General features: G+C 67.6%; 66 protein-coding genes, 1 other RNA gene and 1 pseudogene (2 of these 68 cut by a window edge). 42 read left to right on the top strand and 26 right to left on the bottom strand.

Going from position 1 to position 53,937, the window contains the following annotated elements; genetic code table 11:
- From EV652_RS22665 to EV652_RS22625, 9 genes are all read left to right on the top strand, one after another.
- Positions 1-314, top strand: partial view of a TIM barrel protein gene (locus tag EV652_RS22665; protein ID WP_132211178.1) — the 3' end only. It extends 460 nt beyond the left edge of the window; only the last 314 of its 774 coding nucleotides appear in the window; the start codon falls outside the window, past its left edge; its stop codon occupies positions 312-314.
- Between the two features lie 53 nt (positions 315-367).
- Entirely contained in the window at positions 368-1,111 is a 744-nt protein-coding gene (locus tag EV652_RS22660; RefSeq protein WP_132211177.1) for a GntR family transcriptional regulator, read from the top strand.
- A gap of 181 nt (positions 1,112-1,292) precedes the next feature.
- Complete coding sequence (locus EV652_RS22655; protein WP_132211176.1) at positions 1,293-2,573, top strand: TadA family conjugal transfer-associated ATPase; 1,281 nt, start codon at positions 1,293-1,295, stop codon at positions 2,571-2,573.
- Positions 2,573-3,433, top strand: coding sequence for a type II secretion system F family protein (locus EV652_RS22650; RefSeq protein WP_132211175.1), 861 nt, complete (start codon positions 2,573-2,575; stop codon positions 3,431-3,433). The genes EV652_RS22655 and EV652_RS22650 overlap by 1 nt, the downstream gene beginning before the upstream one ends.
- Complete coding sequence (locus tag EV652_RS22645; protein WP_132211174.1) at positions 3,430-4,368, top strand: type II secretion system F family protein; 939 nt, start codon at positions 3,430-3,432, stop codon at positions 4,366-4,368. Before EV652_RS22650 ends, EV652_RS22645 begins: the two co-directional genes overlap by 4 nt.
- 14 nt (positions 4,369-4,382) lie before the next feature.
- The gene (locus EV652_RS22640) at positions 4,383-4,580 is read left to right on the top strand and encodes a hypothetical protein (protein ID WP_132211173.1); all 198 of its coding nucleotides are present in this window, start codon (positions 4,383-4,385) and stop codon (positions 4,578-4,580) included.
- Entirely contained in the window at positions 4,580-5,017 is a 438-nt protein-coding gene (locus EV652_RS22635) for a TadE/TadG family type IV pilus assembly protein (RefSeq protein WP_132211172.1), read from the top strand. The genes EV652_RS22640 and EV652_RS22635 overlap by 1 nt, the downstream gene beginning before the upstream one ends.
- Positions 5,014-5,481 carry a TadE/TadG family type IV pilus assembly protein gene (locus tag EV652_RS22630; protein WP_242001928.1) on the top strand — a complete coding sequence of 156 codons (468 nt, stop codon included), beginning with the start codon at positions 5,014-5,016 and terminating at the stop codon, positions 5,479-5,481. Before EV652_RS22635 ends, EV652_RS22630 begins: the two co-directional genes overlap by 4 nt.
- A gap of 59 nt (positions 5,482-5,540) precedes the next feature.
- Positions 5,541-5,939: a pilus assembly protein TadG-related protein gene (locus tag EV652_RS22625; protein WP_132211171.1), complete on the top strand. Its 399-nt coding sequence runs from the start codon at positions 5,541-5,543 to the stop codon at positions 5,937-5,939.
- A 12-nt stretch (positions 5,940-5,951) separates the two neighbouring features.
- Here EV652_RS22625 and EV652_RS22620 read toward each other — a convergent pair whose 3' ends face one another.
- Positions 5,952-6,761, bottom strand: coding sequence for an SDR family oxidoreductase (locus EV652_RS22620; RefSeq protein WP_132211170.1), 810 nt, complete (start codon positions 6,759-6,761; stop codon positions 5,952-5,954).
- Positions 6,762-6,831: 70 nt separating this feature from the next.
- On the opposite strand from EV652_RS22620, the gene EV652_RS22615 reads away from it, so the two are divergent.
- Genes EV652_RS22615 through EV652_RS22605 form a run of 3 tightly spaced genes read left to right on the top strand, consistent with a single transcriptional unit; the run spans position 6,832 to position 9,364 of the window.
- Entirely contained in the window at positions 6,832-7,455 is a 624-nt protein-coding gene (locus EV652_RS22615) for a TetR/AcrR family transcriptional regulator (protein WP_132211169.1), read from the top strand.
- An 18-nt stretch (positions 7,456-7,473) separates the two neighbouring features.
- Positions 7,474-8,595: a peptide chain release factor 2 gene (gene prfB, locus EV652_RS22610; RefSeq protein ID WP_132211168.1), complete on the top strand. Its 1,122-nt coding sequence runs from the start codon at positions 7,474-7,476 to the stop codon at positions 8,593-8,595.
- Positions 8,579-9,364: a pentapeptide repeat-containing protein gene (locus EV652_RS22605; RefSeq protein ID WP_132211167.1), complete on the top strand. Its 786-nt coding sequence runs from the start codon at positions 8,579-8,581 to the stop codon at positions 9,362-9,364. The genes prfB and EV652_RS22605 overlap by 17 nt, the downstream gene beginning before the upstream one ends.
- A gap of 49 nt (positions 9,365-9,413) precedes the next feature.
- Here EV652_RS22605 and EV652_RS22600 read toward each other — a convergent pair whose 3' ends face one another.
- Positions 9,414-10,844 (bottom strand): MFS transporter, encoded by a 1,431-nt coding sequence (locus EV652_RS22600; RefSeq protein ID WP_132211166.1) that lies wholly within the window; start codon positions 10,842-10,844, stop codon positions 9,414-9,416.
- A 111-nt stretch (positions 10,845-10,955) separates the two neighbouring features.
- On the opposite strand from EV652_RS22600, the gene EV652_RS22595 reads away from it, so the two are divergent.
- Positions 10,956-11,834, top strand: a complete 879-nt coding sequence (locus tag EV652_RS22595; protein WP_132211313.1) for a helix-turn-helix transcriptional regulator — start codon at positions 10,956-10,958, stop codon at positions 11,832-11,834.
- A 26-nt stretch (positions 11,835-11,860) separates the two neighbouring features.
- Here EV652_RS22595 and EV652_RS44675 read toward each other — a convergent pair whose 3' ends face one another.
- Entirely contained in the window at positions 11,861-13,786 is a 1,926-nt protein-coding gene (locus EV652_RS44675; RefSeq protein ID WP_199238335.1) for a cellulase family glycosylhydrolase, read from the bottom strand.
- Between the two features lie 139 nt (positions 13,787-13,925).
- Positions 13,926-14,834 carry a LysR family transcriptional regulator gene (locus EV652_RS22585; protein WP_132211165.1) on the bottom strand — a complete coding sequence of 303 codons (909 nt, stop codon included), beginning with the start codon at positions 14,832-14,834 and terminating at the stop codon, positions 13,926-13,928.
- Positions 14,835-14,907: 73 nt separating this feature from the next.
- Here EV652_RS22585 and EV652_RS22580 point away from each other — a divergent pair, with 73 nt between their 5' ends.
- Positions 14,908-15,813: an EamA family transporter gene (locus tag EV652_RS22580; RefSeq protein ID WP_132211164.1), complete on the top strand. Its 906-nt coding sequence runs from the start codon at positions 14,908-14,910 to the stop codon at positions 15,811-15,813.
- Here EV652_RS22580 and EV652_RS22575 read toward each other — a convergent pair.
- Positions 15,802-16,446, bottom strand: a complete 645-nt coding sequence (locus tag EV652_RS22575; protein WP_132211163.1) for a flavin reductase family protein — start codon at positions 16,444-16,446, stop codon at positions 15,802-15,804. The two genes, EV652_RS22580 and EV652_RS22575, sit on opposite strands and share 12 nt — an antisense overlap.
- A 33-nt stretch (positions 16,447-16,479) precedes the next feature.
- Here EV652_RS22575 and EV652_RS22570 point away from each other — a divergent pair, with 33 nt between their 5' ends.
- Positions 16,480-17,577 (top strand): serpin family protein, encoded by a 1,098-nt coding sequence (locus EV652_RS22570; RefSeq protein WP_132211162.1) that lies wholly within the window; start codon positions 16,480-16,482, stop codon positions 17,575-17,577.
- Here the strand turns inward: EV652_RS22570 and EV652_RS22565 are convergent.
- Positions 17,568-18,281 (bottom strand): TIGR03943 family putative permease subunit, encoded by a 714-nt coding sequence (locus tag EV652_RS22565; protein ID WP_242001927.1) that lies wholly within the window; start codon positions 18,279-18,281, stop codon positions 17,568-17,570. The two genes, EV652_RS22570 and EV652_RS22565, sit on opposite strands and share 10 nt — an antisense overlap.
- Entirely contained in the window at positions 18,278-19,303 is a 1,026-nt protein-coding gene (locus tag EV652_RS22560; protein WP_132211160.1) for a permease, read from the bottom strand. The genes EV652_RS22565 and EV652_RS22560 overlap by 4 nt, the downstream gene beginning before the upstream one ends.
- Before the next feature lie 262 nt (positions 19,304-19,565).
- On the opposite strand from EV652_RS22560, the gene EV652_RS22555 reads away from it, so the two are divergent.
- Positions 19,566-20,729 (top strand): serpin family protein, encoded by a 1,164-nt coding sequence (locus EV652_RS22555; RefSeq protein ID WP_132211159.1) that lies wholly within the window; start codon positions 19,566-19,568, stop codon positions 20,727-20,729.
- Here EV652_RS22555 and EV652_RS22550 read toward each other — a convergent pair.
- Complete coding sequence (locus EV652_RS22550) at positions 20,710-21,258, bottom strand: TetR/AcrR family transcriptional regulator (RefSeq protein ID WP_132211158.1); 549 nt, start codon at positions 21,256-21,258, stop codon at positions 20,710-20,712. The genes EV652_RS22555 and EV652_RS22550 overlap by 20 nt on opposite strands.
- A gap of 66 nt (positions 21,259-21,324) precedes the next feature.
- Complete coding sequence (locus EV652_RS22545) at positions 21,325-21,744, bottom strand: SRPBCC family protein (protein WP_132211157.1); 420 nt, start codon at positions 21,742-21,744, stop codon at positions 21,325-21,327.
- Between the two features lie 83 nt (positions 21,745-21,827).
- Here EV652_RS22545 and EV652_RS22540 point away from each other — a divergent pair, with 83 nt between their 5' ends.
- The 6 genes from EV652_RS22540 (at position 21,828) to EV652_RS22520 (ending at position 26,119) form a co-directional block, all read left to right on the top strand.
- A complete protein-coding gene (locus EV652_RS22540; protein ID WP_132211156.1) occupies positions 21,828-22,022 on the top strand; it encodes a hypothetical protein in 195 nt (64 codons plus the stop codon).
- A 20-nt stretch (positions 22,023-22,042) separates the two neighbouring features.
- Entirely contained in the window at positions 22,043-22,459 is a 417-nt protein-coding gene (locus tag EV652_RS45385) for a PhzF family phenazine biosynthesis protein (RefSeq protein WP_242001926.1), read from the top strand.
- An 18-nt stretch (positions 22,460-22,477) separates the two neighbouring features.
- Positions 22,478-22,720 carry a PhzF family phenazine biosynthesis protein gene (locus tag EV652_RS45380; protein WP_369410038.1) on the top strand — a complete coding sequence of 81 codons (243 nt, stop codon included), beginning with the start codon at positions 22,478-22,480 and terminating at the stop codon, positions 22,718-22,720.
- A gap of 89 nt (positions 22,721-22,809) precedes the next feature.
- Complete coding sequence (locus EV652_RS22530) at positions 22,810-23,652, top strand: nitrilase-related carbon-nitrogen hydrolase (RefSeq protein ID WP_132211155.1); 843 nt, start codon at positions 22,810-22,812, stop codon at positions 23,650-23,652.
- Positions 23,653-23,687: 35 nt separating this feature from the next.
- Positions 23,688-25,091, top strand: a complete 1,404-nt coding sequence (hydA, locus tag EV652_RS22525; protein ID WP_132211154.1) for a dihydropyrimidinase — start codon at positions 23,688-23,690, stop codon at positions 25,089-25,091.
- Between the two features lie 32 nt (positions 25,092-25,123).
- Positions 25,124-26,119 carry a TIGR03842 family LLM class F420-dependent oxidoreductase gene (locus EV652_RS22520; protein WP_132211153.1) on the top strand — a complete coding sequence of 332 codons (996 nt, stop codon included), beginning with the start codon at positions 25,124-25,126 and terminating at the stop codon, positions 26,117-26,119.
- Here the strand turns inward: EV652_RS22520 and EV652_RS22515 are convergent.
- Entirely contained in the window at positions 26,100-26,642 is a 543-nt protein-coding gene (locus EV652_RS22515) for a winged helix-turn-helix transcriptional regulator (protein ID WP_132211152.1), read from the bottom strand. The genes EV652_RS22520 and EV652_RS22515 overlap by 20 nt on opposite strands.
- Positions 26,643-26,683: 41 nt before the next feature.
- On the opposite strand from EV652_RS22515, the gene EV652_RS22510 reads away from it, so the two are divergent.
- The gene (locus EV652_RS22510) at positions 26,684-27,064 is read left to right on the top strand and encodes a VOC family protein (protein ID WP_132211151.1); all 381 of its coding nucleotides are present in this window, start codon (positions 26,684-26,686) and stop codon (positions 27,062-27,064) included.
- Positions 27,061-27,393 carry a YciI family protein gene (locus EV652_RS22505; RefSeq protein ID WP_132211150.1) on the top strand — a complete coding sequence of 111 codons (333 nt, stop codon included), beginning with the start codon at positions 27,061-27,063 and terminating at the stop codon, positions 27,391-27,393. Before EV652_RS22510 ends, EV652_RS22505 begins: the two co-directional genes overlap by 4 nt.
- Before the next feature lie 166 nt (positions 27,394-27,559).
- Here the strand turns inward: EV652_RS22505 and EV652_RS22500 are convergent, their stop codons facing one another.
- Genes EV652_RS22500 through EV652_RS45375 form a run of 3 tightly spaced genes read right to left on the bottom strand, consistent with a single transcriptional unit; the run spans position 27,560 to position 29,302 of the window.
- The gene (locus EV652_RS22500; RefSeq protein ID WP_242001924.1) at positions 27,560-28,009 is read right to left on the bottom strand and encodes a cytidine deaminase family protein; all 450 of its coding nucleotides are present in this window, start codon (positions 28,007-28,009) and stop codon (positions 27,560-27,562) included.
- Positions 28,010-28,019: 10 nt separating this feature from the next.
- Entirely contained in the window at positions 28,020-29,009 is a 990-nt protein-coding gene (locus tag EV652_RS22495; RefSeq protein ID WP_242001923.1) for an ABC transporter substrate-binding protein, read from the bottom strand.
- The gene (locus EV652_RS45375) at positions 28,973-29,302 is read right to left on the bottom strand and encodes a hypothetical protein (protein WP_242001922.1); all 330 of its coding nucleotides are present in this window, start codon (positions 29,300-29,302) and stop codon (positions 28,973-28,975) included. Before EV652_RS45375 ends, EV652_RS22495 begins: the two co-directional genes overlap by 37 nt.
- Before the next feature lie 409 nt (positions 29,303-29,711).
- On the opposite strand from EV652_RS45375, the pseudogene EV652_RS46195 reads away from it, so the two are divergent.
- Positions 29,712-30,632, top strand: a pseudogene (locus tag EV652_RS46195) (MFS transporter); the annotation flags it as partial.
- A 24-nt stretch (positions 30,633-30,656) separates the two neighbouring features.
- Here the strand turns inward: EV652_RS46195 and EV652_RS22485 are convergent.
- Complete coding sequence (locus tag EV652_RS22485; RefSeq protein ID WP_132211149.1) at positions 30,657-31,700, bottom strand: carbohydrate kinase family protein; 1,044 nt, start codon at positions 31,698-31,700, stop codon at positions 30,657-30,659.
- 130 nt (positions 31,701-31,830) lie between these two features.
- Between EV652_RS22485 and EV652_RS22480 the strand changes: the two genes are divergently transcribed.
- From EV652_RS22480 to ssrA, 8 genes are all read left to right on the top strand, one after another.
- Positions 31,831-32,211, top strand: a complete 381-nt coding sequence (locus EV652_RS22480; protein WP_242001921.1) for a hypothetical protein — start codon at positions 31,831-31,833, stop codon at positions 32,209-32,211.
- Entirely contained in the window at positions 32,204-32,368 is a 165-nt protein-coding gene (locus EV652_RS44105) for a hypothetical protein (protein ID WP_158441221.1), read from the top strand. Before EV652_RS22480 ends, EV652_RS44105 begins: the two co-directional genes overlap by 8 nt.
- A 269-nt stretch (positions 32,369-32,637) precedes the next feature.
- A complete protein-coding gene (gene ftsE / locus EV652_RS22475) occupies positions 32,638-33,327 on the top strand; it encodes a cell division ATP-binding protein FtsE (RefSeq protein ID WP_077013482.1) in 690 nt (229 codons plus the stop codon).
- Positions 33,328-33,346: 19 nt separating this feature from the next.
- Positions 33,347-34,258 carry a permease-like cell division protein FtsX gene (gene ftsX, locus EV652_RS22470; RefSeq protein WP_132211147.1) on the top strand — a complete coding sequence of 304 codons (912 nt, stop codon included), beginning with the start codon at positions 33,347-33,349 and terminating at the stop codon, positions 34,256-34,258.
- Positions 34,259-34,327: 69 nt separating this feature from the next.
- Positions 34,328-35,758, top strand: a complete 1,431-nt coding sequence (locus EV652_RS46030) for a M23 family metallopeptidase (RefSeq protein WP_132211146.1) — start codon at positions 34,328-34,330, stop codon at positions 35,756-35,758.
- Between the two features lie 187 nt (positions 35,759-35,945).
- On the top strand, positions 35,946-36,422 hold the full coding sequence (gene smpB / locus EV652_RS22460) for an SsrA-binding protein SmpB (RefSeq protein WP_132211145.1): 477 nt from the start codon (positions 35,946-35,948) through the stop codon (positions 36,420-36,422).
- 81 nt (positions 36,423-36,503) lie between these two features.
- Positions 36,504-37,064 carry a DUF1707 and DUF4870 domain-containing protein gene (locus tag EV652_RS22455; protein ID WP_132211144.1) on the top strand — a complete coding sequence of 187 codons (561 nt, stop codon included), beginning with the start codon at positions 36,504-36,506 and terminating at the stop codon, positions 37,062-37,064.
- Between the two features lie 108 nt (positions 37,065-37,172).
- Positions 37,173-37,549, top strand: a transfer-messenger RNA (tmRNA) gene (ssrA, locus tag EV652_RS22450).
- Between the two features lie 174 nt (positions 37,550-37,723).
- On the opposite strand, the gene EV652_RS22445 is transcribed toward ssrA, so the two are convergent.
- Positions 37,724-38,554 (bottom strand): helix-turn-helix domain-containing protein, encoded by an 831-nt coding sequence (locus EV652_RS22445; protein ID WP_132211143.1) that lies wholly within the window; start codon positions 38,552-38,554, stop codon positions 37,724-37,726.
- Between the two features lie 129 nt (positions 38,555-38,683).
- On the opposite strand from EV652_RS22445, the gene EV652_RS22440 reads away from it, so the two are divergent.
- Positions 38,684-39,247: a carboxymuconolactone decarboxylase family protein gene (locus EV652_RS22440; RefSeq protein ID WP_132211142.1), complete on the top strand. Its 564-nt coding sequence runs from the start codon at positions 38,684-38,686 to the stop codon at positions 39,245-39,247.
- 53 nt (positions 39,248-39,300) lie between these two features.
- Here EV652_RS22440 and EV652_RS22435 read toward each other — a convergent pair whose 3' ends face one another.
- Positions 39,301-40,248 carry a pyridoxal phosphate-dependent aminotransferase gene (locus EV652_RS22435; RefSeq protein WP_132211141.1) on the bottom strand — a complete coding sequence of 316 codons (948 nt, stop codon included), beginning with the start codon at positions 40,246-40,248 and terminating at the stop codon, positions 39,301-39,303.
- Between the two features lie 214 nt (positions 40,249-40,462).
- Here EV652_RS22435 and EV652_RS22425 point away from each other — a divergent pair, with 214 nt between their 5' ends.
- Genes EV652_RS22425 through EV652_RS22410 form a run of 4 tightly spaced genes read left to right on the top strand, consistent with a single transcriptional unit; the run spans position 40,463 to position 42,850 of the window.
- Positions 40,463-40,846: a DUF1048 domain-containing protein gene (locus tag EV652_RS22425; RefSeq protein WP_132211140.1), complete on the top strand. Its 384-nt coding sequence runs from the start codon at positions 40,463-40,465 to the stop codon at positions 40,844-40,846.
- Positions 40,846-41,646 (top strand): ABC transporter ATP-binding protein, encoded by an 801-nt coding sequence (locus tag EV652_RS22420; protein WP_132211139.1) that lies wholly within the window; start codon positions 40,846-40,848, stop codon positions 41,644-41,646. The genes EV652_RS22425 and EV652_RS22420 overlap by 1 nt, the downstream gene beginning before the upstream one ends.
- 9 nt (positions 41,647-41,655) lie before the next feature.
- The gene (locus tag EV652_RS22415) at positions 41,656-42,417 is read left to right on the top strand and encodes an ABC transporter permease (protein WP_132211138.1); all 762 of its coding nucleotides are present in this window, start codon (positions 41,656-41,658) and stop codon (positions 42,415-42,417) included.
- A gap of 13 nt (positions 42,418-42,430) precedes the next feature.
- Positions 42,431-42,850, top strand: a complete 420-nt coding sequence (locus EV652_RS22410; RefSeq protein WP_132211137.1) for a hypothetical protein — start codon at positions 42,431-42,433, stop codon at positions 42,848-42,850.
- A gap of 10 nt (positions 42,851-42,860) precedes the next feature.
- Here EV652_RS22410 and EV652_RS22405 read toward each other — a convergent pair whose 3' ends face one another.
- From EV652_RS22405 to EV652_RS22395, 4 genes are all read right to left on the bottom strand, one after another.
- Complete coding sequence (locus EV652_RS22405; protein ID WP_199238333.1) at positions 42,861-43,484, bottom strand: MFS transporter; 624 nt, start codon at positions 43,482-43,484, stop codon at positions 42,861-42,863.
- On the bottom strand, positions 43,481-43,684 hold the full coding sequence (locus EV652_RS44670) for a hypothetical protein (RefSeq protein ID WP_199238332.1): 204 nt from the start codon (positions 43,682-43,684) through the stop codon (positions 43,481-43,483). Before EV652_RS44670 ends, EV652_RS22405 begins: the two co-directional genes overlap by 4 nt.
- Positions 43,681-44,868, bottom strand: coding sequence for an amidohydrolase (locus EV652_RS22400; RefSeq protein WP_132211136.1), 1,188 nt, complete (start codon positions 44,866-44,868; stop codon positions 43,681-43,683). Before EV652_RS22400 ends, EV652_RS44670 begins: the two co-directional genes overlap by 4 nt.
- 94 nt (positions 44,869-44,962) lie before the next feature.
- Entirely contained in the window at positions 44,963-45,598 is a 636-nt protein-coding gene (locus EV652_RS22395; protein WP_132211135.1) for a GntR family transcriptional regulator, read from the bottom strand.
- A 194-nt stretch (positions 45,599-45,792) separates the two neighbouring features.
- Between EV652_RS22395 and EV652_RS22390 the strand changes: the two genes are divergently transcribed.
- A complete protein-coding gene (locus EV652_RS22390) occupies positions 45,793-46,905 on the top strand; it encodes an alpha-amylase family glycosyl hydrolase (RefSeq protein WP_199238331.1) in 1,113 nt (370 codons plus the stop codon).
- Positions 46,893-47,222, top strand: a complete 330-nt coding sequence (locus EV652_RS44665) for an alpha amylase C-terminal domain-containing protein (protein ID WP_199238330.1) — start codon at positions 46,893-46,895, stop codon at positions 47,220-47,222. Before EV652_RS22390 ends, EV652_RS44665 begins: the two co-directional genes overlap by 13 nt.
- 10 nt (positions 47,223-47,232) lie before the next feature.
- Here EV652_RS44665 and EV652_RS22385 read toward each other — a convergent pair whose 3' ends face one another.
- Both EV652_RS22385 and EV652_RS22380 read right to left on the bottom strand, forming a co-directional pair.
- On the bottom strand, positions 47,233-48,489 hold the full coding sequence (locus EV652_RS22385) for an aminotransferase class V-fold PLP-dependent enzyme (RefSeq protein WP_132211134.1): 1,257 nt from the start codon (positions 48,487-48,489) through the stop codon (positions 47,233-47,235).
- A gap of 174 nt (positions 48,490-48,663) precedes the next feature.
- A complete protein-coding gene (locus EV652_RS22380; RefSeq protein WP_132211133.1) occupies positions 48,664-49,407 on the bottom strand; it encodes an NAD(P)-dependent oxidoreductase in 744 nt (247 codons plus the stop codon).
- 117 nt (positions 49,408-49,524) lie between these two features.
- Here EV652_RS22380 and EV652_RS22375 point away from each other — a divergent pair, with 117 nt between their 5' ends.
- Positions 49,525-50,502 carry an AraC family transcriptional regulator gene (locus EV652_RS22375; RefSeq protein ID WP_132211132.1) on the top strand — a complete coding sequence of 326 codons (978 nt, stop codon included), beginning with the start codon at positions 49,525-49,527 and terminating at the stop codon, positions 50,500-50,502.
- A 108-nt stretch (positions 50,503-50,610) separates the two neighbouring features.
- Here EV652_RS22375 and EV652_RS22370 read toward each other — a convergent pair whose 3' ends face one another.
- Both EV652_RS22370 and EV652_RS22365 read right to left on the bottom strand, forming a co-directional pair.
- The gene (locus EV652_RS22370; protein ID WP_132211131.1) at positions 50,611-51,576 is read right to left on the bottom strand and encodes a hypothetical protein; all 966 of its coding nucleotides are present in this window, start codon (positions 51,574-51,576) and stop codon (positions 50,611-50,613) included.
- A gap of 217 nt (positions 51,577-51,793) precedes the next feature.
- A complete protein-coding gene (locus tag EV652_RS22365; RefSeq protein ID WP_132211130.1) occupies positions 51,794-52,339 on the bottom strand; it encodes a carboxymuconolactone decarboxylase family protein in 546 nt (181 codons plus the stop codon).
- Between the two features lie 71 nt (positions 52,340-52,410).
- On the opposite strand from EV652_RS22365, the gene EV652_RS22360 reads away from it, so the two are divergent.
- Positions 52,411-52,749 (top strand): winged helix-turn-helix transcriptional regulator, encoded by a 339-nt coding sequence (locus tag EV652_RS22360; RefSeq protein ID WP_132211129.1) that lies wholly within the window; start codon positions 52,411-52,413, stop codon positions 52,747-52,749.
- Between the two features lie 4 nt (positions 52,750-52,753).
- Here EV652_RS22360 and EV652_RS22355 read toward each other — a convergent pair whose 3' ends face one another.
- Positions 52,754-53,848 (bottom strand): epoxide hydrolase family protein, encoded by a 1,095-nt coding sequence (locus EV652_RS22355; RefSeq protein ID WP_132211128.1) that lies wholly within the window; start codon positions 53,846-53,848, stop codon positions 52,754-52,756.
- A gap of 42 nt (positions 53,849-53,890) precedes the next feature.
- A protein-coding gene (locus EV652_RS22350) for a nuclear transport factor 2 family protein (RefSeq protein ID WP_158441220.1) crosses the window boundary here: on the bottom strand, positions 53,891-53,937 show its 3' end. The gene runs 304 nt beyond the window's last position; the window shows 47 of its 351 coding nt (coding positions 305-351); its start codon lies beyond the right edge, outside the window; it ends in the stop codon at positions 53,891-53,893.

Genomic DNA, 53,937 nt, shown 5'->3' with positions numbered 1-53,937 from the left:
ACACCCTCGCGTTGGTCAAAGCCGTCGATCATCCGCGGCTGCGGATGATGCTCGACCTGTATCACGCGCAGATCGGCGAGGGGAATCTGATCGAGTTGATCGGCACGGCGTTCCCGTATCTCGGCGAGATCCAGGTCGCCGACGTCCCCGGCCGCTGCGAACCCGGTACTGGTGAGATCAACTACCCGGCGATCGCGGCCGTGTTGCGACAGCACGGATATGACGGGACCGTCGACCTGGAGGCGTTCGCTTCGAGCGACAGCGAGCTCGCGTTGCGCCGTTTCCGGGCGGCGTTCACAAACGCAGAGATCTGATCAAATCAGGGTGGTGGGTCGACGGATCAGGGTGAAGGCTTCAGGATGTGCGCATGAGTACCGTGCAGGTCCGGGTTGATCGGAACAGCCGTACGCCGTTGCATGTGCAGTTGGCACAGCAACTGGAGGCGGCGATTCAGGGTGGGGAGTTGCCGGTCGGGTCGCGGCTGAGCAACGAGGTGGACCTGGCGGAGGCGTACGGGTTGAGCCGGCCGACAGTGCGGCAGGCGATCGCACGGCTGGTCGACCAAGGACTGCTCGTGCGCAAGCGCGGCGTCGGCACGCAGGTAGTGGGGAACTCAGGTCAGGTACGACGCTCGCTGGAGCTCACCAGCCTGTACGACGACCTGGCCGCAGCCCACCGCAAGCCGGAGACCGACGTACTGCGGTTCGGAGTCGCTCCTGCGACCGCGGAGGTCGCTACTGCCCTGCAGCTCGAGCAGGGCGACCGAGTGCTCAGGCTGGAGCGCTTGCGCCGGGCGGACGGCGAGCCGCTCGCACTGATGCGCAATTGGCTGCCGCCGGACCTGCTGGACACTGACCCCGCCACACTGGCCGAGCGCGGGCTGTACGCACTGCTGCGCGCGGAGGGGGTGCGACTGAAGGTCGCGCATCAGACCATCTCCGCACTGCCCGCTACACCGGAGCAGGCTCGGCTGCTGTCCGAGGAGCCGGGCGTTCCGTTGCTGGCGACCACACGGATCACGTACGACGACCACGGTCAGCCGGTCGAGTACGGCTCGCACCTGTTCCGGGCGAGCCGGTACGCGTTCGAGCACACGCTCGTCCACCGCTGACCTCTGGCGGCTGACCGCTTGGACCTTGCCGTGAGGGTGCAGATACCCTCGGTGAGCCTTTGGCGTGTCACGGTTATCCACAGGCTGCCGGGATCAGGTGGCGCGGCCTGCTCCGCGGTTGAAAGGATGGTCGCGCATGGTGACCGAGCGGTCGCCAGACGGGACATACACGGGGAGACCGATGACAGCCGACAGACTCGCCGCGCGCCGGTCCGGCTGGGACGGTGGTGCCGTCGAACTGATCGATGCCCAGGTCCGCGACGTCGTACGCCGGGAAGGCATCGATCCACTCCGTGACCCGGCCGCAGTCAACGCGATCGTCGCCACGGTCGTCCGGGAGTACGACGAACGCAGTCTGACCGGTGTGGTGCCGCCGATCGGCGATCTCGAGGCGGTCAGCCGGGAGGTGCACGACCGGGTCGCCGGATTCGGGCCGCTGCAGCGATACCTCGATGACCCGGCGGTCGAGGAGATCTGGATCAACGAGCCGAGCCGGGTGTTCATCGCCCGCGACGGCCGGCACGAGCTGACCACGACCGTGCTGATCGAGGAGGAGGTCAGCGATCTGGTCGAGCGGATGCTGAAGACGACCGGCCGGCGGATCGATGTGTCGCAGCCGTTCACGGATGCGCGCCTGCCGGACGGCAGCCGGGTGCACATCGTGCTGGGCGGCATCACTCAACGCCATGCCGCGATCAACATCAGGAAATTCACCGTGCGCGCGACCCGGTTGAGCGATCTCGTCGCGCTCGGATCGCTGACACCGCACGCGGCCGCGGTCCTGGATGCCGCTGTCGCGGTCGGGCTGAACGTCCTGGTCTCCGGCGGGACGCAGGCCGGCAAGACCACGATGCTGAACGCGTTGGCCGGGTCGATCCCGGGCAGCGAGCGCGTGATCAGCTGTGAAGAGGTTTTCGAGATCAAGCTGCCGATTCCCGATTGGGTGTCGATGCAGACCCGGCAGGCCGGTCTGGAGGGCACTGGCGAGGTCCGCCTGCGCGACCTGGTCAAGGAGTCGCTGCGGATGCGGCCGTCGCGAGTGATCGTCGGTGAGGTGCGCGGCGAGGAGTGCCTGGATCTCCTGCTGGCGTTGAACAGTGGGCTTCCCGGCATGTGCACGATCCACGCGAACTCGGCGCGTGAGGCGCTGACGAAGATGTGCACGTTGCCACTTCTTGCGGGGGAGAACATCGGCTCCCGCTTCGTGCTGCCGACCGTGGCCGGGTGTGTGGATCTCGTCGTACACCTCGGCATCGGGGCCGACGGGCAGCGGCGGGTGCGGGAGATCGTCGCGGTGAGCGGGCGGATCGAGGAGCACGCGATCGAGACCGAGACCGTGTTCGGCACGTACGACGGGCAGCTGCGACGGGCCGAGGGGCACCTGCCGCATCCGGAGCGGTTCCAGCAGGCCGGGTACTCCGTGGCGGGTCTGCTCACCGAGTTGCCGCGAGGGGGGAGCTGATGGGGCTGCTGCTGGGACTGTTCTTCGGGATCGGCGTACTGCTGATCATCTGGACGTTCGTCACGCCCGCCGAGGAGCGGTCGGCCGGTGATGGGCGGTTGGTCTCACGCAGCCGCGACCTGCTCGCGAGCGCGGGAGTCGAGGGTGTGACGCCGGGTGCGTTCATCGGGGTCTGTGTGATCACGGGTGTGGTCGGGTTCGTGCTGATGTTCGTGGTGTCGGGTGCTTGGCCGGTCGGTGCGGTGTTCGGGCTGATGGCCGGTGGGATGCCGGTTGCACTGTTGCGGAGCCGGGCCCGGAAGCGGCTCGCGGAGTTCCGTGAGTTGTGGCCGGACGTGGTGGACAACATCGCGTCGGCCGTGCGCGCCGGATTGTCGTTGTCGGAGGCGTTGGCTCAGGTGGGTGAGCGCGGTCCGTTGCCGTTGCGCGAGCCGTTCCGCCGGTTCGGTGCGGACTATGCGTCGACCGGGCGGTTCGCGGAGTCGCTGGACCGGTTGAAGGCACGGCTCGCGGACCCCGTCGGCGACCGGGTCGTCGAGGCGTTGCGGATCGCGCGCGAGGTCGGTGGTGGGGATCTCGGCCGGTTGCTCCGTTCGCTGTCGACGTTCCTGCGCGACGACGGCCGGACCAGATCCGAGCTCGAGTCCCGCCAGTCCTGGTCCGTCAACGGCGCCCGCGTCGCCGTCGCCGCCCCCTGGCTCGTCCTCGCCCTGCTGTCCTTCCAAGGCGACGTCATCCAGCGCTACAACTCCCCGATGGGCGCCCTCATCATCGCCATCGGCGCCATCGTCTGCGTCATCGCCTACCGCCTGATGCTCCGCATCGGCCGCCTCCCCGAACCCGAGCGGGTGCTGCGATGAGTCCTGTGGTGTTGGGTGCCGTGCTTGGTGGGGTGTTCGGGGCTGGGCTGTTGTTGGTGGTTCGCCGGTTGCCGTTCTTGCGGCGGCCGTCGGTTGATGACCGGGTTGCGCCGTACCTGCGGGATCTCGGTGGCGCGGATGTGTTTCTTGGTGTGGTCGACTCCAACTCGCCGTTCTACGCGATCGTGCGGCTGTTCGGGCCGTCGCTGCGGGCGGGTGCGACGCGGTTGGAGCGGTTGCTCGGCGGTGCTGGTTCGATCCGCCGCCGGTTGTCACGTGCCGGGATCGAGCGAACGGTCGAAGAGTTCCGGATCGAGCAGTTGCTGTGGGGAACGGCCTGCTTCGGGTTCGCACTTGTGGTCTCGATCGTCGCGTTGTCCTTCGGCGTCGGGAACCCGGTCGGCATGCTGCTGTTCTGCGGCCTGCTCGGCGTACTCGGAGTGCTTGCCCGCGACACCTATCTGACCACGCAGGTACGACGTCGCGAGCGAAGACTGCTCGCGGAGTTGCCGACCGTCGCGGAGTTGCTGGCCTTGTCGGTCGCGGCCGGCGAGGGACCGGCCGCGGCGCTCGATCGGGTGGCTCGGTCGTGTCGAGGAGAGCTCGCCGAGGAACTGAAGCGGGTGCTGGGCGAGACCCGCGCGGGTGAGACGCTCGTCCGCGCGCTCGACGGGCTGGCGGACCGGACCGGTCTGCTGGCGTTGTCGCGGTTCGCGGACGGACTGGCGGTCGCACTCGAACGCGGTACCCCGCTGGCCGACGTACTGCGGGCTCAAGCGGGTGACATTCGTGAGGCCGGGCGGCGTGAGTTGATCGAGTCCGGCGCGCGCCGGGAAGTCGCCATGATGATCCCGGTGGTGTTCCTCGTGCTGCCGGTGACCATCGCTTTCGCCTTCTATCCAGGCGCTGTCGGAATCCGGTTGATCGCCGGATGAACTGAGGAGAGGTCATGCCGTTACTGCTGACGAAACTGTTCGTGGCGCTGGTCCTGGCGCCACGCCCCGCACGAAAGGAGCGCGGCGACGTCCCCGGCTGGGTACTCATCACCGTGATGACTGCCGGCCTGGTCGTCGGCATCTGGGCCATCGCCGGCCCACAACTGTCGAGAATGCTCCAAGAAGCTCTGAACTCAGTCACCAACAAGTAATGCAGCTTGCCCGCCGTCGTTCGCCAACGGGTGGCCGCGCCGTGCCCAGAGTCGCTGCTGTGCGGGACGAGCGTGGATCCGCAGTGGTGGACTTTGTGCTGGTTTCGATGCTTGTGGTGCCTTTGTTTCTGGGGATCTTGCAGGTCGGGTTGTACCTGTACGTGCGGAACACCATCGTGGCTGCGGCGTCGGAGGGGGCGCATTATGCGGCGGTGCTGAACCGGGAGCCGGCGGATGGTGAGGCGCGGACGCGGGAGCTGGTCGACGGGGTGGTGAACGACCAGTTGATCGACTCGGTGGTGGCTGAGGAAACCGACGTTGCCGGCCAGCCGGGTGTACGGGTCGTCGTGAAGGCGCACATGCCCCCGCTCGGTCTGTGGGGACCCGGTATCGACTTCAGCATCGAGGGCCATGCGGTAAAGGAGACCGGCGAGTGAGCTGGATCTTTCGGCCGCGGTTCCGGCGGGGTGAGCGGGGGAGCGCAGTGGTCGAGTTCTCCTGGTTGGCGTTGTTGTTGATGGTGCCGTTGGTCTACGTGATGTTGGCGGTGTTCGACGTCCAGCGGGCGTCGTACGGCGCGACGGCGGCGACCCGGGCGGCCGGGCGCGCGTTCATCATCGTGCCGGCCGGACTGTCGGAGGATGAGGCGCGCGCGCGAGCGTTCGAGGCGGCGCGGCTGTCGATGCAGGACCAGGGGATGGAGCTCAGCTCCGACCAGTTGTCCATCAGTTGCAATCCCGCGTGTCTGGAGCCGGGCTCGACCGTCACCGTCACGCTGAACACCGACGTGCGGCTGCCGCTCATCCCCGATGCACTCGGCGGTGAGCCTCCGGCTGTGCACATCAGCGCGTCGCACACCGAGCCGTACGGCGATTACCGCGAAGCCAAGGGCACGGGATGAACTCGCTGCCGGATTGCCGGAGGTTTGTGCGGCGGCGGGAAGCCGATGAGCGCGGACAGATGACTGTTCTGATCATCGGGTTCATGGCGATCGTGTTGTTGATGATCGTCGTGGTGACGGACATCTCGAAGGTGTTCTTGGTACGGCGAGATCTGGATGCGACCGCCGATGGCGCCGTACTGGCGGCGGCGAACGGTCTGGCGGCGATCTACGCGCAACCAGCGGCAGACGGCACCGCGGAGATCGATCCGGACGAGGCCCGCCGGCTGACCGCGGAGTACCTGGACCAAGTTGCTGCTAGCAACAGGTTTGACGGGCTGGACTGGTCGGCGGACGTCGCCGGTACGACGGTGACCGTACGCCTGACCTCGACCGTCGACTTGCCGTTCGAACCGCCCGGCTGGCAAGGCTCCGCCGACATCGCCTCCGAAGCCGCCGCTGTCGTCCCCATCCGCTGACCCACGCGCGGGTTAGGCGAAGGCGGTGGGGTTGTCCTTGAGCCAGGTGGTGAAGGGGCGGGCGGGGTGGGTGGTGAGGAGTTCTACCGTGGGCTCGATGGGGTGGGGGACGCCTACGCGGGAGGCCCAGTAGGACATCAGGTGTTCGAGTTGGGCCGGGTTGCGCATGGTGGCGGCCAGTTCGATGCGGGCCTGGTCGGGGGTGAGGTCGATCGCGTGGATGGGGTTGCCGGTGACGTCGGTGATGAGCTGGATCTGGCGCCGGCGCGTCATCGATTCGGGGCCGGTGAGGGCGTAGGCGCGGCCGTCGTGGCCGTTGCCGGGGCCGTCGAGGAGGACGCGGAGCGCGGCGTCGGCGATGTCCTGCTCGTGGATCGGTGCTTCCTCGGCGTCGAGGTACGGCAGGCGGATCTGACCGGTCGCGCGGACCTGGTACGACCAGAACCTCGCGTTGCTCATGAACGTGCCCGGCTGGAGGAAGGTCGTGGCGTACGCGCCGCTGCCGATGATGCGTTCGGTCTCGGCGTGCGGGTCGCCGGGATTGTCGGCGTGCGACGCCAACGAGGAGAGCAGTACGACCTGCTTCACCCCGGCGGCCTCGGCTGCCGCGACGAACGCCGGCGCTGAGGACGGATCGGCATACAGGAAGACCTGGCTGATGTCGCGCAGCGCCGGTCCGGGATCGCTGGGGTCGTACACAACAGCATCGGGTACGGCGGATGGCTCGCGGCTCGCGATGCGGACGGGGTGGCCGGCGGCGCTGAGCGCGGTGATGACGGCGCGGGCGATCGTGCCGCGGGCACCGGTGACCAGAATCGTCATTGGATTAGCTCCAAAAGTGTAGTGACTACAAGATTGGATGAAGTAAAGCAGCTGCTCTACGATCTGTCGAATGGAAGGCCGGCGGGAGCGGAAGAAGCAGCAGACGCGGCAGGCGATCTCGGACGTGGCGACCGCGCTGTTCCTGGAGCGTGGGTTCGACGCGGTGACGGTCGCGGAGGTGGCGCGCACGGCGGACGTCGCCGTACAGACGGTGTTCAACCACTTCCCGACCAAGGAGGACCTGTTCTTCGACGAGCAGGGGTGGTGGCAGGGCCCGGCGCGGGCGATCCGGGCGGCGAGTGACGGGGCGGATCCGGTGGATCTACTGGAGGCGCACTACCTGGCTGAGATCCGCGAGCGGCTGGAGGCCGGCCACCTGGCCACCTGGAAGCAGTTCGTCCGCACCATCGAGGACAGCCCGGCGCTGCTGGCGCGTCGCCGGTTGAACGCCGCCGAGATGGAGACGTTGCTGACCGAGGCGCTCGAGGAGCGGAATCCCAGCCACCTGACCAGCAGGTTGATCGCCGCGCAGTTCGTGGCTGCCCAGAAGGTGCTGGAAGAAGAGCTGATGCGACTGTTGCCCGACAACGCGACGGCAGGTCAGCTACAGCAGGTGCAGCGAGAGTTGGAGCACGCGACCGCACAGGTCTTCGGCGTTCTACGTCACGGCTTGTTAACGGCAACCACCGACTAGCGGGTAGTCTGCTTGGTTGTGGCTGGACTGGATTTTGACGCCGAGCTCAAGCAGCTCGACGCGACGCTGACCTCGATCGAGAAGGTGCTCGATCTCGACGCCCTGCGCTCCGAGATCGCCGACCTCGGCGAGCAGGTCGCCGCGCCCGACCTGTGGGACGACCAGGCGAACGCGCAGAAGGTGACGTCGCGGCTGTCCAGCCTGCAGGCCGATGTGGACCGGGTGACCGCGTTGCGCAGCCGGATCGACGACCTCGGCGTCCTGGTCGAGCTCGCCCGCGAGGAGAACGACGCGGACGCCCTGGCCGAGACGGAGAAGGAGATCGCCTCGCTGGCCAAGGCGATCCAGTCGCTCGAGGTCCGCACGCTGCTGTCCGGTGAGTACGACGAACGTGAGGCACTCGTCACGATCCGCTCCGGCGCCGGTGGTGTCGACGCCGCGGACTTCGCCGAGATGCTGCAGCGGATGTACCTGCGCTGGGCCGAGCGGCACGGGTACGGCACCGAGGTGTACGACACGTCGTACGCCGAAGAGGCCGGGCTCAAGTCGACCACGTTCGGGGTCAAGGCGCCGTACGCGTACGGGACGTTGAGTGTCGAGTCGGGCACGCACCGGCTGGTCCGGATCTCGCCGTTCGACAACCAGGGCCGCCGGCAGACGTCGTTCGCCGCGGTCGAGGTCGTTCCGGTGCTGGAGCAGACCGACGAGATCGACGTCCCCGAGGAAGAGCTGCGGATCGACGTGTACCGGTCGTCCGGCCCAGGTGGTCAGAGCGTCAACACGACCGACTCCGCGGTCCGGATCACGCACATCCCGACCGGCACCGTGGTGTCCTGCCAGAACGAGAAGTCGCAGCTGCAGAACAAGGCCAGCGCGATGGTGATCCTGAAGGCGAAGCTGCTCGCGCTGAAGAAGGCCGAGGAGCGGGCCCAGATCGACGCACTGCGCGGTGACGTCCAGGGCTCGTGGGGCGACCAGATGCGTTCTTACGTGCTGCACCCGTACCAGATGGTGAAGGACCTGCGCACGCAGTACGAGTCCGGCAACACCTCCGGCGTCTTCGACGGTGAGATCGACGACTTCATCGAGGCCGGCATCCGCTGGCGCCGCACCGGCCACACGGTTGCTGAGCAGAACTGACCTCCGCGCGGACTGCGGCAGCTGCTTCGGCCTCTGCTGTGTCGCGCTGACGTTCAGTAAGTCGGCGGACTTCGCGATCGACAAGGCCGCCGGCGAGCCGTGCCCCAATCTCGACGACACCTTCCGCTGCTCGATCCACAGCAAGCTACGGCCGAAGGGCTTCCAGGGCTGCACGGTGTACGACTGCTTCGGTGCCGGGCAGGAGATCTCGCGGCGGGCCGGTCAGAGTTGGCGCGAGCAGCCGGGGCAGCAGATGTTCGAGGCGCTGCCGATCCTGCGTCAGCTGCACGAGCTGTTGTGGTACCTCGCGGAAGCCCTGGAAAACAAGGCGTCTCAGCCGATCCGTGCCGAGCTCCGTACGGCGGCCGATCGGGTCGAGCAGGTCAGTCGTACGGCGGACCTGACCACGGTCGACGTGGTCGCGGAGCGGGCAGTGGTCAACGAGTTGCTGCTGAAGACCAGCCACCTCGTCCGCGGCAAGCAGACCAAGAAGAAGGACCGCCGCGGCGCCGACCTGATCGGGGCCCGCCTCCGCGGTGCCGATCTGCAGAAGGCCAACCTCCGCGGCGCCTACCTGATCGGCGCGGACCTCCGCGATGCTGACCTCCGCCAGGCGGACCTGATCGGCGCCGACCTCCGCGACGCCAACCTGGAAGGCGCCGACCTCACTGGCGCTCTCTTCCTCACCCAGGCCCAGCTCAACGCCGCTCGCGGCAACCGTGCCACCAAGCTGCCCCCAGCCTTCACCCGCCCATCGCACTGGCCCTAACCGTTGTGTCCGAAGAACGGAGGGCAGTTCTTCGGACACAACGAGGTGGCTAGGCGCGTGAGCGGAGTTGGTGCGTGACTGGGGTCATCAGCAGTGAGACGGCGGTGATGGCCAGTGCGACCGCTGCTAGTGCCCCGCCCTGTCCCCATGACGTGCCTGCCAGCGCCAGGTACGCCGTACCGACGGTGGCGGCACCCAGTGCGAGGCAGGTTTGCTGACTGGTGAGCAGGATGCCGCTGCCCAGTCCGGCTTGAGCCGGCGGGACCTGGCCGACCACGACGCCCATGAGTGGCACCATGACCAGGCCGCTGCCGAACCCGGCGATCAGCATCGGTACTGCGAGCTTCCAGGGGTTCACGTCCGGCCACAGGGTGAGGGCGACGACGGCGAGTACGGCGTACCCGACCGCCTGGACGAGCCAGCCGCGCAGGATCAGGCTGGCGCCGTACCGCTGCTGCAGCCGTGGCCCGTAGATGGACGTGATCAGGAACCCGACCGCCATCGGCAGCAGGCTCAGACCGCCTTCCAGTGGGGACATGTGCGCCTCGCCCTGCGTCGCGAGGGCGAACACGAACATAAAGCCGCCGAAGGTGGTGAAGAACGCGACCGCGAGCAGCAGACCGATCCGCATTGCGCGGAGTCGCAGTACCGTCGGCGGGATCAGTGGTGCCTGTCCAGACTGCTCTGCGCGGTGCTGGTGTAAGCCGAGCACTGCAACGGCTGGGATGGTTGCGGCGAGGCAGAGCCACGTCCAGAGCGGCCAGCCGAGTGGGCGGCCCTCTGTGAGGGGCAGGAGCAGCAGTACGAGCGTCAAGGCGAGTAGCGCGGCGCCGACGAGGTCCACTCGATGTGTCTGGTTGGCTTTGGTCTCTGGGAGCAGCCGGATCGCGGCAGCCAAGGCCAGAACGCCCACCGGGACGTTGACGAGGAACACAGCACGCCAGCCCAGCCCGAAGACATCAGCCTCGACCAGTACGCCACCGAGGATCTGACCGAGGGCTGCTGCGGCTCCACCGGCCACACCGAACATAGCCATCGCGCGAGCGCGGTGTTCGCCGGTCAGCAGGCTGGTGATGGATGCCAGCACCTGTGGGGTCATGGCGGCCGCGGCTGCACCCTGTACGACGCGAGCGGCCAGCAGGACGCCGATAGTCGGGGCGATGGCGCAGATGAGGGACATGACGGTGAAACCGGTCAGCCCGATCAGGAACAGGCGTTTGCGGCCGAAACCGTCGCCCAGCCGGCCGCCGACCACCAGCAGGGTGGCGTTGGCGATGCCGTAGCTGCCGACGACGAGCTGGAGCTCGCCGGAGCTGGCGTGCAGATCCGAGCCGATCGCGGGCAGGGCGACGTTGATGATGAAGAAGGAGAGCATCGGCAGGAAGGCGCCGAAGAGGAGGGTCGTGAGTGCCACCGGTCCCAGCGGCGACGCGGTGGCGCGTGGCCGGGCGGCGACCTGAGTGGCGTGGAGCTCTGTCATGCGAACTATCCTGCGCCCGTCCGGAGCCTGGTAGTGAGAGTCTGCTTATCCTGGTATTCACAGCACCTGGAACCAGTCTCTACTCCGGTCCACCATAGGACGGTGAGCACCATGAACACCCTCCCACCCACCACCGACACTTCTCCCACCGTCACAGAGGTGGTCAAGGACGTACAGCGGCGGGAGCTCGGGGTATTCCTGCGGAGCAGGCGGGAGCGGATTCGGCCGGAGGAGGTCGGGTTCGCGCCGGGCGGGCGGCGACGGACGCCAGGGCTGCGACGCGAAGAGGTCGCGCTGCTCGCCGGTGTGGGCGTCACCTGGTACACGTGGCTCGAGCAGGGGCGGGACATCAACGTGTCGGTGCAGGTGCTCGAGGCGGTCTCGAACACGCTGCGGCTCGACCGTCAGGAGCGCAACCACCTGTACACGTTGGCCGGGGTCCAGCTCGGCCCGACGCGCGGTGAGTGCGCGGCCCTGCCCGCGTCGATCCAGAAGATGCTCGACGCCGTCTCGCCGTACCCGGCGGTGGTTGTCAACTCGCGCTACGACGTACTGGCGTTCAACGACGCCTACTGCAAGGTCGTCCTGGACCTGCGGGAGGTCCCGGTCGAGGAACGCAACATGCTGTGGCTCACCTTCGTGTCGAGGGAGTGGCGGTGCAGCTTCGTCGACTCCGTGTCGATGAGGGTGCACATGGTCGCCGGCTACCGGGCCGCGCTGGCGGATCATCTGGGTGAGCCGGAGTGGCAGGATCTGACCCAGCGGCTGCTGGCCGGTTCATCGCTGTTCGCCGAGCTCTGGGAGCGGTACGAAGTGGCTGAGCCGAGCACCCGGATCAAGGTGCTGGAGCACCCGAAGGCCGGCCTGCTGCGGGTCGAGCCCGCAATCTTGTGGCTGTCGCAGCTCGGCCATCTCCGCGCCAACGTCTACACAGCCGCCGACGAGGACACGGAGGCGAAGCTCCGTGCCCTCGTCGGGGTCAACAGCTGAGGGCGGTCAGCTGAAGCCTTTCCGGCTCAGCTGACCGGGATCCCAGGGTTGGTCAGTCCGCGTCCGCCGGTGACGGTGTTGCTGCGGTCGATGGTGACCTTGCAGCTGGACGCGTTGTAGTTGGTGATGTTGAACGCGTACCGGCCACTCCCGGTCGCGCCGTTCAGGTCGGAGGTGTTCCCGCGGAACACCGTCCCGCAGCCCCAGCCGGGCTGCTGGGTGTGCGTCTCGAACCCGTTGTTCGTGGTGTTCTTCCCGGTGTTGTTCTCGATCACATAGTTGTTGCCTTTGACATCGATCCAGCTGTCGTCGTAGTTCGCGCCGGTGAGTCCGCGGCCGTCGAAGGTGTTCCCGGCCACCCGTCCGCCGGTGGTGCCCTCCTTCAGGTCGATCGGCTCGCCGCCGACGTCCGGCCCGATCCGGTTGTCCAGGATCTGCACGTGGTCCGACTTGTCCGAGGTGCCGCCCGCACTGCCGACGTACACCCCTTCGCCCATCCCGCGGGCGTCGTTGCCGGTGTCGTAGATGCGCGAGTTGCGGATCACGCCGTACGTGCTGCTGTTGCGGAAGTGCACACCCTCCATGGCGAGTCCGTGCACGGTGACCCCGTCGATCGTGACCCGCGTGGCGCTGTCGATCATCATGCCCTTCTGGCCACCCGTCACGGTGACCCCGCGCACGTTCCAGTACGACGAGCCGTTGAGGTGCAGGCCGTAGCCGCCACTGGACTTCAGTACGGCGTTCGCCGAACCCGTCAGCGTGATCGGTGCGGACGAGGTGCCGGAGACCGTGGTCTTGAAGTTGCCGGTGTAGGTGCCGTCGGCAAGCTTGATCGTGTCACCGGGCTTGGCGCTCGTCAGCGCCGACTTCAGTTGAGCCGCCGTACTGACGTTGATGGTGGCCTCCGGAGCCGAACCGTCGGTCGGGAAGTCGTCAGCGGTGCGGATCCGGTCGCGGACCCAGATGCCGGCCTCCTTCAGGACCGACGTACCGGTGAAGGTGTTGCCCGAGCAGATGTTCTCCTTGAAGACCGCGCCGCTGCGGAAGTCGTCGGAGAAGTTCCAGTTGGTCCAACCGATCTTCTTGCTGGCCAGGAAGTCCAGGTACTTCTGCGACCAGGTGAAGTCGTTGCCGCCGTCACCGGTGTAGGTCTGGGTGCCGAACTCGGTGACGAACAGCGGGATCTTGTCCGCGGCCCGCGACAGTGCGTCGAGGTACTCCTGTTTGTGCGAGGCCGCGTAGAAGTGGAACGTGTACATCAGGTTCGACGCGTTCACCGGATCGTTGACGATGTCGGATTCGCTCCGGCCGTCGGAGACGCCGAGTGAGGCCCAGCCGTGGGTGCCGACGAAGATGACGCCGTCGGGGTCCTTGGCCCGGATCACCGGCACCATCTGCTCGGCGTACGACTTGATGCCGGCCCAGCTGACGTTGTTCGGCTCGTTGGCGATGTCGTAGATGATGTTGTTCTTGTCCTTGTGCCGGTCGGCGATCTCGGTGAAGAACGTCTTGGCCCGGGACAGGTTGTAGTTCGGGTCGCCGGGGTCGAGTTGGTGCCAGTCGACCAGCGCGTACATGCCACGCCGGGTCGCCTCCTCGATGTAGTTGTGCACCATGTCGGTGAACCTGCGCGGGTCGGTCTCGTAGCCGCCTTCCTGCACGTACAGCGAGATGCGCAGGATGTCGGCGTTCCAGTCGGTGGCCAGCGCGTCGAGCGAGGCGGTCTTGATGCACTGGGAGTACCACTGGATGCCGTGCGTACTCATCCCGCGTAGCTGGATCGGCTGGTTGTACTGGTTGCAGAGCTTGGTGCCGCAGACGTGCAGCTGCCCGTTGATCGAGACCGGGGTGTCGGCGGCGGTGGCATCCGGCACGACCGGGGCCGCGGATGCTTGGGTGGGGACGAGGGTGGCCGCGGCCAGCAGAATGCCGGCCGCCAGGGAGCGGATCATGAACTGCCTCCTACTGCGTCGGGGCGGGGACGAAGTTGGGGACTGCCTGTGATGGTTAGGAAGGTTTCCTAATAGTTCATCGGAACTTAGCGACCGTGCGGAACGCTGTCAACCGGTCGCGTGATGTGATCACACTCGATCATGCCGTATCGCGATCCGACCAGGCCGACTTGAGTGTCGACAGCGTTACGGCGATCGCCGGCCGGCGTGCGGTTGTCGTCCGCCAGACGGCGTACAGGCGACGACTCGGCGCCGGCTGCAGCGGTACGACGACCACCTCGTCGGGAACCGGTCCACGGCCCAGCCGGGGTAGCAGTCCGATGCCGATGCCTCGGGCAAGCATCGCCAGCTGGGTCTGGTACTCGGCGACCGAGTAGGCGACGTCCGGCTCGACACCGGCCCGGCGCATGGTCCGGATCAGCCACTCGTGACAGATCGAGCCGGCCGGCTGGCAGATCCAGCGTTCGCCGACCAGGTCCTCGGCGCGGACGAACTCCTTGCCGGCCAGGCGATGTGTCGCCGGGACGAGGACGTCGGCCGGATCGGAGCCGAGCTTCACCCGGGACAGTCCCTCGGGCAGGCTGAGCGGTGTGTTGTGCCAGTCGTGAACGACCGCGACATGGACCTCGCCACGATTGACCGCGGCAACCGCTTCGAACGGATCGATCTCGGTGACGCGGACGTCGAGTCCAGGATTCTCGTCGATCAGGCGCGACAGCACGCTCGGCAGCAGACCTCGGGCCGCGGTCGGGAAAGCGGCCACCACCAAGGTCCCGATTGCTCGGCCGCGCTGTTCCTCAAGTGTCAGTTCGGCGTCCTCGACCAGCTCCAGGACCCGGGATGCCGTCGCTGCCAACTGCTGCGCGGCGTCGGTCAGCACGATCCCGCGCCCACGCCGCTCGACCAGGACTGTGCGGGTCTCGCGCTCCAGCTTGGCCAGCTGCTGCGACACCGCCGACGGCGTGTAGCCGAGCACTTCGGCGGCGCGGTTCACCGACCCGTAGAGCGAGACGGCGTGCAGGGCGCGGAGCCGGCCGAGATCGATCATGTAGCACTCCTACATCGAAGACGGTAGCAATCAGTGCTGGTCCTTAAGTGTAGCCCCGCCCAGACTGGACCGTATGAAGCCTCGTGACCTGTTGCTCGCGCTCGCTGTCGTCGTCGCCTGGGGCGTGAACTTCGTCGTCATCGAGGTCGGCCTGGAGGACTTCCCGCCGCTGCTGTTCTCCGCGCTGCGATTCCTCCTCGCCGCGGTTCCGGCGATCTTCATCCTCGGCCGGCCGCGGGTCGCCTGGCGGTACGTGATCGCGGTCGGGCTGGCGCTCGGGGTGGCCAAGTTCGGCCTGCTGTTCATCGCGATGGATCGTGGCGTCCCGGCCGGCCTGTCCTCGCTGGTGCTGCAGAGTCAGGTGGTCTTCACGGTCCTGTTCGCGATCGTCGTACTGCGCGAGCGGCCGCGCAGCACCCAGGTGATCGGCATCCTGATCGCCTGCGCCGGGATGGTGCTCATCATGCTGGATCGCGGCCTCTCGGCCCCGCTCGGCGCACTGTCCCTGGTCATCGCCGCGGGCGCGTTCTGGGGCGTATCGAACACTGTGACCCGGCACGCGAAACCGCAGGACACGTTGCGCTTCATGATCTGGGTCAGCGCGGTGGCCGTCGTACCGCTGCTGCTTCTGTCGCTGCTCATCGAAGGACCGCGAGCGGGCCTGGAGGCACTGCGCGGGATCGACCTGACCGGGGTCGGCGCCCTCGGTTACCTGGCGTTCGTCGCGACGCTGTTCGGTTTCGGCGTGTGGGGTTACCTGCTGCGTCAGTACGACGCCAGCACCGTGGCACCCTTCTCGCTGCTGGTCCCCGTCGTCGGCATGGGTGCGGCCTGGCTGCTGCGCGGCGAGACGATCGGCCTTCAGCAGGCCATTGCCGCGGTCCTGATCATCGGCGGGATGGCCTGCACGGTGATCCGTCGCCGGACCCCGCGTACAACGGAGTCCGGCGAGCAGATCCTCAGCAAGTCAGCTGTCTGACCCGACCGGCAGCGGCATCGGCGGCATCTGCCAGCCACGGGCCAGCGAGGACGCGTACGCCGGTGCGCCGCCGGCGAAGTACTCGGTGAACTTCATGATCAGCGGATCCCACTGCAGCGGATCGATGTAGCGGTCGTTGCTCATCAGCAGGTCCTCACGGACGTGCACCCGCGAGACCTTCATCTCCAACGCGCACAGGTGGGAATCCGGTCCGCCGATGTCGTGGATCGCCTCGATCCGGCCCTCGAGGTTGATCGGGCTCTCCTGGACCGCGTCGACGTCGACCAGTTCACCCGGCTCGCGGGTCAGTCCGGCGGCGGCGAACTTGTCCGGCTCGTAGCGGTAGCCGCGGGCGCGCTTGGAGTCGGACATCTCCTCCGACCCGGTCAATAGGGCGATCCGGTCGAGTGCGGCGACAATGGCGGGATCGACCAGGTTGAGGATGCAGTCCGGGCGCTCGGTGAGGTTCTTGACCGTCTGGGCGCTGGTGCCCATCCCGAGCATCGCGGTGTATCCGAGCCACCAGGCGGACGACATCGGGCCGAGGTTCGTGCTGCCGTCCGGATTGCGGGAGCTGATCAGGACGACCGGCGTACCGAAATAGAGGACCTTGGGTTCAACAGTTCGCTTCACGGTGATTGAACGGCGATAGGCGAGGATGTGTGAGTGGACGCTCACCAAGTCAGTCGGCTGACCGCTCGCTGGATCGAGAACCTCTCCGGCGAGGACACCACTGTCGTCTCCGGACTCGGGGTCCGGCCGCTGCTCGCACTCCTCGCGGTGCTGGCCGACGGCCCGGCGCGTACCGAGCTCACCGAAGCAGCCGGAGGCCCGTACGACGGACTCCTGCAGACGCCCGAACTCCGGATGGCCCTCGGACTGTGGACCAGCCCGGAAGTCCCGCTGCAACCCGGTGTGGACCGGTTGTTGCCGCCGGAGGTCCGCGGACAGCTGACGGATCAGGCGGCCCTCGATGCCTGGGTGGTCGAGCAGACCGACGGTCTAATCAAGCGGATGCCGATCACCCTGAACGACGACGTGCAGCTGGTACTCGCGTCCGCGTTGGCGCTGAAGACCAAGTGGGCGCTGCCCTTCAACGAGTACCCGCGTGGTGAGCGGCGTTGGCTCAGTCGTGCCGACCACGACCTCGAGAGCGTGCGTGTGTACGACGGTCCGACCGGTCCGCTGACTGTGGTGACAGTCGTCGGCACAGGGGAGTTCGACGTACGCCTGATCGCGGGTGAGCCCGGTCAGGGGCGTGGCGCCGTACTGGCTGCTGCTCTTGAGTTGGGTGGTGACGGGGTGACCGGTGCCGAACTGCTTGCCGGTGCCTCGTCCTCACGGTGGAAGCGGTTGTTCTCGAGTGAGAAGCCGGCACCAGCCGTCGAGGTGATCGAGTCGATGTCGCCGGTGCCGACGGTGATGTTGTCGATGCCGTACTTCGAGATCGACGCGGAACACGACCTGCTCGAGCATCCCGAGGTGTTCGGGCTGGACTCGGCGACGGACAAGAGTCGTGGGCACTTCCCCGGTCTGAGTCCGTTCCCGCTCGCGGTGGGTCAGGCCAAGCAGGCGGTGATGGCGCGGTTCTCCGCGACCGGGTTCGAGGCGGCCGCGGTGACCGCGATGGCGATGGTGGCCGGGTCCGCGCCGATGCCGGGCGGGAAGGCGCTGAAGGTCTCGCTGGACCAGCCCTTCGGCTTCATCGCCGTCCATCGGCCGACCGGCATTCCTGTGGTCGCCGGCTGGGTGAACTACTCGTAGGGGTTCGCGGGCGCGGGGACCGGCTTGACCGTTTCGACGGTGAGGGCGGCGACGTCGCCGTCGGTGCGCTTGGTCGGCTCTGCCCATTGGCCGGTGACGGTGACCCACTGGTTCTTCGGCGGGGCGGCCTGGCCGCGGGCCTCGACCATGAACGCCGTACCGTCGGCGACGCAGCAGGTCAGGCCGATGCGGGTCACGTACCAGGTGCCGTTCTTCGCCGGCGTGACGAAGCCGGTCAGCTGGAATGCGCGGCCCTTCATGCTCTCCTTCTCCCAGACTGCCCAGACGGAGTAGTCCCGGACGGCCAGCGCCACCGGGGCGTCGCCCTGAGAGTTGTTGGAGAGCCAGGAGTTGCTCTTCGGATCGGCCGGTTTGGCCGCCACCGGGGACTGCCTCTGCGCCGCGTCGGCGCCGAGCGCGGGCGGGTCGACGACGAGCAGCGCGAAGATCGGGATCAGCAGCAGCCACGCGGCCCGCGGTAGACCGTGGTGTCCGTGGCCGTCGTCCGCATGCTCAGCGGCCGGCTTCTTGCGCGTGTCCGCGAGTACGTCGAAGACCGCGAGCGCGATCAGGATCAGCCCGGCCGCGAGCAGCATCCAGCGCATCCCGGGTTTCACGTACCGCAGATAGGTGTTCGAGGTCGCGAGCTGCACCACCGCGGCCCCGACGAACACAACCACCAGACCAGCGACGTTGCGCCTCACAACAACCACCATCCGACGAGGAGACTGGCCAGGATCGCGACCACGAAGGTGGCCGGTGCGAATCGGACAGCGAACTTCGGACCGAACGTCCCGGTCTGCAGCGCGATCAGCTTCACGTCCACAATCGGCCCGACCACCATGAACGCGAGCCGTGCGGTCAGCGAGAACTGGGTCAGGCTGGCCGCCACGAACGCGTCCGCCTCGGAACAGATCGCCAGCAGTACGGCGAGCAGCCCCAGAATCAGTACCGAAAGGAGCAGGTTGCCGGCCACGTGGTCGAGCCAACTGCGCGGTACGACGACGTTCAGCGTGGCTGCCGCAGCTGCGCCGATGACCAGGAACCCGCCGGCGTGCAGGAAGTCGTGCAGCATCGAGGACCGGAACACGTCGAACTTGCCGGCGCCCTCCGCGTGCCGGTTCTTCGGCATCCGCAGCCACGAAGCGCCCTTGCCGGTCGCCAGGAACAACCAGCCGAGGACCATCGACACCCCGAGCGAGGTGACAGCCCGGGCGACCACCACCTTCGGTTGCCCCGGGAACGCGACCGCGGTCGACGCTAGGACGACCGGGTTGATCGCCGGCGCGGACAGCAGGAACGCGAGCGCCGCGGCCGGGGTGACACCGCGGTTCATCAAAGCAGCCGACACGGGCACCGACGCGCACTCACAGCCGGGCAGGATGACGCCTGAGGCGCTGGCGACCGGTACGGCGAGGGCCGGGTGCTTGGGCAGCGCCTTCGCGAAGAAGGACGCCGGGATGAACGCGGTGAGCGCGGCCGACAGCAGTACGCCGAGGACCAGGAACGGCATCGCCTGGACCGTGACGCCGACGAACATCGTCGCCCAGGTCCGGATCCCGTCGTCGGTGAACGCACCGGCGAAGATCCTCCGCCCGAACAGCGCCAGCCCGACCAGCAGGATCAGGGTCGCGGTGAACGCGATCGACGATCCGGCCGACTCCTTCTCCTCCGCGTCGGGTGGCGGGGAATCGACAGGTGGTGGGGCGGTCGGGTTGGCCGTCATGGGCGGCATCCTGACACAACGCAGAGCGTCTGAACGAGGACTCACCGCACCCGTGAAATGAAAATCAGCGTCATTCCGGCGAATATTCGCGGACCGCCAGGCCATCACAATCGACGGCCCGCGAATATTCGCGGACTGCCAGACCATCACAATCGACGGTCCGCCGCGGGCGCAGGCGGGGGCGCTCCGCCCTCGGGTGATTGTGATGGCCTGGGCGTCCGCACCCCGCTCGGCTCGACCAGCGACGTGGCAGGGTGGACGTATGGATGCCGACGTGGTGCGCGCAGTCAACGACCTCACCGCCCGCTGGGCCCGCAGCCTGCCGGCGGGCAACACCGTGGTGTCGGGACTCGGCCTCTGGCCGCTGCTCGCGATCCTCGCTACGGCCGCTGACGAACCCGGTCGAGCCGAGCTCGCGGAGGCTGCCGCAGTCACCGCGGACAAGGGGGCTGGACAGGCGCTCGCGCTGATCCAGGCGATCGACGGTTCGGACGATCTGCACGCGGCGCTGGGCGTCTGGGTGAGCGAGCAGTTGAAGCTGGCCGAGTCGTTCGACAGCGTGATGCCGGCGCCGCTGGTCGGCAAGCTGACCGGTGACGCGTCCGTCGACAAGCCGAAACTCGATGCCTGGGCCGCCGAGCACACCAACGACCTAATCCGCGAGATGCCGATCGAGGTCACCCCCGACCTGATGCTGGTGCTCGCGTCAGCGCTGTCGCTGCGAACGACCTGGGTCACGCCGTTCAAGGAACTGGTCCGGCGCTTCTACGACGGTCCGTGGTCCGGCGGCTCGTGGCACTGGCTGGAGCGGGTCGACGGCGAGTTGGACGCTGTACGGCGGTACGACGACCTGACCGTGATCACCGTGGCCGGCGATGCGGATGTCGACGTACTGCTTGGCATCGGGCGGCCCGAGGCAGCCCAGGCCGACGTACTGACTGCTCTTCTGGGGGCGCAGGGCGAAGGCGTCCCGGGGAGTCGGCTGATCGATCAGGGGGAGCCCGGGGTCGAGGTGGCGCCTGGGGTGACGATCGGGCAGACCACGGCGCCGAGGCCGGACCTGAAGCTGTCGCTGCCGTCGTTCAACGTGGAGGCCGAGCACGACCTGATGGCCTCGCCTGACCTGTTCGGGTTGAGTGCTGTGAGCAGGGACCCCGGCGCGCACGGTCACTTCAGCGCGATCAGCCCGGCGACGCTCGCCGTCGGGCAGGCGAAGCAAAAGGTGCTGGCTCGGTTCTTCGCGACCGGGTTCGAGGCCGCGGCGGTGACTGCGGTGGGGCTGATGCGCACCGCGATGCCGACCCAGCAGGCCAGGCGGCTCGAGGTGACGCTGGACCGGCCGTTCGGGTTCGTCGCCGTACTGCGGGAATCGCGGTTGCCGATCGTGGCCGGCTGGGTCGAGACGCCTACCGAGCCGGGAGACTGAACAGCCGGTTGAGCAGCGCGGACGCCTCGTCGATCGCGTCGCGGTCGCCGGTCAGGAGCAGGTCGAACAGGAGGCCGCGGGAGGCGGCGAGACCGAGGCGGGCGTACGACGGTGCCGCCTCGGGATCGATGCCGGCCCGGATACAGAGGTCGATCAGCGGTGGGAGCCAGACGTTGATCAGATCTGCCTTGAGAGCCTCGGTGTGCGGCAGGTCCTGCATCGCGTGGGCCGAGAGTTCGAAGAACAGTGGGCCGTAGATCAGCGTCGCCTCGGTGACGCGCCGCCAGAACTCCTCGGCCTGTTCGGCGATCGGCAGGTCGGTCTGGGTGAGCGTCGCGAGCAGGTCGCGCTGCTGTTGTTCGACCGTACGGACCACTTCGGCGAGTAGCCCCTCGCGGGAGCCGAAGTGGTAGATCAGCATCCGGTGGCTGGTACCGATGGAGGTCGCGATACTGCGCAGGCTGGCATCGCCGATCCCGTTCTTCGCGAAATGCTCGACTGCGTCGCCGAGCAAAGACTCACGACTCATCCGCGTCCTCGCTTCGCTGCGGGCGCGGATGAGTCGTCTGCGACGCTGTGCTTGACGGTGAACTCGCTACGCTCGTTCACTGACCTGCTTCAGCTTCTCGGTTTCGGTGGCGATGTAGCGCCGGGTGAGGCCGGCGTACAGCTTGCCGAACAGCCAGCCGAGCGGGCCCTCCTGGATGATCGTGGCCGTCGCGACCGTGCCTTCCGGCGTACTCACCACCCGGTGAACGCCGGTCGTCTTGATCCCGGGAGCCTTCGAGACCCACTCGAAGTACTCGCCTTCCTTGAGCTCGGTCACCTCCCAGATCGCGACCGGGAGCTTCGGCTGACGGATCCGGGTCCGGGCGCCGATGTGGATGCGGCCCTCGTCGAGCCGCTCGACCGAGTCGACCGTCGGCGTCCACTCGGGCCACCGCTCGACGTCGCTGAAAACCTCCCAGACCCGCTCGGGCGGGGCCTGGATCGTGCTGGAGTGATCGAAGCGCATGTACCAAATGGTACATCAGGTCTTCGTGAGGTTCCACGGGCGGTCTGCGGTCCTCGCCGGGGCGCCAGGTAGGGTCTTGGCCCATGGCTGAGCAGAACGTCCCGCAGAACGTCGAGAACGAGCAGGACCCGGGCGCGAACACCCAGATGTTCCGCGCTTTCGTCAACGAGGGCCAGGCCGAGGTGACCGCCGAACCGAAGCTCAACGGTCGCGTCCTCGCCTTCGTCGGCGCCGCCGTGGTGCTGATCGCGGTCGTCGCCGCGATCGTCGTCTTCTGAGCTGACCGCGGTTCACTGGCTTGACCGCGGTACAGGTCGAGGTCGTCCGGGTCTTCACCGACCCCGATGGCCGATTCGGCAACCCCCTGGGCATCATCGACGGCACCGCCGTACCGCCCGCTGATCGGCAGCGCGTGGCCGCCGAGCTCGGCTTCAGCGAGACCGTGTATGTCGACGATGCCGCGACCGGCACGATCCGGATCTTCTCCGCCACCGGCGAAATGGCCTTCGCCGGCCACCCCACGGTCGGCGTCGCCTGGTGGCTCCATTCCCAGGGCGTAGACACCCCTGTGTTGCGCGTCCCCGCCGGCGACATCCAGGTCACCCGCGACGGCGACCTCGTCGCCGTCCGCGCCGACTCCACATGGGGCAGCCCGTGGGACTGGCGCCAACTCGACTCCCCGGACGCTGTCCTGGCCGCCGACCCCGCGTCGTAGACAGCCGGTCACACGTTCATCTGGTCCTGGATCGACGAGCCCGCCGGCACCATCCGCGCCCGGGCCTTCGCCCCAGCGATGAACATCCCGGAAGACGAGGCCACCGGCTCCGCGGTCACCCAGCTGACCGCTCAACTAACCCGGGACCTCCTGGTCGTCCAAGGCGCCGGCTCCCACCTCCACACCACCTGGCACCCCCCGACCCACGCCACCGTCGGCGGCCGGGTCCTCCCCGCCGAACCCCGCACCATCACGATCTGACTGCCCGTTCACGCCGGGATTTCGACATCCGTTGACGGGTGTGGGGGATCGGATGGAGCATGAGTGCTCGGCTAGTGGTGGGAGGGTTGATGGCGGAGGTTGTCAGGGCTGCGTTGGTGCAGACGTCGTGGACTGGGGACAAGGAGTCCATGATCAAGGCGCACGAGGAGTATGCGCGGCAGGCTGCCGCGGCCGGTGCGCGCGTGATCTGCTTCCAGGAGTTGTTCTACGGGCCGTATTTCTGCCAGCTCCAGGACACCGAGTACTACGAGTACGCCGAGTCCGTGCCCGGGCCGACGACCGAGCGGTTCGCCGCCCTGGCCAAGGAACTCGGCATGGTGATGGTGCTGCCGATGTACGAGCAGGAGCAGCCCGGCGTGCTGTACAACACGGCCGCCGTGATCGATGCTGACGGCAAGTACCTGGGCAAGTACCGGAAGAACCACATCCCGCAGGTGAAGGGGTTCTGGGAGAAGTTCTACTTCCGGCCGGGCAACCTCGGGTATCCGATCTTCGACACCGCGGTCGGCCGGATCGGGGTGTACATCTGCTACGACCGGCACTTCCCGGAGGGCTGGCGCGCACTCGGGCTGGCCGGGGCGAAGATCGTGTTCAACCCGTCCGCGACCAGTCGCGGCCTGTCGGCGTACCTGTGGAAACTCGAGCAGCCGGCCTCGGCGGTGGCGAACGAGTACTTCATCGGCGCGATCAACCGGGTCGGGATCGAGTCCGACTTCGGTGACAACGACTTCTACGGTACGTCGTACTTCGTCGACCCCGAGGGCAAGTTCGTCGGCGACGTCGGGCACGACCACGATCCGGAACTGATCGTCCGGGATCTGGACCTGAGTCTGCTGGACACGGTCCGGGATCGCTGGCAGTTCTACCGCGACCGCCGCCCCGACGCGTACGGCGACCTGACCAAACCGTAAGAGCTGCACAGGCCGTCTCAAAGGAGAGCACGGGTATGTTGCTGGTCAAGGGTGGAACCGTCGTCGGTCCGACCGGGACGCAGGTCGCCGACGTCCTGGTCCAGGGCGAGAAGATCGTCGCACTCCTGGATCCGTCGTTCAGTCAGGCGATCACGCCGGACGAGGTGATCGATGCCACCGGCAAGTATGTGATCCCGGGCGGGATCGACGCGCACACGCATATGGAGCTGCCCTTCGGCGGCACCGCGGCGAGTGACACGTTCGACACCGGGACGCGGGCCGCGGCCTGGGGTGGTACGACGACCATCATCGACTTCGCCGTCCAGCGGACCGGTGAGGTCGTCCAGGACGGGCTGGCCGCCTGGCATGCGAAGGCCGACGGCAACTGTCACATCGACTACGCGTTCCACATGATCCTGGGCGGGGTCGACGACGACTCGCTGAAGGCGATGGACCAGCTGGTCTCGGACGAGGGCGTGACCAGTTTCAAGCTGTTCATGGCCTATCCGGGCGTCTTCTACTCCGACGACGGCCAGGTCCTGCGGGCGATGCAGACCGCGCGGGAGAACGGCGCGATGATCATGATGCACGCGGAGAACGGCATCGCGATCGACGTCCTGGTGCAGCAGGCGCTGGCCCGCGGCGAGACCGACCCGATCTACCACGGCATCACCCGGCCGGCCGCGCTGGAGGCGGAGGCGACGAACCGGGCGATCGCGCTCGCCGAGGTCGCGCAGGACTGCCCGCTCTACATCGTCCATCTGTCGGCCAGTCAGGCGCTGGAGCACGTCGCCGAGGCGCGTGACGCCGGGCGGAACGTGTTCGCCGAGACCTGCCCGCAGTACCTGTACCTGACGCTCGAGGACCAGCTCGGCGCACCGGGGTTCGAGGGTGCGAAATGGGTCTGCTCGACGCCGCTGCGGAGTAAGCACGAGTCGCACGCGAAGGACCTGTGGAAGGGCTTGCGGAGCAACGATCTGGCGATCGTGTCGACCGACCACTGCCCGTTCTGCATGAAGGACCAGAAGGAGCTCGGCGTCGGCGACTTCTCCAAGATCCCGAACGGGATCGGCGGCGTCGAGCACCGCGTCGACCTGATCTACCAAGGTGTGGTGGACGGGCAGCTGTCGCTGGAGCGCTGGGTGGAGACGATCGCGACCACGCCGGCCCGGATGTTCGGGCTCTACCCGCAGAAGGGGATCGTTGCCCCCGGCTCCGATGCCGACCTGGTCGTGTACGACCCGAACGCGACCACCCGGATCAGTGTCGATACCCACCACATGAACATGGACTACTCGGCGTACGAAGGGGTCGAGATCCAGGGCCGGGTGGGCACGGTGATCTCGCGCGGCGAGGTGATCGTGGCTGACGGCAACTACCATGGCCGCAAGGGCCGGGGGAAGTTCCTGAAGCGCGGCCTCTCGTCGTACCTGGTCTAGGTCGACCATCAGAATCGATCTAAGGGGGAACCGTGGACTTCGGAGTGGTGTTCCAGTGTGATCCGCCCGCGTCCACAGTCGTGGACCTGGCCGGTAAGGCGGAGGTCGCGGGGTTCGACTACGTCTGGACGTTCGACTCGCATCTGCTCTGGCAGGAGCCGTTCGTCATCTACAGCCAGATCCTGGCGACCACCGAGCGGGTCATCGTCGGCCCGATGGTGACGAACCCGGGCACCCGGGACTGGACCGTGATCGCGTCCCAGTTCGCCACCCTGAACGAGATGTTCGGGAATCGGACGATCTGCGGGATCGGGCGAGGCGACTCCGCGCTGCGCACGCTCGGCGCCAAGCCGGGCACCATCGACGAGATGAAGCAGTGCGTCGACGTGGTCCGGTCGCTGGCGCGCGGTGAGACGGTCGAGTACCGCGGCCAGCAGCTCAAGTTCGCCTGGGTCGAGAACGGCGCGCTGGACGTCTGGGTCGCCGCGTACGGCCCGAAGGCACTCGCCGCGACCGGCCAGGTCGGCGACGGGTACATCCTGCAACTCGCCGACCCGGACATCGCCGCATGGATGATCGCGGCGGTACGACGATCCGCCGAGGAGGCCGGCCGTGATCCGGCGGCGATCAAGTTCTGCGTCGCGGCACCGGCGTACGTCGGGGACGACCTGGACCACCAGCGGGAGCAGACCCGGTGGTTCGGTGGGATGGTCGGCAACCATGTGGCCGACATCGTGGCCCGCTACGGCGCGTCCGGGGCAGTGCCGCAAGCGCTGACCGACTACATCGAGGGTCGCAAGGGCTACGACTACGCCGAGCACGGCCGCGCCGGCAACACGCACACCGACTTCGTCCCGGACGAGGTCGTGGACCGGTTCTGCATCCTCGGCCCGGTCGAGAACCACCTCTCCCGGTTGGCCGAGCTGAAGTCGCTGGGCGTCGATCAGTTCGCGGTCTACCTCCAGCACGACGCCAAGGAAGAGACCCTCCAGGCGTACGGGAAAGACATCATTCCGCACGCACATTGAGTCGGTCCGCGGCCCGCGCCAGAGGTGCTGCGGTTGGTGTCACGCCATAGAGCGTGGCCGGTGGGTAGTCGGTGGTGACTGTTCTGGTGACCAGGCCGGCTGACTCGAGGTCTTTGAGTGCCAGCGCGAGCGCGCGGTTCGTCGTACCCGGGAGGCTGTTGCCCAGCTCGGAGAAGCGCCGGGGCTGGTCGCCGAGGGCGATGAGGATCGGCAGTGACCACTTGCGGAGGCCGACGTCGGCCGCGTCGAGCTCGTGCAGGACGTCAGTCAGGGCGGCTGCGGGTTCGCCGAGGAGCTCGCCTGCGTCGGTGAGCAGGTACTCGGGTCGGAGCGGGTGGCCGTGGCCGGGGTTGCGGTGGATCAGGCCGTCGGCCTCCAGGAAGGCGATGGTGCGGCGGAGGGACTCGCGGCTGACACCGAGGCCGTGGACCAGGTTGACGAAGCGGCCGCCGCGGCCGCGGTGCAGCTCGGCGATCACCGGGACGTTCCACCGGAGGTGGACCAGGCGGGCGAGCGTTGACACGAAAGTAAGCTTAGTATAAAAACAGGAGCGGAGCTTCAGAGGTGTCGGCCGCTATCGAGTACGACGGCCGAGCCGTCTGCGCCCTGGAAGTCGCCGACCTGGAGAGCTCGCTGGGGTGGTACCAGCAGGCCCTGGAGTTCGAGGTGGTGCATCGACTGGAGAGCTGGGGCTGGGCCGAGCTGTCGACGCCGTTGCCCGGCATCTCCATCGGGCTCGGGCAGGTCGAGAAGCCACAGACCGAGGGCGGGGTGGTCGTCACCTTCGGGGTGCGCGACATCGATGCCGCTCGCCGGCACCTGGAATCGCTCGGCACCCGCTTCGACGGCGAGACCCGCATGGTCGGCGACGAGGTCAGACTGGCCACGTTCTACGACCCGGACGGCAACACGTTCATGCTGTCGCAGCGGCTGGAGGCGCGGTGAGCACGCCGCCGAGGCCGGGGATGGAGAGCTTGACGCTCATCCTGCTCCGGCGCCCGGCGGATCCGCCCGACCTGCCGGAGGACGAGGCGGACGAGATCCAGCAGGCTCATCTCGACTTCCTGGACCGGCTGCGGAAGTCCGGGGTGATGGGGGCGGCCGGCCCGTTCCGCGACCATGACGACGAGAAGCTGCGCGGTCTGTGCGTCTACCGGGTCGGCATCGACGAGGCCCGCCGCCACGCGGCCGACGACCCCGCCGTACAAGCAGGCATCCTCGTGGCCGAACCCATCACCTGGTGGTTCCGCGAAGGAGAGATCCGGCTGGCTTAGCCGGCCGCCGCGCCCCAATCCGCCTCGGCTCGGCCAGTTGGTGTGGCTTGGGACAAGATCCGGTGGGCTGAGACAGGTTATTTCCTGTCTCAGCCCACCGGATCAGGTCTCAGCCCACCCCTCAGTGCGGGTGGCGAGCCACCACTCACTGCGCGGGGGCGAGCGGCTACGGGTTGGGGGTCCAGCGGTAGGACTCCGGTAGCAGGTCGGTGGCGAGGACCGAGCCGACTCCTTCCGCGGTCGGCAGGATGACCCGGATCCCCGGGTGGTAGTCGACCAGGATCTGACGGTCGCGACCGCAAGGTCCGACGACACCTCGTCCTTCGTTGCCCACAGCCACGATTGTGGTCAGCTCGCGGGCACCTTCAGCCCGGGCGCGGCCGAGGGCAACCAGTTCCGCACACGGTCCGCCCGTGAAGTGGTAGAGGTTGATCCCGGCGTACATCCGCCCATCCACACCTCGCACGGCAGCACCCATCGTGTAGACGCCGTCCGGCCCGTCCGTGTTCGCGTCGACGGTACGCCGGGCCAGCTCGATCAGCTCCCGGTCCTCGTCGGTCAATCCCTGCACCATCATTCGCTGATACCCGACCTTTCCACGCCCTGCACGATCCACCGCTGCAGGATCATCCGGTGATGCGCTTGAGCTCGGCCTCCACCACGGCCTTGACCGACTTGATCTCGGTGGCCGGGTCGCTGCCACTGCGGATGATCCGGTTGAGCGCGTCGGAGTACGCCGTACTGGACTTCGGCGACCACAGGATCGGCGTCTGCGCATGCCCGTTCTCGTTGACGAACTTCACCGCGTCGGCGGCCGGCCCGGACTTCAGCTTGTCCGCCTTCGCCGCCAGGCTCTTGCGGGCCGGGATGTGGAAGCCGTACGACTGCGCCCAGTCGAGCTGCTTGCCGGTCTGGTCGACCCACAGCCACTTGACGAACTTCTTCGCCGCGTCGATGTTCTTCGACTTCGCGTTCACGATCGACGAGAAGGCGCCGACCGGGACACTCGGGGCGCCGGTGGTCGCGTTGAGCTTCGGCCAGGGGAGTACGCCGAAGTCGTCCGGGAACGCCTTCTGGATCGCCGGAATGGTCCACAGACCGGTGAACTGCATCGCGGTCAGCCCCTGGGTGAACGCGGACGGGTCGGACCAGTCGGTCGGTGCCCCGAGCAACAGACTCTTCGAGGTGAACAGCTCGCGCAGCTTGCGCAGCGACTCCACCGCGGCCGGGTCGTCGAAACCGAACTGGTTGTCCTCGGTCAGGTAGTCCAGGCCGGCCGACCAGAGCGCGGGGCCGCCGAGGATGCCGACACCACCGTCGTTGCCGACGAACAGGCCCTTCACCTTGTCGGTGGTCAGCTTCTGTGCGGCGGCGAGCAGCTCGTCGACAGTCTGCGGGGGCTGGACGCCGGCCGCAGCGAGCAGGCTCTTGCGGTAGACGAGCAGCTGCATGTCGGTGACCTGCGGGATCGCGTACAGCTTGTCCTGGTACGTCACCCGCTTGATCAGCGACGGCGTGAAGTCGGCCTTGGCGGTGTCGTCGAGCAGGTCGGTCAGGTCGACCACCTGACCGCCCTTGATCATGTCGATGGTGGGGCCGTTGACGTACTCGAACACGTCCGGACCCTTGTTGTCAGCAGGGCCGCCGAGGTCTTCTTGTCGTAGTCGCCGGGCGACCACTGCACGGTCACGGTCGCGTCCGGGTACTCCTTCGCGTACCGCTCGACCGCCTGCTGCGTACCGGCCTCGCCGTACTGGTGATACCACTGCGACAACGCGGGCTTGGCCCCACTCGACCCGCCCGAGCTGGTGTCCCGCCCGGTGTTCGATCCACACCCGGCGACCGGCATCGCCGCCAGTCCACCACCAACCGCGAGAAACTTCCGCCTGGTGACCCCAGCACCCACCATCTCGCCGTACCTCCACACTCCGGTGCGGTCCCACAGCCCGCACTCCGGCCCTCGACCCTACGACTCCCGGCTCTGTCGATCACGTATGCTCTCGGGCATGTTCCGCTCCTGTGACTAGAGACGGCTCCCGCGCCTGCTTGCGCGGTTGAGCCCAGGTTCGTTGCACGGCGTCCCGATGGGCGTCGTGAGTCTCTAGGAGCGTTTTCTCTTGTCCGGCACAGTTCGTGTCGGGAGCTACCGCGATGTGCTGCTGTTGCCGTCTGCGCTGCGCACGTTCGTGCCGGCGCTGCTCGGGCGGCTGTCATACGGTCTGCTCCCGTTGTCTTTGCTTTTCACTGTCCAGCAGTCCACTGCCTCGTTCGCCGCAGCTGGTGCGGCGGTCGCGTTGTTCGGTCTGGCGTCGCTGTCGATGCCCTACAAGGCCCGGCTCGTCGACCGCTTCAGTCAGCGGCGCGTGCTTCCAGTCCTCGCGCTCGGTTGTTCCGCCGCTCTGGTTGTCATCGCCTTATGGACCAGCAACCTCGTGGCGGTTGGTGCGGCGGGACTCCTCGCGCCACCACTGGGACCGTCGATGCGGTCGAACTGGCGGCTGCTCACGGAGGGGTCGGCCCTGAAGGAACGGGCCTATGCGTTGGACGCGGTCTGCGAGGAGTCCCTCTTCCTCGGCGGTCCGCTGTTTGTCGGCGTACTGATCAGCGTCGTGTCCGCACCTGCAGCCCTCGTCTGCTCCGCGGGCCTGATGCTCGTCGGCACGCTCGCCATGGTGACCAGTCCGGTCGCCAAGCACACCACGGTGGCACCCGCGACTCGCCATCCGCTCGGGCCGCTGGTCATCCCGGGCCTGCGTCGGATCCTGGTGGTCATCCTGGTCACGGCGTCGGGGATCAGCGTCGCCTACCTCTGCGTGGCCGGAGTCGCCCAGCGTGCCGGCAGTCCCGGTGCGGCCGGGTACGTCGAAGCCGCGATCGGACTCGGCAGCGTCGTCGGCGGGCTCCTGTGGGCTCGGCGGAACCACACACGGCCGTGGTCGGCTCATCTCGGCCTGCTGATCGCCGTACTGGCAGTCGGACTGCTTGCGGCGTCGTTCGCGACCAACCTGGTCGTACTCGGGGTCGTGATGGCAGCCGCGGGTATGGCCGTGGCACCGCTCTTCGTGGTGTCCTACCTGGCCGCCGACACAGTCACGCCGCCGTACCAGCGCACCGAGGCGAGCACCTGGATCAACACGGCCAACAACCTCGGCAGCTCGGCCGGAGCGGCACTCGCCGGGCTGGCGATCGACCGGACCACTCCGTCACACGGGTTCCTGGCGGGCGGCGTACTGCTTGCGCTCGTCGCCGCGACCGTCGGGCTGTCAGGCGTCCGACAGGCGCGCAATGGTGGCGGAGGCCCGGCGGACGATGGGGACCGGGCCTTCGGGGAGGACGTCGCCGACGAAGCTGTAGTGCGCGAGCACCTCGGGGTCGATGCCGCCGGGGCGGTGCCGACTGTGGTCGCGGACCCAGTCGATGATGTCGCCCCAGCCCGGAGCGGCGAGCGAGCCGCCGAAGTGCTGCACGGACAAGCCCGCGCACAGGTTGCCGAAGGCAAGGCGGTGGGCCAGCGGCCAGCCGCGGAGGGTTCCGAGCACGAGTGAGGCGAGGAAGACGTCGCCGGCCCCGGTCGGGTCGTACGAGCGCACCGGCAGCGCCGGGACCTGCTCCTCCTCGCCAGTGGTCGAGTCGATCGCCAGTACGCCGTCGGCCCCGTTGGTCACCACCGCCAGCGGGACCCGCTCGGCCAGCTTGTGCAGCGCGGCCTTCGGGGTGTCGGTCCGGGTGTACGCCATCGCCTCGCCCGCGTTCGGCGTGAACGCGTGGAAGCCCTCCAGTACGTCGAGTACGGCGGGCGACCACTGATCGGTCGGGTCCCAGCCGACGTCGCCGAACAGCAGCGCGCCGGACTGCATCGCCTCGAGCGTCCAGCCGGGCAGTTCGTCCTCGACCGGGACGATCGCGGACCGCGTCTTCAGGCCCGGGCCGACCAGCTTGCTCGGATCGCCGGGCGCCTCGTGGGCGTGCGTCACCATCGCCCGGTCCCGGTCGAGCGACATCGAGACGGTGACCGGGGAGTGCCAGTGGCCGATCCGGCGGGAGTGGGACAGGTCCACGCCCTCCTGGTCGACCAGGGTCCGCCAGCAGAAGTCGGCGTACACGTCGTCGCCGAACACCGAGGCCAGTCCGGTCTTCAGGCCGAGCCGACTGGCGGCGATCGCGAAGTTTGCGACCCCGCCGGGGCACGACCCCATCCCCTCCGCGAAGATCTCGGTGCCGGTGGCCGGGGCGGACTCCAGTCCGGTCAGCACGATGTCGAGGAACACGGTCCCCTGTACGAACACGTCGTAGCCGTCGTCCTCCATACGGTGACACTGCTCCTTGTCAGACTGGGCTGGCTCTGTCGGTGGCGGGTGGAATGGTTCCCTTCGTAACATCTTCGACCGGTCATCACCATGGAATTGGGAGGACGTGTATGCGCGCCGGGGTGTGTCTGTGATTCCGACCTGGATCTCGGTGGTCGGTGTGGTCGTGACCGTGCTGAGCCCGTTCCTGGCCCTCGGCGGTGTCGCGCTGGGGTCGTACCTGACCCGCAAGTCCGACCGGGAGCTGGATGTCTGGCGGCACCGCGAGGAGACGATGCGGATGGTCCGGTGGGCGGTCGAGCAGATTCTCGAGGGCGAGGAGGCGGCGACGGACGCCGGTGTCGTCACGCTCCGCTCACTGATGCGGTCGGAACTGTTACAGCCGGAGGACTACGATCTGGTCGCCGCGCTGACCGCCTCCGTCGCGATCGACCGCGTCGGTCAGGCCGCCTATGCTGATATTGCTGAGGCAGATACTGAGGTCGTCGAGGGAGACGGTGCGCATGGCTGAGAAGAAGACCGTGAAGGTCTCCCGCCAGGCCGTCGAGTTGGCCCGGCTGCACGTCGAGGCAGCCCGCCGGGCCGGCCGCAAACCCGAGCCGGGCCTCGCCCGAATCGCCGACGCCCGCCCCGACAACGGCAACGGAGCCACGCCTGCCCCAGCCTGACCTGTGGATAACTCCACCGGCTGACCGGCGAAAACGGATACGCTCAAGCAGGAAGAACAGGGGCGGGGCAGCGTCGGCCGTGCACCGATCACACGTCTCGGCAGTCTCGGTGCACGCCGGGTATCGGACGCCGCCGTACGGTGCGGCACGCCTGGTCGGCGGCACGCCCGGGAGCACCTACACTGATCGACGGCCGCTCCGGTGGCGTACGGTCTCCTCGTGGTTACCGTTGCGTCGCTCCCTGTTCCCGACCACGGCCGGATGATCCCGTGATCCGCTTCGAGAATGTGTCCAAGACGTACGAGGGCCAGTCCAAGGCCGCTCTGCTGAACGTCAACGTCGAGATCGAGAAAGGCGAGTTCGTCTTCCTGGTCGGCACCTCCGGGTCCGGCAAGTCGACGTTCCTTCGTCTGGTCCTGCGTGAGCACCGGACGTCCAAGGGTCACATCATGGTGGCCGGCAAGGACCTGAACCGGCTGGCCAGCTGGCGGATCCCGCAGATGCGCCGCCAGATCGGCACCGTCTTCCAGGACTTCCGGCTGCTGCCGAACAAGACCGTCGCCGAGAACGTGGCATTCGCCCTGCAGGTGATCGGCAAGCCCCGCTCGCACATCCGCAAGACGGTGCCCGAGGTGCTGGAACTGGTCGGCCTGGACGGCAAGGAGGACCGGCTCCCCGACGAGCTGTCCGGCGGTGAGCAGCAGCGGGTCGCGATCGCCCGGGCGTTCGTGAACCGGCCGATGATCCTGATCGCCGACGAGCCGACCGGAAACCTGGACCCCGGGACGTCGGTCGGCATCATGAAGCTGCTCGACCGGATCAACCGCACCGGGACGACAGTCGTGATGGCCACCCACGACGTGTCGATCGTCGACCAGATGCGCAAGCGCGTGATCGAGCTGGAGAACGGTCATGTCGTCCGCGACGAGTCGCGCGGCGTCTACGGCTACCAGCACTGAGACCAGGGACTACTGACTGATGCGCTTGAACTACATCCTTTCCGACCTCGGGATCGGTCTGAAGCGGAACCTCTCGATGACGATCGCGGTCGTCGTCACCATCTGGGTCTCGCTGTCGCTGTTCGGCAGCGCACTGCTCGCCCGCGAGCAGGTCGAGCTGATGAAGGGGAACTGGTACGACAAGATCCAGATCTCGGTCTTCCTCTGCACCAAGGACTCCGGCGGCCGCGGCTGCGCGGGCACCGAGGTGACCCAGGAGCAGAAGAACCGGATCCGCCAGGTGATCGAGTCGAACCCGGACACCGCGCCGGACGGCGTCTTCGGCGAGACCAAGAAGGAAGCGTTCGAGCAGTTCAAGAAGCTGTACAAGGACTCGCCGATCGTCAGCACGGTCACCGAGGACCAGATGCAGGAGTCCTACCGGGTCAAACTGAAGGATCCACAGCGCTACCAGAACCTGGTCAGCGCGGTCGCCGGCCTGCCGGGTGTCGACACCGTCCAGGACCTCAGACAGTATCTGGATCCGTTGTTCAAGGCCCTCAACGGTTTGCAAGTCGGCGCCCTGGTCGCGGCCGCACTCCTGCTGGTCGCCGCCCTGATGCAGATCTCGAACACGATCCGGCTGGCGGCGTACGCGCGCAGACGAGAGATTGGCATCATGCGCCTGGTCGGTGCGTCGAACTTCTATATCCAGCTGCCGTTCCTGCTCGAAGCGGTCCTGGCAGCACTCATCGGCGCGGTTCTTGCCTGCGGCACCTTGTGGGTCGGGGTGTACTTCGTCGTCATGCAGCGGGCCCAGGAGACGTTCCGGGTCTGGCAGTGGGTCGGCGCCACCGAAACCTTCCGTGCCACGCTCATCATGGTCGTGGTCGGCCTGGTGCTCGCCGTGGTCCCGACATTCCTGACAACGCGGAAATACCTCAAAGTCTGACCCGGGTGACTTATCGTGCTGTAGCAGTCTCAACGCACGACAACTAAACCCAGAGCAAGGGGTCGACCTGTGGTCCCGCACTTCCCCGGTGCGAACCCGCGTCAGCGGGGGAGCATCAAGCGAGACGACAGCACCGGCACCTCCGCGAAGCCGCGCCCGCGATCACGCACGAGACCGCCGGGCTGGCAGACGGTCGTCGCCGCATGCTGCCTTGTCCTGTCCCTGTCCGCCGGAGTCCTGGCGGTGGTGTCGCCTGCCCAGGCGGACCCACCGGATCCAGCCGCCAAGAAGAAGCAACTCGACTCGCAGATCGACCAGTCCAAGGCCGATCTCGCCGCCGCGTCCGACCAGCTCGGCAAGTCCGCCGCCGTCTACAACGCGGCCGAGGCGAAGTACAAGGTCGTCCAGGTCCGGTACGCCGTTGCCCAGGGCAAACTGGCGGCCGCGAAGGCGGCCGATGCGGTTGCCGCGGGCAAGCTCCGTGCCGCCGAACAGGCGCTGCGGTCGGCGGTCGCCGACGTGGAGGAGGGCGAGAAGCTGATCGCCGAGAAGCGGGCGCTGGCGGGTCGGGCGGTCAGGTCGGCGTACCAGCAACAGAACAGCCTGGTCGGGCTGTCGATCGCACTGCGCGGTGCATCGCCGGCGGATATCGCCACCGGTATGCAGGTCCAGCGCAACGTGTTCGGCATCCAGGGCAACGCGATCACCAACCTCAACAACGCGCAGGCGCAACTGGTGAGCAAGCGGGCCAAGGTCGCGCAGGCCGAGAAGGCCGCTGAGGCGGCGCGGGCCGAGGCTGCCCGGACGGTGCGGCAGGTGACCGAGCTGACCAAGCAGGTGGCCGCGGACAAGGCCGAGGCCGCCGTGGTCGCGCAGGCCAAGCTGGTCGCCTACAAAGCCGCCGAGAAGGAGAAGAACTCCGAGCTGGCGCAGTACAACGCGCTGCTCCGGGAGCGGAACCGGGTCGAGCAGCTCCTGATCGCCCGCGCCCGCGCCGAGAAGGCCGCCGCGGCCCGCCGCAAGGCGGCTCGCGAGAAGGCCGAGCGGGCGAAGGCCCGGAAGGAAGGCCGCCCGCCGCGGCCGGTTCCGAACGACCCCGACGACAACGGACGGTTGAGCTACCCGATCAACAGCTACGTCACATCACCGTTCGGAATGCGGTTCCACCCGGTCCTGCACTACTGGAAGCTGCACGACGGGACCGACTTCGGCGGCGGCTGCGGTACGCCGATCCGCGCGGCGGCCAGCGGGGTCGTCACGGACCGGTACTACAACGGCGGCTACGGAAACCGGGTGTTCATCTCGCACGGCGTGATCGACGGCTCCTCCATCACCACCGTCTACAACCACCTGTCCCGCTACAAGGCCAGGGTCGGCGAGCGCGTCAGCCGGGGCGAGATCATCGGGTACGTCGGCACCACCGGGTACTCCACCGGCTGCCACCTGCACTTCATGGTCTACCAGGACGGCCGGGTGGTTAATCCGATGAAGTGGCTCTAAAGCGGTCGGTGTTGCCATTTCCTTCGCTCCAGCGGCGTCCAGGCGGGCACCTCGCGGCGTTGGAGGGAAGGCCACGATGAAACCCGCATCGAGGCCTTCCCTCCGCCTTGCGATGCACCCGCCTGGACGCCGCTGGAGCTGAAGTAAATGGCAACACCGACCGCTTGCTGTCTGAGATACTGGTCGGATGGTGAAAGAGACCGGCCGGAAACCGATCGCGCAGAACCGTAAGGCGCGACACGACTACCACATCGAGGACGTGGTGGAGGCCGGACTCGTGCTGACCGGGACCGAGGTGAAGTCCCTGCGGCAGGGCCGGGCCTCGCTGGTCGACGCGTTCGCGGCGGTCCGGGGCAACGAGCTGTGGCTGCAGGGCATGCACATCCCCGAGTACAAGCACGGCACCTGGACGAACCACGAGCCGCGCCGTACCCGCAAGCTGCTGCTGCACAAGGACGAGCTGCAGAAGCTGATCCGCGCCGTCGAGCAGCAGGGTGTGTCGGTGATCCCGCTGTCGCTGTACTTCAAGGACGGGTACGCGAAGGTCGAGCTCGGCACCGGGCGCGGTAAGAAGGACTACGACAAGCGGCAGGCCCTCGCCGAGCGCCAGGCGAGCCGCGAGGCCCAGCGGGCCCTCTCCGATCGCCGCCGCGGCGGCCGCTGAGGTAGTGCCTGGGGTCGGCTCAGGGGTGGCTGGGGGCTGCACCCGATGGGGTGAGCGGCTCTCGGCGCGCACAGTGGAGGTATGTCCACTTCAGACCTGCTGGTGACGCCGGCCCAACGGGACCGAGCCGTCGAGATCCTCAAAGAAATGTACGCCGACGGCCGGCTGGAGCACGGCGAGTTCGACACTCGGCTGGAACTGGCGCTCAAGGCCCGCACCCGGGCCGAGCTGAACAGCACGTTCAACGGCCTGGTTTCGCGGCCTGTTCCGACGTACGCCCCCGCCGCCTTCACGCGGCCGGCCCAGGTCCAGCGGTACACCGGCGACGGACGCGGCATGGGAACGGTCGCCCACTGGCTCGGGTACCCGACCTTCTTCGTCGGCCCGGCGATCGTGGTCGCGACGACCGGTCAGAAGAACCCGGCGGTCCGCAAGCACGCGGTCGAGGCGCTGAACTTCCAGCTGAGCGCGTTCGGAGCGTTCGCGCTGCTGGGGATCATCACCGGGGTGACGGAGGGGTTCACCTCATTCCTCTTCCCGCTGCTCGGCGTCCTGTGGTTCGTCCTCACCGGCATCGGCGGCCTCGCCACCGCGGTCGGCGCCAACTTCCGCTACCCGTTCACACTCCGCCTGATCAAGTAACCCTTGGTAGTCAGCTGTGGGGAATCCCAGGTGCGGGTGGCTTGTTGGACTTGATAGTGTGGATCTTCTACGACCCCTCGGGGCTGGTGGGAGTTTGAAAACTCAACAGGGGGTGAACGGTTTCGACTTTGGACGTTAGTTCCAAGGGAAGCGGGCCGAGGATCCAGGGTTATCTCGTTAACGATCTCTGGAAACCAATAACTGCCAACGCTAAGCGCAGTAGCTTCGCTCTCGCCGCCTGACGGCCTGAGCACATAAAGAAGCGGTCAGCCCGGGGATGCTTCCGACCCGGTTCCTGGCCTCAGCTAGGGAGCTTGCTGCACTAGCCCGGTCACGGGGCTGGTGTGGGACATTAACAGTGACTGAGCCTGTCAGCGACGTGTCTGTGAGAGTGCTGGGGCTGAGAAAACGACTAACAGACTGCGCCCGGAGAAGCCTTGAAGCAACGCCGAAGGACGCGGGTTCGATTCCCGCCACCTCCACCCCTAGACAAGTGCCTGGTCACAGCAACACCGACCAGGCACTTCGTCGTTTCACGACCACTTACCGCCTCCCTGAGCAGCGCTTGGGTCGCCGCGGCAGCTCCTCGGAGTGCCTTGCCGTCGTGGCGACGGCATCCGGACCCTCGTCCCCGGTCACAAGTTGGCGGGGATCGCCACTCAGACCTCGACCCCAGGGCCGATCCGACGCCAGGCCGCTCGGGTGGCGTCGTCGGCGGGGAAGAACGCCTCCACCCGCAACTCCTGGGCGGTGACGTCGATCGGCGTACCGATCGTGGACACCACCGAGAACAGGTCGAGCGTGACATCGTCGACCGCGAACCGTACGTCGACAACCGGCACGGTCGGCACGCCCGCTGCCGCCCCGGCCATGACGGCGGCGATATCCGGTCGCGCACGCAGTTGCTCGACGAGGTCCGCGGTGGCACGGTCGAAGACGCCGCCGACTGCTTCCCGGGCGGCGCGCTCAAGCAGTGCGGGTGCGACGACGTCCCAGTTCAGCACGCTGCTACGGACGGGGCCAGGTTCGAGCATGAGTCGCAGCACGTTGACCGCGCCCGGCATCTGGTCGGGCGCGAACAGTCGCGCGAACAGCAGGCCGGCACCGCGATTCGCGCGCAGCACGTTCCAACCGCGGTCCAGCACTACGGCCGGGTAGGGCTCGTGCTGCTCGAGCATGGAGGTCAGCGCGGTCTCCACCCGACCGAGTTGCGTGCTGCCCAGCGGGGCCACCGGATACAGCGGCGCGAACCCCGCGGCCAACAGCAGGCCGTTCCGCTCCCGCAGCGGCACGTCCAGTGCGCGTGCCAACCGGAGCACCATCTCGCGGCTCGGGCGGGCCCGGCCGGTCTCCACAAAGCTCACGTACCGCGGCGTGGACCCGGCGGCCGATGCCAGGCCGAGCTGGCTGACCCGACGGACGGCACGCCAGTGCCGCAACAAGTCGCCGAACTCCGCCGACCGGTCGGACTCCGGCAATGCACTCCACATGGCAGTCAGCCTAAGCCGCGCGGCCTTCCGGATCCCTTCCCTGCCGGGGAATCGTGCAGCACCGTGCCGGGTCCGCAAGCTGGCCAACAGCCGGCGACCGTCGGCGAACGACGAGACAGATGAGGAACGATGGAGCTAACGATTCACGCACCCGCAATGGCGCCGACGGGGTCCAAGGCACTGCTGGACGGCATCGCCGAGGATCTCGGCTTCGTGCCGAACCTGGCTGCGACGGTTGCCGCATCACCGGCGCTGCTGGCGGCCTTCGACGGCCTCCGGCGCGCTGTCGGCTCGGGTGAGCTGGACCCGGCGCTGCGCGAGACAGCAGGCGTCGCTGTCGGCGTCGCGGTCGACAACGCGTACGGTGTGGCCTTCCACTCCACGGTGCTGTCACGACTCGGCACCGGCGACGACGAGATCGACCGGATGCGCGCCGGTGACGAACCCACGGACCTGCGCGGCGCCGCCGTGTACGCGCTCGCCCGCGAGTTGGTGCTCACCCGCGGGAAGGTTGCCGACGACACCGTACGACGTGCGACCGACGCCGGGTTGTCCACCGCCGACATCCTGGAGGTCGTTGCCGAGTGCACCTTCGCCGGCCTGGTCGGCGTGATCGACAACCTGGCCCGGCGGGTCGAACTCGACGAGTTCCTCCAGCCGCGCGCCTGGACGGCCGCCGTTGGAACCCGCTGAACCTCATTCGCCGCTCGAGGTGCGGCTGCAGAGCTGGCTGACCCCCTCGAGTACTACGGGCGGGCTGCGACGGCTCGGCACGCGCGAGCCAGGCCGTCGACCAGTTCGCCGAGTACTTGTTCGTCCGAGCCGAACGTGAGGCGGACGTGTGTGTCGGGGGCGTGCATGTCCGCGCCGCGGATCGTCGCAATGCCGTGACGCAGCAGAGTGCGGTCGATGTCGGCCGGCGAGTCGCCGAGGCGAGAGCAGTCGACGAGCAGGAAGGCGCCGGCCGCGGGGCGCACTGGCTCGGTGAGGCCGCTCGCGGCGATGCCATCGCAGACGAGGTCGCGCTTGGCCTGGTACGTGGAAAGCGCATGGTCGAGCCAGTCGCGTGGCCCGGTGAGGGCAGCGACCGCGGCCCGTTGCGGAACCACTCCGCAGCACACCGCCTCCCATTGGAGGCGGCGCTCGAGCGCGTCGACGATCGGCGGCGGCGCAAGGACGTAGCCGAGCCGCCAGCTCGCGAGCGCGTAGTACTTGCTGAGGCTCGTGATGGTGACCAGGTGCGGCCAGCGATCGGCGAAGGCCTCCACCGGCTGGTAGCTACGGCCGTCGAACGTGAAGTGCTGCCATGAGTCGTCGGAGATCACGAGGAGCCGGTGACGCGCCGCGATGTCGACCACCGCTGCGATGGTCGCAGCGTCGGGCAGGTAGCCCGTCGGGTTGTTCGGATTGCACAGGAGGATCGCGCGGCTGCGTGGCGTGACGGCGGCCTCCAGCCTGGCGGGGTCGAGCGCCCAGCCGTCGCCCTCGCGGGACGGAACGTAGGTGGGCGTCGCACCGGACTCGCGGATGAGGCCGTCGAAAGAGAAGGTAGGCGTTGGGACGATGACCTCGTCGCCCGGAGTGAGCACGGTGCGCAGGACGAGGGAGAGGCCGTGCATCGCTCCGTGGGTGATGAGCAGGCGGCGATCGGGATCGATGCGTAGGCCGTGCTCGCGCTGGAGTTCGGCGGCGATCGCCGTCCGGAGCTATGTCCCGCGGATTCGCGAGTGCCCTTTCGGGTGTCAGCGGCCGTGTCAGCGCGGTGGCGGCCCAGTGTCAGGGCAGTCGGTGACGCTGGATGCCATGAACGGTTCAGCGACCCGGTCGCAAGAACCTCGCAGAGTTCTGGAGGACCTGGAGCTTCCTCTCGGAACGGCTCGAACAGCTCCGCACAGGAGGTCAGTAGAAATGGCTGCACGATGGATCGAGAAGGTCACCGGGCCGCTCGAGGAGAAGAAGCGCTTCCGGCAGTACCGGGAGCGCACACGGCGGCTTCCCGCGAGCTATCGCACGACGGTCGAGGCACTCGAGCGGTACCTGATGCACCTCGGTGGAGGGGACGGCGACGACGCGGCTTCGATGTACGAGGACCTCGTCGACCTGTTCGAGCAGAGGGCGGCGAACAACACCCCGGTCCGCGAGATCGTCGGCGCGGACCCCGTGGAGTTCATCGAGACGTTCGTCTCGAACTACCCGGACGGGCAGTGGAGAGTGCGCGAGCGCGACCGGCTGAACAGCGCCATCGCGCGCGCCGCCGGAGAAGACACCGGAAACGACGAGAGGTCCGTCTGATGACGACACAGCAGGTCATCCAGGTACAGGGTCTGGAGAAGTCGTACGACGAGCTGCAGGTGCTGCGCGGGGTGGACTTCGAGGTGGAGCGCGGCAGCATCTTCGCCTTGCTCGGCTCCAACGGGGCGGGCAAGACCACCGTCGTGAGAATCCTGTCCACGCTGCTGAAGGCCGACGCGGGGACGGCCGGCGTCAATGGCTTCGACGTCGCCACGCAACCTGCACAGGTGCGGGAATCCATCAGCCTCACGGGTCAGTTCGCGGCTGTCGACGGGATTCTCAGCGGCCGGGAGAATCTGGTGCTGATCGCCAAGCTGCGGCACCTCGAGGACCCGGGCAAGATCGCCGACGACCTGCTCGCCCGTTTCTCGCTGACGGACGCGGGCGGGCGGAGGGCTGCGACGTACTCCGGCGGTATGCGTCGCCGCCTGGACATCGCGATGAGCCTGATCGGGAGTCCTCCGGTCGTCTTTCTCGACGAACCGACGACCGGGCTCGACCCACAGGCGCGCATCGAGGTGTGGAACAGCGTCAAGGAGCTCGCCGACCACGGCACGACTGTACTGCTCACGACGCAGTACCTGGACGAGGCCGAGAAGCTCGCCGACCGGATCGCGATCCTCCACCAGGGCCGGATCATCGTGAACGGCACCCTCGCCGAACTCAAGCAACTCCTCCCGCCGGCCAAGGTCGAGTACGTCGAGAAACAGCCGACCCTCGAGGACGTCTTCCTCACCCTCGTCGGTGACAACGGCACGGACGCTGCCGCCGAGACTGCCCGCACCGGCACGGAAAAGTAAGGAACAACCATGGCCACGCACCTCATCGGCGACACCGCCGCCCTCACCGGGCGCTCCCTGCGCCACATCAGCCGCAGCCCGGACACCATCATCACGACCGCGATCATGCCGATCGCGATGATGCTGCTGTTCGTCTACGTGTTCGGTGGCGCGATCGACACCGGGTCGAGCTCGTATGTGAACTACATGCTGCCCGGCATCCTGCTCATCACGATCGCGTCCGGTGTCGCCTACACCGCCTTCCGGCTCTTCACGGATCTGGACGGCGGGATCTTCGAACGCTTCCAGTCCCTGCCGATCGCCCGGTCGGGCGTGTTGTGGGCCCACGTGCTGACCTCGGTGCTCGCCAACCTGATCTCGCTCGTCATCGTCGTGGGCGTTGCCTTCATCATGGGCTTCCGGACCGGCGCCGGAGTGCTGGCCTGGCTCGCGATCGCCGGAATCCTGGTCCTGTTCACCCTCGCGGTGACCTGGCTCGCCGTGATCGCGGGCCTGTCCGCGAAGTCCGTCGACGGCGCGAGCGCGTTCTCCTACCCACTCATCTTCCTGCCGTTCCTCAGCTCGGCGTTCGTCCCCACCGAAACCATGCCCGGCCCGGTGCGTGCCTTCGCCGAGCACCAGCCGGTGACGTCCATCGTCAACACGATCCGCGCACTGTTCGCCCAGCAACCGGTCGGCAACGACATCTGGATCGCGCTTGCCTGGTGCGTCGGCCTGCTGGTCGTCGCCTACGCCTTCGCGATGGTGATCTACCGGCGCAAGATCAGCTAGCCGGCTGAGGAGCATGGTGGGCGGTGAGGGCTTGCGGGTGTGCTGGCAGCGGACGACTATGCAGGGAGGAAAGGGAGGCGTCATGGTCAGCCTGGCTAGCTTCAGGACGCTGTACGTCACTGCAGTCCGCAAGGGGGGCACCGGCCAACTGAAGGACATCACCGCGATCCGCTTCGACGGCGGCTACACGGGCGAGGAAGAGGCTTCCGTCGGCGACTTCGTTCGCTGGCTCCAGCGGAGCGATGTCAGGGCCTATGTCCGACTGGCTGACGGAAGCAGAGGACCACAGGTTCAGGTGGAGCGTGACAGGACCGCGGTCCACCTCAGCAGCAGTTTCGATGACAGCGCGGGGTGTGATGCGTTGCTGAACCTGCCACCCTGGGAAGGAAGCGGGTTCGGTCACAAAGCTGCGCATCGACGCCAGCCGATCTGATGTGGTGGTGTCAGGTGTAGCGCAGTAGTTGCGGTGACCGTACGGCGAGGGTGAACACCAGCCCGACCAGCAGGAGCGCGCTCACGAAGGTGGTGGGGCCGACACCGAAGTGCTCTGCGAACGCGCCGAGTGCGAGTGAAGCGACCGGCATGATGCCGATGGCAAGCTCCTGCAATCCGAGGGCGCGGCCGTGGAGGTGCGTCTCGGTGGTCATCAGGAGAAGCGTCGTCTGCAGTACGCCGAACGCCGCGCTCATCACGCCGATCGCGGCCATCAGCAGAAACGCCGCGATCGTGTTCCTGGACAGGGCGAACAGCGACCACAGCGCACCCCACATCGCAGTGCCGAACACGAACACCGCGCCTTTGAAACGGAAGTCGCCCAGTCCGGCCAGCGCGAGCGACCCGATCAGGCCGCCGATGCCGCTGCAGGTCAACAGCCAGCCCAAGCCTGCGGCGTCGAGGCTGAGCGACTCCTGTGCGAACACCGGCATGAACGCCTGCGCGATCGGCCACAACAGGGTGTTTGCGGCCAGCGTGACCAGGAGAACTGTGGTGGCCAGCTGATTCCGGCTGATGGCGCGCAGCCCGCTGGTGACCATCCGGACCGCCGCCTCGGTGTGCTCGTGGCTCACCTGGCCATGGCCGCGGAGCGGCAGCAGTATGACGAGCGAGATTGCGTGCGGGTGGTCTTGTAGACGAGCCAGCCGAGCACCAGCGTCTGGGTCCACACCCCGCCGAAGAAGAACAGGTTGGAGAACCACAACAGCCGGAACGGCCGGTTCCCGCGCAACGAACCGAGGGTCCTCCCCACCACGGTGGCCGTCTGACTCACACGAGGAGTTCGGCGTTGTGTACGACGACCCGTCCGCCGGCGACGACCGTGTCCCGGCGCGGTGCCCGGACCAGCGCATCCGGCACGTTCTCGGCGTCGAGCAGTACGACGTCCGCGCGCGAACCGGGGGTGAGGGTGTGGCCGTCGCGGTGCACGAACGGCGCACCCGCGGTGGTCGCGAGCTCGACGGCGTACCCGAGTTCCTCGTCGGTGCGCAGTCCGTGCAGCCGGGCGAAGCCGCGGGCGACCTGCAACAGGTCGCCGTCGCCATACGGCGACCACAGGTCGCGAATGCCGTCGGTTCCGAGTCCGACAGCGACGCCGGCATCCCGCATCGCACGCCACGGCAGCGGCGCCGATCGGACGGGCGACACCGTCGTCCAGGAGATCCCGGCCGCTCCGAGTTGCTCGACGAGCTGAGCCTGCCGCGTTGGGGACAGCTCGCCGAGGGCGAACCCGTGCGACACGTTCACCTTGCCCGCGAGACCAGTGCCCTGGGTCCGCTCGATGATCAGCTCGTACTGGAACGCGCCGAGCTCGCCGCCGTCGTGCAAGTGGATGTCGATCCCGACACCACGCCGTACGGCGATCTCGAAGAGCGCGTCCAGCTGGCCGACCGGGTCACGGTCGATCGACGCCGGGTCGAGACCGCCGATGCTCGTCGCTCCTTCAGCCGCGGCCTGGTCCAGCAGATCGAGTACGCCGGGGCGCCGGAGTACGCCGTCCTGCGGGAACGCGACGATCTCGACCTGCACCGCATCGTCAAGGGTCGCGGCGGCCTCGCGCACGTTCTCGATACCGCGCAGTCCGACGCCGAGATCCACGTCGACGTGGGTCCGCGTCGCAGTCGTACCGTGCCGCAGGAACTCGCGGAGCACCGCGATCGTGCCGGCCGTGCTCGGGATGCCGTACCTGTCCCGCTCGGCCCGCTCGTGCGCGATCCGACCCTGGGTCGTCGGCTCCCCGCCGTACGAGACCCACGGCTGTCCCCACCAGCTCTTGTCCACGTGTGCGTGCGCGTTCACGAAGCCTGGCAGCGCGAGCAGGCCGCGCCCGTCGATGCGTTGGCCGTCCGCGACCGCGGTGCCGGCCGGGACGACGTCCGCGATCACGCCGTCGACGATCACCAGATCAACCGGCGCGCCACCCCATGGACGCACGTTGGCAAGGAGCAAGGAGGTCATGCAGTAATGGTATACCAAGCTGACGGATGGCCGGCCTGCGCTACCCCACCGGCCTCTGTGTGTTGAAGATCCGTCCCAAAGAGCTGGTATACCCCTAGCTGCTCCGAGTGTGGCGCTGCAGCGCGTGCGAGAGAGCTAGGTGCTCAGCGACCAGGCGCTCGGCCTCGGCGACATCCCGGTTCGCGATGGCGGCGTACAACCCTTCGTGCTGATCCGCGACCGCCATCAGGTCGTCGTGCTGGGCCAGCAGCCAGCGCATCCGGCTGCGCAGCGGCCGTTCGACCTCGACGAGCAATTCGTTCGACGCAAGTTCCGTCACGATCTCGTGGAAGTCCGCGGCCTTGCGCCGGGCCAGCACCGCGTCGTTCGCGCGCGCCGCCGCGAGATGTTCATCCAGGGCTCGTCGGAGCCGATCCAGTCCCTCACGAGTACGCCGCTCGGCGGCCAGTCGGAATGTCAGCGGTTCGAACGCTGCGCGCACCTCGTTCAGATCGGCGATGTCGGAGTCGGTGAACTCACGAACCACGGCCCATGACCGGGGTCGCAGCGTCACCAGCCCCTCGGCGACCAGCGCCTTGAGAGCGTCACGCACCGGCACCCGGCTCACGCCCAGTCCGTCGGCCACGTCACGTTCCACCAGCCGCTCGCCCGGGGCTCGCACTCCGTCGAGGATCTCGTCCCGCAGAAGGCGCGTGACCCGCTCCGACTCCGACTCCAGGCTCCTGCTCATGAGACTCCACTACGCTCGCCACCGGTTTGGTATACCGACCCCAGGATGCCTGAACGTCGCCGTACCCGGTGGTCCGCCTCTCCGTTGTCCGGGAGTTGCACATCTGTGCCGCGTAGCCGACCGTGCACTTCTGGGGCATCACCTAGCTGTGTGCAACTGGTTGAATGCCGATCGTGAGAATTCCCCGGTGGCAAGTGAATCGGAAGATCCTGGCCGTTCTCGCTGTGTTGGCAGTGCTGCCGGTGGCCGTGCCGGCCGCGGCGGTGCCGCCAGGACAGCGTGATGTCATCGTCCAGTTGTTCGAGTGGAACTGGACCTCGGTCGCGCGGGAGTGCGGCGAAGTTCTCGGCCCGAAGGGGTACGGAGCGGTCCAGATCTCGCCGCCGCAGGAACACGTGGTTCTGCCCGGGGCCGGTTATCCGTGGTGGCAGGACTACCAGCCGGTGAGCTACAAGCTGGACAGCACGCGGCGCGGCACCCGTAGCGAGTTCGTCGCCATGGTGAACAGCTGTCACGCCGCCGGCGTCAAGGTGTACGTCGATGCCGTGATCAACCACATGACCGGTGGCTCGTCGGGTGGTGTGGGGAGCGCGGGGTCGTCGTACAGCCACTACGACTACCCGGGGACCTATCAGACCCAGGACTTTCACCACTGCGGGCGGAACGGGAACGACGACATCGTCAACTACGGTGACCGCTACGAGGTGCAGAACTGCGAGCTCGTCGATCTGGCCGACCTGGCGACCGGGACCGACTACGTGCGCGGCCGGATCGCGGCGTACCTGAATGATCTGCTCGCGATCGGGGTGGACGGTTTCCGGCTCGACGCCTCCAAGCACATGGCCTCGGAAGACATCGCCGCGATCAAGTCCCGGCTCTCGCGGCCGGCGTACCTGTATCAGGAAGTTATCTACGGCGCGGGCGAACCGGTCACTCCGGACGAGTACGTCGGCAACGGTGATGTCCTCGAGTTCCGGTACGGGAAGGATCTCGCCAAGATCTTCAACACCGAGCGACTCGCGTACCTGCGGACCTTCGCCTCGCCGCTGGCGTCGGATCGTGCGGTCGTGTTCACCGACAACCACGACACCCAGCGGGGGAGCGGAGTCCTGACCTTCCGGGACAACGGTCGCTACGCGATGGCGAACGCTTTCATGCTGGCGTGGACGTATGGGACGCCGAAGTTGATGTCGAGCTACGAATACAGTTCCAATGATCAGGGTCCGCCGTCGACGAGTGGTGGGCAGACGGTCGACACGACCTGTTTCACCAATCGGTGGCGGTGCGAGCATCAATGGCGAGTGTGATCGCCAACATGGTCGGCTTCCACAACAGCGTCGGCGGTACGTCGGTCACCGACTGGTGGGACAACGGCAACGACGCGATCGCCTTCGGACGCGGAGACAAGGGGTACCTGATCCTGAACGACGAAGGCTCGGCGCTTTCCGGCCGGAGCTTCCACACCAGCCTCCCGGCCGGTGTCTACTGCGACGTCTTTCACGGCGACTACTCACCAGGCGGGTGTACGGGACCGACGTACACGGTCGACTCGTCCGGCTGGTTCCGGGCAGATGTAGCCCCTCAGGACGGGCTCGCCCTTCACGCGGGCGCCAAGGTCTCCTGAGCCTTTCACGTCAGTTGATCGAGGCAACAGCCTTGATGACACGCTCGACCTCGTCCGGCGTGTTGACGATGCCCGGTCCGAACCGGAGATAGGGATCGTCGTACGGCGTCACGCTGGCGACGACGGCGTGATCACGACGAAGAGTGGCCGCTGCCTGGTGTGGTGCGACTCCCTCGATCGAGCACATGACAAGACCAGCCGACATCTCGGCCTGCCGGGGTGTGATCAGCGTGACCGAAGGGATGCTGGCCAAACCGTCCTTCAGTCGGGTGGCGTGCTCGGTGATGCGTGCCGCGATCCTGGATCTGCCGATCGCGGCATGGAAGTCGAAGGCTTCTGCCAGCGCCCAGCGGTGCTCGGCCGTGTGATAGCCCCCAGGGGTCGCCAGTCGGCCAGGGGTCGCCAGTCGGCCAGGGGCGTCGGGCCGGGAGAAGCTGGGGATCACCGGCGAGATCGCGTCCCAGGCCTGTGCCCACAGCACACCGGTGCCGCGCGGACCGTGAAGCCATTTGTGCGTCCCGGTGGTGAAGAAGTCACAGCCGAGATCGGCCACTCTCGTGTCCACGGCACCGAAGCCGTGCACTCCGTCGACGAGGAGAAGCGCCCGGTCGGCCGGTGCGCGGGTGGAGTTCACGGTGCGCACCATGGCGGCGATGTCGGCAACCGGGAGCCGGACTCCGGTGGACGAGTGCACCCAGGTGATGACGATCAGCCGTGTGTGCGGCCCGATCGCCGCCTTCAGTCTCGCGACCACGTCACCCGCGGTCGCTGCCGCGGGAGCGTCGTACAGCCGCACCCGGCGTACTCGGGCGCTGGTTCGGGAGCTCAGCTTCTGTAGCGCGTCGTAGGTGCCGAAGAAGTCGTGCTCGGTGGTGACGACGTCCTGTCCGGGCTTGAGCTTGATCCCGGCACACACCAGCCCAGTTCCCATCGTGGTGCTGTCGGTCAGCGCGATGTCGCCGGGATCGGCGCCGAGGTACGCACCGGCGGCCGTGCGGACCTTCTCCTCCAGCTCGATGTCGTGCTCGAGGTAGCCGGCCGGATCGAGATCGAGGCCCGCGCGATGACGGTCGATCGCCTCCCGCACCGGTGCCGGGTGTGATGCGAACAGGAACGACGCGAAATGAGCCAGCTTCGGGTCGAGCGCGAACTGCGCCCGCACCGACTCCCAGTCAGCCGGATCGAACTGTCGTGACGGCGTGGGGGTATCTGCATCTGCCGAACACCCGGCCAGCGCGACGCCGTACGCCACCCCTGCGCCGAGCACCGCCCGCCTGCGAAATCATCTCCTGTTGATACACCAGCGGCAGGCTCCTCGGCGACCGCCTGGTGGCAGCCCGAGGTCATCGGGTCAGGGAAGCCGGGCGGCGCGGGTGCGGAGGTAGCGCTGCTCAAGCCCGTCCGGAAATCCCGGAAGGTTTCCCGGCTGGGGCAAAGGCCGTCACGAAACCAGCTTGGCCGGGCCGACGGGTGTCCTGGCGCCTGATGCTCCCGACACCGCGATCGAGGCGCCGACAGCGTCGGGCTGGTCGACTGCATCCGCGAGCACCCGGGCGACCGCCGTACGGGCCACTTTGAACTGGGCGACCTCGCCGGCTGCGGAGCTGAAGGCTTCGCCGTCGATGAGGTCGTCGGTCAGGTGCACGGGCTGGACGATGGTCCAGTGGAGCCCGCTCGCCCGGACCGCACGCTCCTGCTCGGCGTGGTCGGCCATCTGCTGGTTGATCAGCAGCCAGCAGAAGAGCTTGTCGCGCAGTCGGAGTTGGCCGGCGGTCGCACCGATCCCGAACACGCTCTGGACGACGAGCCGGCTCACGCCGTGCCGCTGCATCGCGGCGATGACGTTGCTGGTTCCGCGGTAACGGATGTCGGGCACGGTGTGCGCGGGGCCGCGCAGGCGCACCCGCACGGCGTTCTCGCTGATCCCGAGTGCGACCACGACGACGTCCTGATCGGCGACGGCGGTGTCGACGGCGTGCGGGTCCGCGGCGTCGCCGTCGATCGTGTGCAGGTCTCCGTACAGATCTCCGGACAGATCTCCGGACAGATCTCCGGGTACGCCGGCTCGGTGCCGGAGCTTGCCGGCGGAGCGGGCGAATGCGGTGACACTGTGGCCGCGCCGGAGCAGTTCGGCCGTCGCCGCCCGGCCGCTCCCACCTGTCGCACCCATGACCAGAACCTTCATGACAATCCTCCCAGTTCGGCCGGCGTCCGCGGTGATCCGCTGCCGGTTCGGACGATCTCCCTACGTCCACGCTAGGGAGGGTTGGCAGGACAATCTATGGCGATTAATCTGCAAAGCATGTCGATTCGTCCAGACGGGCTGGATCCGTGGGCGCCACGAGATGCCCTCGGCGAGGCGCTCTACCAGGTTCGGATGCGCGGGGTGTTCTACTCCCAGACAGAGGCGGGGGCGCCCTGGGCGCTGGAGCTGCCGCCGTTCGGGAACTGTGTGACATTCCACTTGGTGACCCGTGGCGGGGGCTGGCTCGAGGTAGCTGATAACGCACCGGTCTACCTACGGGCCGGCGACATCGCGCTCGTCCCGCACGGGCGTGGCCACTGGATGCGGAGCCATCCGGACGCACCGGTGACCGGTCGCGCCGACGAGTTGCCGCAGCAGATGGTGAACGAGCACTTCTCGGTGCTGCGATGCGGCGGAGACGGCGCGCGGTCGACGCTGATCTGCGGGGTGGTCAGTTTCGACCAGCCGGGGGTCAGGCGGCTGCTCGACCTGCTTCCGCCGATCATGCACCTCGAGGACACCGGCGAGGGGGAGTCGCGGATCCGTGACGCGATCCACATGATGACCGCCGAGCTGCGGCGGCCGCGGCCCGGCGGTGAGGCAGTGACGACGCGGCTCGCCGACATCCTGATGATCGAGGCGATCCGGACCTGGCTGGCCCGCGATCCGGCGGCGCAGAGCGGCTGGCTCGGTGCGCTGCAGGATCCCCAGCTCGGGCGGGCGATCGCGGCGGTGCACAGATCGCCCGGCCACGACTGGACTGTCGAATCCCTGGCGCGCGAGGCGGCCATGTCACGATCGGCTTTCGCCGCCCGGTTCACCGAACTGGTCGGGGAGCCGGCGATGCGCTACGTGACCCGCTGCCGGATGGAGCTGGCTCACTCCCGGTTGGAACACGGCGACACGACGGTGGCCGCGGTCGCCGCTGACCTCGGCTACCAGTCCGAGGCATCCTTCAGCCGGGCGTTCGCCAGGATCGCCGGCACCTCACCCGGCGCGGTCCGCCGGGGACACGGGAACAAATCGCTGCGATAGGACCACGCGGAGCGCAGGTGAGGTTGCCAACGACAACCGGGGACGCCGCGTGTGCGGCGTCCCCGGTTGGGTGTGTCCTGCGTGTGTCTCCTGCTTGGAACCCTTGGGCTACTCGCCGACCAGCTGGTCGTAGTGCGACGTGAAGGACACGTGGTTGATCCCGTTGAAGACCGCCGGGATCTTGCCGTACGACGTGATGGCGGTGGCGGTGCCGTTGGCCTTGGACATGGCGTACAGGTAACCGGAGTCGGTCTCGTGGTCGACACCGACGACCAGCGAACCGCCACGAGTCCCGCAGCCCTGGACGACGAGCGACTCGAAGGCCGACCAGCCGGAGCTGCGGATCAGCTTCACGACCGGCTTCGCCGTCGCGGTGACCGGGATCCGGATGGTGTAGAGAGCGCCGGCGTTCGTCGTCATCAGCAGCGTGTCGTACGTCGCCGTCTCGCTGATCACCGTCATCGCCTTGAAGCCACGGAACCCGGCGAACGAGCCGAGCGACCGGAAGCCGCCGCTGACCTGCGCGTAGCGGTACAGGCTGCCGTTGGTGTTCAGGCCGTACAGGTACGCGTGCCGGGGCAGCGCGACGCTGTAGTTCGAGGTCGCAATGGACTTGAAGTTCGTCCAGCCGGACCCGATCCGGGTGAAGGTCGGCCGCGGCGCAGCGGTGTCCGACAGGTAGGTCGTGTGCCGGTACAGGTTCCCACTCTGCAGGAACAGACCGTAGAAGTAGAACTGGGTAGCTGAGGCATTCTGCGCCGCATACCAGGTCGCGGAGTACCGGGTGGAGACGAAGTTGAACGGCTCGTAAGCGGCGGCCTGCGGCGGCCTGCCGGCGGTGACGTCCACCGCTTCCACGGTGTTCGTGGCAGTCGGCCACCCGACCCAGTTGATGCAGGCCGCGGCCGTGGACGTGGCCTTCACTCCCGCCTGCTGCTTCAGGTTGGCGGCCTTGGCCGACCACGACGGTTTCGGATCGGCCTGACCGGCGGCGACGGCCGGACCGGAAGCGGCGACGGTCGCGGCGAGCATGCCGACGCCGGCCATTGCGAGCGCAAGGCGCTGCAGTTTCATCAAGGAGTTCCCCCTCCAGGGCAAAGAAAAGTCGTCTCGGTCAGCCCGAGACCGAGGTCACCCTACCTGCCACCGCCGACATCCACGTGACTTTTGCACCTTCGTGCAACAGCCGCCATACCGGATCTCTCAGCGCTGTAACGACGCTCCCACTCCCAGCGATGAAGAGGGCGCCTCGACGCTGCGAGCGACCTCGGCTCATCTGGTGCAAGAGGCGTCAGCTGGGGTACTGCGCCGCCCACGGTTCGTTGGCCAGGTGTACGGCGTTGGCGACGTAGCTGATGGTGTGGTACCAGCCGGCCAGGACGAGGATCTCCAGTAGTTGCTGGGTGTTGCAGTGGCTGCTGAGGGCTCGCCAGGTCTCGTCAGTTAGGTGGGCGGTGGCGTGGAGTTCGTCTAGTGCTTGGAGCAGGGCTTCGTGGTTTGGGGGCCAGTCGGTGGCGCCGGTGACGGTTGCTTGGAGTTGGTCAGGTGTGAGTCCTACCTGGTCGGCGAAGACGGTGGCGTGGACGGTCCACTCGTAGGGGCAGTTGGACAGGGCGCAGACGCGGGCGATGACGATTTCGCGGTCCAGGGCGGGGAGTTCGCCGTGGGCCAGGAGGCCGGCGCCGAGGACCCGCATGCGGGACGCCAGGTCGGGGTGGTGTTGGAGTAGGCGGAACAGGGCCAGGGGTTCCTGGGTCACGCCGGGTGGCATCCATTTGCGGAGGGCCTCGGCGACGTCCGCGGGGTACGGCGGGGTGAGTGGTTCGATGCGGGGCATGGTCACCTCGTGAGCGCTTCGGATTTCGAACCACTATGATGCTTCGGAAAGAGAAGCGCAAGGAGGTGGCGATGCCGGATCAGCCTCGTCCGGGTGTACCGGTTCGTGGATCGACGACCGGGCGGCCGCTGATGGCGGCGCTCGACCTGCTCGGGCAGCGGTGGACGTTGCGGGTGATCTGGGAACTGCGCTCCGGCGCGCTGGGTTTCCGCGAACTCCAGCGCCGCTGCGAACGCATGTCCTCGAGCGTCCTGAGCACCCGCCTCGCCACCCTGACAGAAGCCGCCATCGTCCGGCTCGACGATGACGGCTACCGCCTGACGCCACTCGGCAAGGACCTCATCACCGCCATCCGCCCGCTCCAGTCCTGGGCCGACGATTGGGAGAAAGGCCTGCCGAAGAAGGCCTGACAGGTCAGGCGAGACCAGTGAAGAACGCCTGGAGATCCTCGGCGTAGTCGGCAGGGTTGCTCATGGCAATGAAGTGGTGTCCGGCCGGGTTGGTCTCCGGCCAGTGAGTGATGGTGTTGGTGCGAGCGGCGAGCCGGCGGATACCGGGTGCGTCGCTGTACACGCCGGTGGGGACGAGTTTCTGCCCTTCGGGCCACAGTGGGCCGACGGCGTCGTAGTACGGCAGTGCCGAGGATCCGAACGTTCCGGTGAACCAGTACACACTCAGGTTGGTCAGGAACAGATCGCGGTCGATCGCCTGCTCGAGCGGTTCGCCGCTGGCGTTGAACTCGTGGAACTTCTGCGTCAGCCACGCCAGCGCGGCCACCGGTGAGTCGTTCCACCCGTAGGCGAAGGTCTGCGGTGCCGTCCTCAACAGAGCGTGGTGGTCGACGCCGTGCATCCAGTCCGCGTTCATCAGCTCGGCGAACGCGGTCTGCTCCTCCTCGTTCAGTTCGGGTAGATCAGCTTCGGTCGGAAATCCCAGCCCGCCGGTGATGTACACGCCGACCACGTGCGAAGGATCTGCCTTGGCCACTTCCGGTGCGACGTACGCGCCGAAGTCCCCACCTTGTACGCCGTACCGCTCATAGCCGAGGCGACGCATCAGCTCGGCCCAGACCTGCCCCACTCGTGCGGCACTCCAGCCGGTCTCACGCGGCGCCGCCGAGAATCCGAACCCCGGAACGGACGGCACCACGACGTCGAATCCCCGCCTAGTGAGCGGCTCGATCAGCTCGGTGAACTCGACGAACGAGTTCGGCCAGCCATGGGTGAGGAGCAGAGGCAGCGCATCCGGCTGCGCGGAGCGAACGTGCAGGAAGTGAATGTCCAGACCGTCGATCTCGGTCAGGTACTGAGGGAACTCGTTCAACCGTGTCTCGGCAGCCCGCCAGTTGTACCCGGTCTGCCAATAGCTGGCCAGCTCCCGGAGTTCGCTCACCGGAACCCCGCGGCTCCATCCGTCGCCGGGGAGCTGCGGGGTCCAGCGAGTGTTCCGCAACCGGGCGGTCAGGTCGTCCAACGAGGCCTGCGGGATGTCGATGCGAAAAGGTCTCATGGATACGACGCTACGGACAGTAGAGGACAGGCTATGTCCGCTTCACAGCATGCCGGCGATTGCGGGCTGGACGACGTCCCAGTGCTCGA

It is taken from the genome of Kribbella steppae, assembly GCF_004342025.1.
In the GTDB taxonomy this organism is placed as follows: domain Bacteria; phylum Actinomycetota; class Actinomycetes; order Propionibacteriales; family Kribbellaceae; genus Kribbella; species Kribbella steppae.
The sequence above is the reverse complement of the archived record's forward strand: the minus strand, read 5'-3'. Positions and strand labels throughout refer to the sequence as shown.

Bases quoted from the DNA above. Each gene is read 5' to 3' on its own strand.
- EV652_RS22660 (WP_132211177.1), top strand. From the start codon at position 368: ATGAGTACCGTGCAGGTCCGGGTTGATCGGAACAGCCGTACGCCGTTG.
- EV652_RS22655 (WP_132211176.1), top strand. From the start codon at position 1,293: ATGACAGCCGACAGACTCGCCGCGCGCCGGTCCGGCTGGGACGGTGGT.
- EV652_RS22650 (WP_132211175.1), top strand. From the start codon at position 2,573: ATGGGGCTGCTGCTGGGACTGTTCTTCGGGATCGGCGTACTGCTGATC.
- EV652_RS22645 (WP_132211174.1), top strand. From the start codon at position 3,430: ATGAGTCCTGTGGTGTTGGGTGCCGTGCTTGGTGGGGTGTTCGGGGCT.
- EV652_RS22640 (WP_132211173.1), top strand. From the start codon at position 4,383: ATGCCGTTACTGCTGACGAAACTGTTCGTGGCGCTGGTCCTGGCGCCA.
- EV652_RS22635 (WP_132211172.1), top strand. From the start codon at position 4,580: ATGCAGCTTGCCCGCCGTCGTTCGCCAACGGGTGGCCGCGCCGTGCCC.
- EV652_RS22625 (WP_132211171.1), top strand. From the start codon at position 5,541: ATGACTGTTCTGATCATCGGGTTCATGGCGATCGTGTTGTTGATGATC.
- EV652_RS22620 (WP_132211170.1), bottom strand. From the start codon at position 6,761: ATGACGATTCTGGTCACCGGTGCCCGCGGCACGATCGCCCGCGCCGTC.
- EV652_RS22615 (WP_132211169.1), top strand. From the start codon at position 6,832: ATGGAAGGCCGGCGGGAGCGGAAGAAGCAGCAGACGCGGCAGGCGATC.
- EV652_RS22600 (WP_132211166.1), bottom strand. From the start codon at position 10,844: ATGACAGAGCTCCACGCCACTCAGGTCGCCGCCCGGCCACGCGCCACC.
- EV652_RS22595 (WP_132211313.1), top strand. From the start codon at position 10,956: ATGAACACCCTCCCACCCACCACCGACACTTCTCCCACCGTCACAGAG.
- EV652_RS44675 (WP_199238335.1), bottom strand. From the start codon at position 13,786: ATGATCCGCTCCCTGGCGGCCGGCATTCTGCTGGCCGCGGCCACCCTC.
- EV652_RS22585 (WP_132211165.1), bottom strand. From the start codon at position 14,834: ATGATCGATCTCGGCCGGCTCCGCGCCCTGCACGCCGTCTCGCTCTAC.
- EV652_RS22580 (WP_132211164.1), top strand. From the start codon at position 14,908: ATGAAGCCTCGTGACCTGTTGCTCGCGCTCGCTGTCGTCGTCGCCTGG.
- EV652_RS22560 (WP_132211160.1), bottom strand. From the start codon at position 19,303: ATGACGGCCAACCCGACCGCCCCACCACCTGTCGATTCCCCGCCACCC.
- EV652_RS22555 (WP_132211159.1), top strand. From the start codon at position 19,566: ATGGATGCCGACGTGGTGCGCGCAGTCAACGACCTCACCGCCCGCTGG.
- EV652_RS22550 (WP_132211158.1), bottom strand. From the start codon at position 21,258: ATGAGTCGTGAGTCTTTGCTCGGCGACGCAGTCGAGCATTTCGCGAAG.
- EV652_RS22545 (WP_132211157.1), bottom strand. From the start codon at position 21,744: ATGCGCTTCGATCACTCCAGCACGATCCAGGCCCCGCCCGAGCGGGTC.
- EV652_RS22540 (WP_132211156.1), top strand. From the start codon at position 21,828: ATGGCTGAGCAGAACGTCCCGCAGAACGTCGAGAACGAGCAGGACCCG.
- EV652_RS22530 (WP_132211155.1), top strand. From the start codon at position 22,810: ATGGCGGAGGTTGTCAGGGCTGCGTTGGTGCAGACGTCGTGGACTGGG.
- hydA (WP_132211154.1), top strand. From the start codon at position 23,688: ATGTTGCTGGTCAAGGGTGGAACCGTCGTCGGTCCGACCGGGACGCAG.
- EV652_RS45375 (WP_242001922.1), bottom strand. From the start codon at position 29,302: ATGGTGGGTGCTGGGGTCACCAGGCGGAAGTTTCTCGCGGTTGGTGGT.
- EV652_RS22485 (WP_132211149.1), bottom strand. From the start codon at position 31,700: ATGGAGGACGACGGCTACGACGTGTTCGTACAGGGGACCGTGTTCCTC.
- EV652_RS44105 (WP_158441221.1), top strand. From the start codon at position 32,204: ATGGCTGAGAAGAAGACCGTGAAGGTCTCCCGCCAGGCCGTCGAGTTG.
- ftsX (WP_132211147.1), top strand. From the start codon at position 33,347: ATGCGCTTGAACTACATCCTTTCCGACCTCGGGATCGGTCTGAAGCGG.
- smpB (WP_132211145.1), top strand. From the start codon at position 35,946: ATGGTGAAAGAGACCGGCCGGAAACCGATCGCGCAGAACCGTAAGGCG.
- EV652_RS22455 (WP_132211144.1), top strand. From the start codon at position 36,504: ATGTCCACTTCAGACCTGCTGGTGACGCCGGCCCAACGGGACCGAGCC.
- EV652_RS22445 (WP_132211143.1), bottom strand. From the start codon at position 38,554: ATGTGGAGTGCATTGCCGGAGTCCGACCGGTCGGCGGAGTTCGGCGAC.
- EV652_RS22440 (WP_132211142.1), top strand. From the start codon at position 38,684: ATGGAGCTAACGATTCACGCACCCGCAATGGCGCCGACGGGGTCCAAG.
- EV652_RS22425 (WP_132211140.1), top strand. From the start codon at position 40,463: ATGGCTGCACGATGGATCGAGAAGGTCACCGGGCCGCTCGAGGAGAAG.
- EV652_RS22420 (WP_132211139.1), top strand. From the start codon at position 40,846: ATGACGACACAGCAGGTCATCCAGGTACAGGGTCTGGAGAAGTCGTAC.
- EV652_RS22415 (WP_132211138.1), top strand. From the start codon at position 41,656: ATGGCCACGCACCTCATCGGCGACACCGCCGCCCTCACCGGGCGCTCC.
- EV652_RS22410 (WP_132211137.1), top strand. From the start codon at position 42,431: ATGGTGGGCGGTGAGGGCTTGCGGGTGTGCTGGCAGCGGACGACTATG.
- EV652_RS22400 (WP_132211136.1), bottom strand. From the start codon at position 44,868: ATGACCTCCTTGCTCCTTGCCAACGTGCGTCCATGGGGTGGCGCGCCG.
- EV652_RS22395 (WP_132211135.1), bottom strand. From the start codon at position 45,598: ATGAGCAGGAGCCTGGAGTCGGAGTCGGAGCGGGTCACGCGCCTTCTG.
- EV652_RS44665 (WP_199238330.1), top strand. From the start codon at position 46,893: ATGGCGAGTGTGATCGCCAACATGGTCGGCTTCCACAACAGCGTCGGC.
- EV652_RS22380 (WP_132211133.1), bottom strand. From the start codon at position 49,407: ATGAAGGTTCTGGTCATGGGTGCGACAGGTGGGAGCGGCCGGGCGGCG.
- EV652_RS22375 (WP_132211132.1), top strand. From the start codon at position 49,525: ATGTCGATTCGTCCAGACGGGCTGGATCCGTGGGCGCCACGAGATGCC.
- EV652_RS22370 (WP_132211131.1), bottom strand. From the start codon at position 51,576: ATGAAACTGCAGCGCCTTGCGCTCGCAATGGCCGGCGTCGGCATGCTC.
- EV652_RS22365 (WP_132211130.1), bottom strand. From the start codon at position 52,339: ATGCCCCGCATCGAACCACTCACCCCGCCGTACCCCGCGGACGTCGCC.
- EV652_RS22360 (WP_132211129.1), top strand. From the start codon at position 52,411: ATGCCGGATCAGCCTCGTCCGGGTGTACCGGTTCGTGGATCGACGACC.
- EV652_RS22355 (WP_132211128.1), bottom strand. From the start codon at position 53,848: ATGAGACCTTTTCGCATCGACATCCCGCAGGCCTCGTTGGACGACCTG.